The organism is Roseovarius sp. MBR-154 (assembly GCF_053628595.1).
In genome coordinates this window covers 55,683-97,757 of sequence record NZ_JBRJGR010000015.1, presented here as the reverse complement: position 1 = coordinate 97,757, position 42,075 = coordinate 55,683, and the positions used below count along the sequence as shown (strand labels likewise).

At 65.7% G+C, this 42,075-nt stretch carries 38 protein-coding genes (1 of these 38 cut by a window edge); 18 read left to right on the top strand and 20 right to left on the bottom strand.

What is annotated here, in order from left to right; translation table 11 throughout:
• Positions 1–205: 205 nt before the first annotated feature.
• The 5 genes from ACSSV4_RS16575 to ACSSV4_RS16555 form a co-directional block, all read right to left on the bottom strand.
• Positions 206–1,030, bottom strand: coding sequence for a substrate-binding domain-containing protein (locus tag ACSSV4_RS16575; RefSeq protein ID WP_454276207.1), 825 nt, complete (start codon positions 1,028–1,030; stop codon positions 206–208).
• A 24-nt stretch (positions 1,031–1,054) separates the two neighbouring features.
• On the bottom strand, positions 1,055–1,825 hold the full coding sequence (locus ACSSV4_RS16570; protein ID WP_454276206.1) for an ABC transporter ATP-binding protein: 771 nt from the start codon (positions 1,823–1,825) through the stop codon (positions 1,055–1,057).
• The gene (locus ACSSV4_RS16565) at positions 1,818–2,525 is read right to left on the bottom strand and encodes an ABC transporter permease (protein WP_454276205.1); all 708 of its coding nucleotides are present in this window, start codon (positions 2,523–2,525) and stop codon (positions 1,818–1,820) included. The genes ACSSV4_RS16570 and ACSSV4_RS16565 overlap by 8 nt, the downstream gene beginning before the upstream one ends.
• 73 nt (positions 2,526–2,598) lie before the next feature.
• On the bottom strand, positions 2,599–3,306 hold the full coding sequence (locus ACSSV4_RS16560; protein WP_454276204.1) for a class I SAM-dependent methyltransferase: 708 nt from the start codon (positions 3,304–3,306) through the stop codon (positions 2,599–2,601).
• On the bottom strand, positions 3,275–4,402 hold the full coding sequence (locus tag ACSSV4_RS16555; RefSeq protein ID WP_454276203.1) for a CaiB/BaiF CoA transferase family protein: 1,128 nt from the start codon (positions 4,400–4,402) through the stop codon (positions 3,275–3,277). Before ACSSV4_RS16555 ends, ACSSV4_RS16560 begins: the two co-directional genes overlap by 32 nt.
• 131 nt (positions 4,403–4,533) lie before the next feature.
• On the opposite strand from ACSSV4_RS16555, the gene ACSSV4_RS16550 reads away from it, so the two are divergent.
• Both ACSSV4_RS16550 and ACSSV4_RS16545 read left to right on the top strand, forming a co-directional pair.
• On the top strand, positions 4,534–5,718 hold the full coding sequence (locus ACSSV4_RS16550; RefSeq protein ID WP_454276202.1) for an acyl-CoA dehydrogenase family protein: 1,185 nt from the start codon (positions 4,534–4,536) through the stop codon (positions 5,716–5,718).
• Between the two features lies 1 nt (position 5,719).
• Positions 5,720–6,541: an FAS1-like dehydratase domain-containing protein gene (locus ACSSV4_RS16545; RefSeq protein WP_454276201.1), complete on the top strand. Its 822-nt coding sequence runs from the start codon at positions 5,720–5,722 to the stop codon at positions 6,539–6,541.
• On the opposite strand, the gene ACSSV4_RS16540 is transcribed toward ACSSV4_RS16545, so the two are convergent.
• Positions 6,532–10,152, bottom strand: a complete 3,621-nt coding sequence (locus ACSSV4_RS16540; protein WP_454276200.1) for a hydantoinase B/oxoprolinase family protein — start codon at positions 10,150–10,152, stop codon at positions 6,532–6,534. The genes ACSSV4_RS16545 and ACSSV4_RS16540 overlap by 10 nt on opposite strands.
• Positions 10,153–10,276: 124 nt before the next feature.
• Between ACSSV4_RS16540 and ACSSV4_RS16535 the strand changes: the two genes are divergently transcribed.
• The 9 genes from ACSSV4_RS16535 to ACSSV4_RS16495 all read left to right on the top strand — a co-directional run bounded on the left by ACSSV4_RS16535 (position 10,277) and on the right by ACSSV4_RS16495 (position 18,345).
• Positions 10,277–11,251, top strand: coding sequence for a TRAP transporter substrate-binding protein (locus ACSSV4_RS16535; RefSeq protein ID WP_454276199.1), 975 nt, complete (start codon positions 10,277–10,279; stop codon positions 11,249–11,251).
• Between the two features lie 69 nt (positions 11,252–11,320).
• Complete coding sequence (locus ACSSV4_RS16530; protein WP_454276198.1) at positions 11,321–11,884, top strand: TRAP transporter small permease; 564 nt, start codon at positions 11,321–11,323, stop codon at positions 11,882–11,884.
• Positions 11,874–13,178, top strand: coding sequence for a TRAP transporter large permease (locus ACSSV4_RS16525; protein WP_454276197.1), 1,305 nt, complete (start codon positions 11,874–11,876; stop codon positions 13,176–13,178). Before ACSSV4_RS16530 ends, ACSSV4_RS16525 begins: the two co-directional genes overlap by 11 nt.
• Entirely contained in the window at positions 13,148–13,675 is a 528-nt protein-coding gene (locus ACSSV4_RS16520) for a winged helix DNA-binding protein (RefSeq protein WP_454276196.1), read from the top strand. Before ACSSV4_RS16525 ends, ACSSV4_RS16520 begins: the two co-directional genes overlap by 31 nt.
• Positions 13,672–14,601: a hypothetical protein gene (locus tag ACSSV4_RS16515; RefSeq protein ID WP_454276195.1), complete on the top strand. Its 930-nt coding sequence runs from the start codon at positions 13,672–13,674 to the stop codon at positions 14,599–14,601. Before ACSSV4_RS16520 ends, ACSSV4_RS16515 begins: the two co-directional genes overlap by 4 nt.
• Positions 14,602–14,656: 55 nt before the next feature.
• Complete coding sequence (locus ACSSV4_RS16510) at positions 14,657–15,589, top strand: AEC family transporter (RefSeq protein ID WP_454276194.1); 933 nt, start codon at positions 14,657–14,659, stop codon at positions 15,587–15,589.
• 30 nt (positions 15,590–15,619) lie between these two features.
• Entirely contained in the window at positions 15,620–16,453 is an 834-nt protein-coding gene (gene fghA / locus ACSSV4_RS16505) for an S-formylglutathione hydrolase (RefSeq protein WP_454276193.1), read from the top strand.
• A gap of 3 nt (positions 16,454–16,456) precedes the next feature.
• Positions 16,457–17,893 (top strand): Si-specific NAD(P)(+) transhydrogenase, encoded by a 1,437-nt coding sequence (gene sthA, locus ACSSV4_RS16500; RefSeq protein ID WP_454276192.1) that lies wholly within the window; start codon positions 16,457–16,459, stop codon positions 17,891–17,893.
• The gene (locus ACSSV4_RS16495; protein ID WP_454276191.1) at positions 17,890–18,345 is read left to right on the top strand and encodes a YaiI/YqxD family protein; all 456 of its coding nucleotides are present in this window, start codon (positions 17,890–17,892) and stop codon (positions 18,343–18,345) included. Before sthA ends, ACSSV4_RS16495 begins: the two co-directional genes overlap by 4 nt.
• A gap of 271 nt (positions 18,346–18,616) precedes the next feature.
• Here the strand turns inward: ACSSV4_RS16495 and ACSSV4_RS16490 are convergent, their stop codons facing one another.
• Positions 18,617–19,405, bottom strand: coding sequence for an alpha/beta hydrolase (locus ACSSV4_RS16490; RefSeq protein WP_454276190.1), 789 nt, complete (start codon positions 19,403–19,405; stop codon positions 18,617–18,619).
• Between the two features lie 103 nt (positions 19,406–19,508).
• Here ACSSV4_RS16490 and ACSSV4_RS16485 point away from each other — a divergent pair, with 103 nt between their 5' ends.
• Both ACSSV4_RS16485 and ACSSV4_RS16480 read left to right on the top strand, forming a co-directional pair.
• A complete protein-coding gene (locus ACSSV4_RS16485) occupies positions 19,509–20,975 on the top strand; it encodes an NAD-dependent succinate-semialdehyde dehydrogenase (protein ID WP_454276189.1) in 1,467 nt (488 codons plus the stop codon).
• A 67-nt stretch (positions 20,976–21,042) separates the two neighbouring features.
• On the top strand, positions 21,043–22,284 hold the full coding sequence (locus ACSSV4_RS16480; RefSeq protein WP_454276188.1) for an META domain-containing protein: 1,242 nt from the start codon (positions 21,043–21,045) through the stop codon (positions 22,282–22,284).
• 65 nt (positions 22,285–22,349) lie between these two features.
• Here the strand turns inward: ACSSV4_RS16480 and ACSSV4_RS16475 are convergent, their stop codons facing one another.
• The 6 genes from ACSSV4_RS16475 to ACSSV4_RS16450 all read right to left on the bottom strand — a co-directional run bounded on the left by ACSSV4_RS16475 (position 22,350) and on the right by ACSSV4_RS16450 (position 28,633).
• A complete protein-coding gene (locus ACSSV4_RS16475) occupies positions 22,350–22,820 on the bottom strand; it encodes an Hsp20 family protein (RefSeq protein ID WP_454276187.1) in 471 nt (156 codons plus the stop codon).
• Between the two features lie 141 nt (positions 22,821–22,961).
• The gene (locus ACSSV4_RS16470; protein WP_454276186.1) at positions 22,962–23,783 is read right to left on the bottom strand and encodes a trypsin-like serine peptidase; all 822 of its coding nucleotides are present in this window, start codon (positions 23,781–23,783) and stop codon (positions 22,962–22,964) included.
• A complete protein-coding gene (locus tag ACSSV4_RS16465) occupies positions 23,780–24,583 on the bottom strand; it encodes a trypsin-like serine peptidase (RefSeq protein WP_454276185.1) in 804 nt (267 codons plus the stop codon). The genes ACSSV4_RS16470 and ACSSV4_RS16465 overlap by 4 nt, the downstream gene beginning before the upstream one ends.
• 64 nt (positions 24,584–24,647) lie before the next feature.
• On the bottom strand, positions 24,648–25,970 hold the full coding sequence (glcF, locus tag ACSSV4_RS16460; RefSeq protein WP_454276184.1) for a glycolate oxidase subunit GlcF: 1,323 nt from the start codon (positions 25,968–25,970) through the stop codon (positions 24,648–24,650).
• 22 nt (positions 25,971–25,992) lie between these two features.
• Positions 25,993–27,138, bottom strand: a complete 1,146-nt coding sequence (gene glcE / locus ACSSV4_RS16455) for a glycolate oxidase subunit GlcE (protein WP_454276183.1) — start codon at positions 27,136–27,138, stop codon at positions 25,993–25,995.
• Positions 27,139–27,199: 61 nt separating this feature from the next.
• Positions 27,200–28,633: an FAD-linked oxidase C-terminal domain-containing protein gene (locus ACSSV4_RS16450; RefSeq protein ID WP_454276182.1), complete on the bottom strand. Its 1,434-nt coding sequence runs from the start codon at positions 28,631–28,633 to the stop codon at positions 27,200–27,202.
• 120 nt (positions 28,634–28,753) lie between these two features.
• Here ACSSV4_RS16450 and ACSSV4_RS16445 point away from each other — a divergent pair, with 120 nt between their 5' ends.
• From ACSSV4_RS16445 to ACSSV4_RS16435, 3 genes are read left to right on the top strand one after another with little or no spacing between them, the layout of a single operon-like run.
• Positions 28,754–29,164, top strand: a complete 411-nt coding sequence (locus ACSSV4_RS16445; protein WP_454276181.1) for a CopD family protein — start codon at positions 28,754–28,756, stop codon at positions 29,162–29,164.
• A gap of 4 nt (positions 29,165–29,168) precedes the next feature.
• On the top strand, positions 29,169–29,888 hold the full coding sequence (locus tag ACSSV4_RS16440; RefSeq protein ID WP_454276180.1) for a DUF599 domain-containing protein: 720 nt from the start codon (positions 29,169–29,171) through the stop codon (positions 29,886–29,888).
• 36 nt (positions 29,889–29,924) lie between these two features.
• Entirely contained in the window at positions 29,925–30,284 is a 360-nt protein-coding gene (locus ACSSV4_RS16435) for a hypothetical protein (RefSeq protein ID WP_454276179.1), read from the top strand.
• 105 nt (positions 30,285–30,389) lie between these two features.
• On the opposite strand, the gene ACSSV4_RS16430 is transcribed toward ACSSV4_RS16435, so the two are convergent.
• The 4 genes from ACSSV4_RS16430 to ACSSV4_RS16415 are packed head-to-tail and all read right to left on the bottom strand — an operon-like array spanning position 30,390 to position 37,081.
• Positions 30,390–32,438 carry a hypothetical protein gene (locus ACSSV4_RS16430; protein WP_454276178.1) on the bottom strand — a complete coding sequence of 683 codons (2,049 nt, stop codon included), beginning with the start codon at positions 32,436–32,438 and terminating at the stop codon, positions 30,390–30,392.
• The gene (locus ACSSV4_RS16425) at positions 32,435–35,194 is read right to left on the bottom strand and encodes a DUF4159 domain-containing protein (RefSeq protein WP_454276177.1); all 2,760 of its coding nucleotides are present in this window, start codon (positions 35,192–35,194) and stop codon (positions 32,435–32,437) included. Before ACSSV4_RS16425 ends, ACSSV4_RS16430 begins: the two co-directional genes overlap by 4 nt.
• A complete protein-coding gene (locus ACSSV4_RS16420; protein WP_454276176.1) occupies positions 35,191–36,072 on the bottom strand; it encodes a DUF58 domain-containing protein in 882 nt (293 codons plus the stop codon). The genes ACSSV4_RS16425 and ACSSV4_RS16420 overlap by 4 nt, the downstream gene beginning before the upstream one ends.
• A gap of 1 nt (position 36,073) precedes the next feature.
• Positions 36,074–37,081: an AAA family ATPase gene (locus tag ACSSV4_RS16415; protein WP_454276175.1), complete on the bottom strand. Its 1,008-nt coding sequence runs from the start codon at positions 37,079–37,081 to the stop codon at positions 36,074–36,076.
• 69 nt (positions 37,082–37,150) lie between these two features.
• Here ACSSV4_RS16415 and ACSSV4_RS16410 point away from each other — a divergent pair, with 69 nt between their 5' ends.
• On the top strand, positions 37,151–37,732 hold the full coding sequence (locus tag ACSSV4_RS16410; RefSeq protein WP_454276174.1) for a DUF1285 domain-containing protein: 582 nt from the start codon (positions 37,151–37,153) through the stop codon (positions 37,730–37,732).
• A 12-nt stretch (positions 37,733–37,744) separates the two neighbouring features.
• Here ACSSV4_RS16410 and pyrF read toward each other — a convergent pair whose 3' ends face one another.
• Both pyrF and ACSSV4_RS16400 read right to left on the bottom strand, forming a co-directional pair.
• Positions 37,745–38,437 carry an orotidine-5'-phosphate decarboxylase gene (gene pyrF, locus ACSSV4_RS16405; protein ID WP_454276173.1) on the bottom strand — a complete coding sequence of 231 codons (693 nt, stop codon included), beginning with the start codon at positions 38,435–38,437 and terminating at the stop codon, positions 37,745–37,747.
• Between the two features lie 92 nt (positions 38,438–38,529).
• On the bottom strand, positions 38,530–38,790 hold the full coding sequence (locus tag ACSSV4_RS16400; RefSeq protein WP_454276172.1) for a hypothetical protein: 261 nt from the start codon (positions 38,788–38,790) through the stop codon (positions 38,530–38,532).
• A gap of 239 nt (positions 38,791–39,029) precedes the next feature.
• Between ACSSV4_RS16400 and clpB the strand changes: the two genes are divergently transcribed.
• On the top strand, positions 39,030–41,648 hold the full coding sequence (clpB, locus tag ACSSV4_RS16395; protein WP_454276171.1) for an ATP-dependent chaperone ClpB: 2,619 nt from the start codon (positions 39,030–39,032) through the stop codon (positions 41,646–41,648).
• A gap of 40 nt (positions 41,649–41,688) precedes the next feature.
• On the opposite strand, the gene ACSSV4_RS16390 is transcribed toward clpB, so the two are convergent.
• Positions 41,689–42,075 carry the 3' end of a GMC family oxidoreductase gene (locus ACSSV4_RS16390; RefSeq protein WP_454276170.1) on the bottom strand. It continues 1,221 nt past the right edge of the window, so only the last 387 of its 1,608 coding nucleotides appear in the window; its start codon lies beyond the right edge, outside the window; it ends in the stop codon at positions 41,689–41,691.

Below are 42,075 nucleotides of genomic sequence, written 5' to 3'. Positions count from 1 at the left end.
TGTTTGCGTTTCGACATCTCTGATCTCCTTCTCGTCGAAGATCAGCAGACTGCAAATCGTAGCTTATGTCAGTGTCCGAATTTCGGGGGGCAGCTACACATGCGGAATCTATGCATGTAGAATGTTGGTGCGTTTGATACATAAGACCGCTTGCAAGGGCCTTCCCACGCGCTTTGCAAAGCACGCGCAACCCGTTGGATCAGGGTCAGCCCCCGGCGTTGGGGAAGAACAGCTGCTGACCGTCGACCTTGTAGCTGGAAATGGCGGCCTGCCCCTCATCCGAGAGCACCCAGTCGATGAAGGTCTGACCGGCCTCGGCCTTGACGCTTTCGTGCTTCTCGGGGTTCACGAGGATGATGCCATACTGGTTGAACATCTTCGGGTCGCCCTCGACCGCGATCTGGTACTCGCCCTTGTTGCCGAACGCGATCCAGGTGGCGCGGTCGGTCATGATATAGGCCCCCATCGCCGTACCGGTGTTGAGCGTCGCGCCCATGCCCGACCCCGTTTCGCGATACCATTCGCCAGAGGCCGCCTGCGCGTCGATCCCGGCCTCTTTCCACAGCCGCAACTCGGCCTTGTTGGTGCCGCTGTCATCGCCGCGCGAGGCGAACGGCGCCTCGGACTCGGCGATCTTCGTCATCGCCGCAACCACGTCGCTTGTCCCCGCCACGCCCGCGGGGTCAGAGGGCGGGCCGACGATGACGAAATCGTTGTACATCACATCCGCGCGGCTGACGCCGTGCCCCCCGGCCACGAACTTTTCTTCAGCGGGTTTGGCGTGGACAAAAAGCACGTCGCCATCGCCATTCATGGCATTCTTGATCGCTTGGCCCGTGCCCACGGCCACGACCCGCACCTCGATGCCGGTCTTGTCCTCGAACATCGGCAGGATGTGATCGAACAGGCCGGAATTCTGCGTCGAGGTGGTGGATTGCACCACGATGAACTCGTCCTGCGCCTGTGCCGCGCCGGACCCGAGGGCCAGTGTCGCGCCGAGGGCAAGCGAAAGAAGGTGACGTCTGAACATTACACGCTCCGTTTTGGATTGGGGTTAGTGGTCGGTTGCAGTGTAGAGCCGCCCCTGCGTCCAGGCGCGGGCGGCCTCCGAGCGCGGCGCGCCCAGAATCTGATTGAGCGGGCCGCGCTCCGCGACGCGCCCGGCATGGAGAAAGATCACCTCGTCGCCCATGCGCCGGGCCTGGCCCATGTCATGGGTGACCATCACGATGGTCACGCCGCGCGCATGGGCGGCGTTGACCAGATCCTCGATCATCTGGGTCGAGGCAGGATCGAGGCTGCTGGTCGGCTCGTCGAGAAACAGCAGGTCCGGCTCGCAGACCAGCGCGCGGGCGACTGCGAGGCGCTGTTGCTCGCCGCCCGACAGCACCCGGGCAGGGTGGTTCGCCAGATCGGTGAGCCGCGCCATTTCCAGCGCCTCCTGTGCGCGGTCGGCGCGGGCGCGGCTTGCCAGCCCGTGGACCTTGAGCGCGAAATTCAGGTTGGCCAGCACCGAGCGGCGCAGCATCACGGGGCGCTGAAACACCATCGCCTGCGCGCGGCGCGCGGCGCGGTCGGGGGCATGGCCGCGCCACAGCACCTCTCCCGCAGAGGGCGTCAGCAATCCGTGCAGCAGCCGCAACAGCAGGCTCTTGCCGCTGCCATTGGCACCCATCACAAGCGTGCGCTTGCCCGGCTCAATCTCCAAGTCAATGCCGTGAATGAGGGTCTGCCCGCCCGCCGCAAAGCGCAAGCCGCGCGCCTCCAGCAGCGGTTTCGCCGCGACAGGGCGTTCTGCGAGGATATCCATCACCGTGTCACGCATAAGCCGCCCGTACCGCCGAGGCCCGGAGCGCCATCACCCCGGCATTGACGATCACCGCCAGCCCCAAGAGCAGCACGCCAAGCGCCAGCGCCAGTTCGAGATTGCCCTTGGAGGTCTCCAAAGCGATGGTCGTGGTCATCACCCGCGTCACGTGGTTGATATTGCCGCCGACGATCAGCACCGCCCCGACCTCGGCCACCGCGCGGCCAAAGCCGGCAAGCGCCACGGTCAACAGGCTATAGCGCGCGTCCCACAACAGCGCCGCGACCCGCTCACGTGCCGTCAGGCCGAACGACGCGAATTGCTCGGCATATTCGCCGTGCAGGTCCTCGACCACCTGTTTCGTCAGCGCCGCGACGATGGGGGTCACGAGGATGGTCTGCGCAATGATCATCGCCGTGGGTGTATAGAGCAGACCCAAAATGCCGAGCGGCCCCGAGGCCGACAGCATCAGGTAGACAAACAGCCCCACCACCACCGGCGGCAATCCCATCAGCGCATTGAGCAGCACCGTCACCGTGCCGCGCCCGCGAAAGCGGAAAGCGCCCACGATTGCGCCCAAGGGCAGGCCGATCAGGCAGGCGATGGCCACCGCCGTCAGCGTCACGCGCAGCGACAAAAGCACGATTTCGCTCAGGTCCCGGTCCCATGTCAGGATTAGGCCGAGCGCCTCTGCCATGATGTCACCAAAGCTGAACAAATGCGATTTCTCCCCTCACCGGGAAAAAAAGCACAAAAACACATATCAATCCAGAGCGAATTTGCCCGGATGCTCAGATCGGCCGCAATCGCCAGAGGCGCAGGGGCTGGTGCAGTTCGGGGCCGTGCGGGCCTTGGGTTGCGTGGCGTGCGAAAAGCCGCGCGATGGTCTCGCGCTGCGCCTCGGCCACCGCGCGTCGGGCGGGATCGACGCGGGCGAGGGTGTCGATGAACGCCTCGGTGTCGGCCACCGGCGTGGGCCGGGTCCATGTTTCCGGCGCGGGGCCGGTCGCATCCCCTGCCGCCAAGAGCGCATCAATCGCGGCCATGGCGGCGCGGCGGATCTCGGTTTCATCCTCCACCGGGCGCATCACCTCGAAGAACGGCCCCTCGGCCAAGGGTTCCACCACGATCACCTCGCCGCCGGGGCGCAAAACCCGCAACGCCTCTTGCAACGCCTGCCCCATCAGAGGCACCGGCACGTGATGCAGGGAATTGAGAAACACGCAGGCATCGAAGCTGCCCCGATCAAACGGCAGCGCCTCGGCCCCGGCAACCGTGAACAGTGCCTCGGGCACGCTCTCTTGCGCCGCTGCAATGGCGTCGGGTGCCGGGTCGATGCCGGTCACGGCAAGGCCCTCGCGGACCAGCCGCCGCGCAAGGGCACCGTGGCCGCAGCCGATATCGAGCACGTCGCGCGCGCCTCTCTCCTTCAGGGTCGCAACGATCCGCTCGCCCGTGTCCATCGCCTCACGCTTCTCCGAATTCGTCGCGCAGCGCATCCGTATGCGCCCCCAGACCGGGCACCGGGCCGGGTGTGGCCGGGGTGTCGTCGATCAGCGCGCCGGGGGCGAGCATCCGCACCGGGCCGCTTGGCGTCTGAGCGGTGACATAGCGGTTCTGTGGGTGGCTCAACACGTCTTCCATCTCGCTCACCCGGCCATAGGCGATGCGCGCGGCGCGCAGGCGGTCGGCCATCTCGTCGCGGGTCACACCGGCAAAGACCGGGCGCAGCACCGCATCGAGCGCGGCGCGATTGGCGACGCGATTGGAATTGCTGTCAAAGCGCGGATCGCTGGCGAGCGCGGCATCGCCGAGGATCGTCTCACAGAACATGGCCCATTCCCGCTCGTTCTGGATCGAGATCAGCACCGATTTGCCGTCGCTGCCCTCATAGACACCATAGGGCGCGATGGTGGGATGATTGAGCCCCGCACGCGGCGGCACCTTGCCACCATAAGCATATTGCAGGAAAGGAACGTTCATCCAGTCGCTGAGCGCGTGAAAGAGCGACACCGCGATATGCCGCCCCGTGCCGGTGCTGGCGCGCCCGATCAGCGCCTCGAGGATGGATTGATAGGCGGTCACGCCCGCCGCGATGTCGCAGACCGACACGCCGGTGCGCGCAGGCCCCGCCGCATTGCCGGTGATCGACGACAGCCCGGTTTCGGCCTGCACCAGCAGGTCATAGGCCTTGAGACCCGCCAGTGGCCCCTCCTCGCCATAGCCCGAGATCGACACGGTAATAAGGCGCGGATTGTCGGCGCGCAGCCGGCCCGGGGCAAAGCCCAGCCGGTCGATGGCCCCCGGCGCGAGGTTCTGGATGAAGATATCGGCGCGGGCCAGCATCCGCTCCATCAGGGCGCGGTCGGCCTCTTGCCGCAAATCAAGACAGACCGATTCCTTGCCCCGGTTGAGCCAGACGAAATAGGCGCTCTCGCCATGCACAAGGCTGTCATAGCCGCGCGCGAAATCGCCCTCGGGGCGTTCCACCTTGATCACCCGCGCCCCCGCCTCGGCCAGACGGTTCGAGGCATAGGGGGCGGCGACCGCCTGTTCGAGCGAGACGACGAGAAGACCGGAGAGGTCGGTGCGCATGGGGGCCTCCTGAGTGGATCGGGTTCGGCGCACCATGCCCCAGGGCGGGGGAATGGAAAACCCCGGGGCGAATATTCCATTACCCGTCAAAACCTGCCAATCAGGGGCGGCAAGAAAACGAAGGGGCTGGAATGACGTCTTTTGATCCAACGGCCGAGTTTGCCGATATTCGCGATGGCGTGGCGCAGGTCTGCGCGGGGTTTTCCGGAGCCTATTGGCGCGATCTGGATGTGCGGCGGGCCTATCCCAAGGAGTTTGTCGACGCGCTTATCCGCGAGGGCTATCTCGCGGCGATGATCCCCGAAGAGTACGGCGGATCGGGGCTGAACCTGACGGCGGCGGCGGTGATCCTGGAGGAAATCCACCGCTCAGGCTGCAACGCCGCCGCCTGTCATGCGCAGATGTACACGATGGGCACGCTGCTGCGGCACGGGTCAGAGGCACAGAAGGCCGCCTATCTGCCGGGCATCGCCGACGGCACGCTGCGCCTGCAGGCCTTTGGCGTGACCGAACCCACAAGCGGCACCGATACGCTCGCGCTCAAGACCACGGCGCGGCGTGACGGCGATGACTATGTCATCAACGGCCAGAAGATCTGGACCTCGCGGGTCGAACATTCCGACCTGATGATCCTGCTGGCGCGCACGACGTCGCGCGATCAGGCCAAGTCGAAAACCGACGGGCTGTCTGTCTTCCTCGTCGATCTGCGGGACAAGATCGGCAACGGGGTCGAGATCCGCCCGATCCGCACGATGATCAACCACGCCACCACCGAGGTGTTCTTCGACAACCTGCGCATCCCGGCGGACAGCCTGATCGGAGAGGAAGGCAAGGGCTTTCGCTATATCCTCTCGGGCATGAATTCCGAGCGTATCCTGATTGCCGCCGAATGTATCGGGGACGCCAAGTGGTTTCTGAAAACCGGGTCGGATTACGCACGCGAACGGGCCGTGTTTGGCGAGGCCATCGGCGCCAATCAGGGCGTGCAGTTTCCGCTGGCCCGGGCGCAGGCGCATCTTATGGCGGCCGAAGCCATCGTCTACCGCGCGGCGGCGATGTATGACGCAGGCGACAACCCCGGCGTCGAGGCCAATGCCGCCAAGCTCCTGGCGTCCGAGGCAAGCTGGGAGGCGGGCGAGGCCTGCATGCAGACCCATGGCGGCTTTGCCTTTGCCGAGGAATATGACGTGGAGCGTAAATGGCGCGAGGCGCGGCTTTACCAGATCGCGCCGATATCGACCAACCTGATCCTGTGCTATATCGCGGAGCAGGTGTTGGGGCTGCCGAAATCCTACGGGCCGGGACGGGGAAAGTGAGATGAGCGATTACAGCGACTGGATCGGTTGGGGCTATGCGCGCTCGGAGCCGATCTCTGAGCGGCTGATCACGCAGTATCGCGCGACGCTCGACGGGTATCTCGCCGAGGCCGAGGTGCCGGTGGGCCTCCATTGGTGCCTTGTGCCGGATGCGGTGGCCCCGGACAAGCTGGGCCGCGACTGTCACCCGAAGACCGGCCTCTTCCTGCCTGCCCTGCCGCTGCCGCGCCGGATGTGGGCGGGGGGTGAACTGACGTTTCACGCCCCCTTTGCGCCCGGTGATCTGGTGACCCGCGAGACGGTGATCGAGGATGTGGCGTTCAAGGAGGGGCGCAGCGGCAAGCTGGGCTTTGTCACGCAGCGCCATACCTACACGGTATCGGATGACATGCGGATCTCAGAGCGGCAGGACATCGTCTATCGCGAAGACCCCAAGCCCGGAGAGGCCCGCGCGCCCCAGCGGGCCGAGGATTGGCCGGACGCCACGGCATGGCAGATTACCCCTGACACGGCTCTGCTCTTTCGATTCTCGGCGCTCACCTTCAACGGCCACCGCATCCATTACGATCACCCCTATGCCACCGGGGTGGAGGGATATGAGGGCCTTGTCGTGCACGGCCCGATGCAGGCGGTCTGGATGATGAACCTTGCCACGCACCTGATGGGGCACCTGCCCGCACGGTTCAGCTATCGCGGCCTCTCGCCGCTGATCTGCGGCGCGTCGGTCGCGGTCGAGGCGCGCGTCAGCGACGAGGGGCTGAGCCTTCGGGTGCGCCGCGAAACTGACGGCGTCGCCACGATGGCCGCCACCGCCTATCGCTGAGGCCCTGACGCCCCGTCGCCGAAGCCGCCCGCCGTCGGGGTGATTACCGTCACCGCCTCGCCCGGCTCCAGCACCGTCTGGTCGCAGGCCCTGAGGGCTTCTACCGTCCCCGACAGGCGACGCACTTCGGTGCGCCCGACCGCGCCCGCACCGCCGCCTTGCACGCCTTGCGGCACGCGGCCGCGATGCGACGACAGGATCGCGCAATCCATCTTTTGAAGGAAACGAATGGTGCGGGTGGTGCCGTCGCCCGCCGCGACCGCGCCGTGCCCGCCCGAACCGGGGCGAAGCGCGAAGTTTTCCAGCAGGACGGGAAAGCGGAGTTCGAGGATTTCCGGATCGGTCAGCCGCGAATTGGTCATGTGGACATGCACGCCCGAGGTGCCGGAAAAGAGCCGCCCGTCATTGAAACGCCCCGCGGGCGAGCCTGCGCAGATCGTCTCGTAATACTGGAACCGGTCATTGCCGAAGGTGAGGTTGTTCATCGTGCCCTGGGAGTTGGCGATCGCCCCCATTGCCCCGAAAAGCGCGTTGGTGACGTGCTGCGAGGTCTCGACATTGCCCGCCACCACCGCCGCCGGGTAGCTTGGGCTGAGCATGCAGCCGTCGGGGACGACGATGCAGATGGGGCGCAGGCAGCCCGCGTTCATCGGGATGGGCGCCTCGACCATCACCCGGAACGCGTAGAGCACGGCGGCGCGCGTGACCGGCTCGGGCGCGTTGAAATTGTTGGCCTGCACCTCGGACGTGCCGGTGAAATCCACCGTTGCCTCTCGCGCGGCGCGGTCAACGGTGATCTTGACCCGGATCATCTGACCGGTATCGGTGGGGTAGTCGTATTGCCCGTCCGAGAGTTTTTCGAGCACCCGCGCCACCGCCTCGGCGGCGTTGTCCTGCACATGGCCCATATAGGCCTGCACCACGTCGAGGCCGAAATTGGCGACCATCTTGCGCAACTCGTTGATGCCGCGCGCGTTGGCGGCGATCTGAGCCTTGAGATCGGCCACGTTCATGTCGGGGTTGCGGCAGGGGTAAGGGTGATCGGTCAGCAGCGCGCGCAGCGCTGCGTCGCGGAATTCTCCCTGTGCGACCAGCCGGAAATTGTCGATCAGCACGCCTTCCTCGTCCACCGTGGTGGCGAGCGGGGTCATCGAGCCGGGGGCGGTGCCGCCGACATCGGCATGGTGCCCGCGAGAAGCGACCCAGAACAGGATCGTTTCCCCCTCGGTGTCGAAAACCGGTGTCACCACGGTGATGTCGGGCAGATGCGTGCCGCCATTATAGGGCGCGTTGAGCGCGAAGACATCGCCCGGGTGAATGTCGCCTGCATTGAGGCGGACCACCGTCTCGACGCTGCGATCCATCGAGCCCAGATGCACCGGCATATGCGGGGCATTGGCCACAAGCGCGCCGTCGGCTTCGAAGACCGCACAGGAGAAATCGAGCCGTTCCTTGATGTTGACCGATTGCGCGGTGTTCTGCAGCGTCACGCCCATCTGTTCGGCGATCGACATGAAAAGGTTGTTGAACACTTCCAGCAGGATCGGGTCGGCCTCGGTCGTGCCTATGGCCATGTCGCGGCTGGCGCGTTCATGGCGGGTGAGCAGGACGTGATCGAGGGCGGTGATCTGCGCCTGCCAGCCCGGTTCGATTACGATGGTCTGGTTGTCCTCGATGATCAGCGCGGGGCCGGTGACGGTATTGCCGGGAGCGAGGGCCGCGCGGCGAAAGACCTGCGCCTCGGCCCAGTCGTCATTGCAAAACATACGGATGCGTATGTCACTCGGCACCTCGGTTTCGTGGGTCTCTGACTCGCCTTCGGGGGCGGCGGGGGCGGCGCTGTCGACGGCCTCCACTTCGGCGCTGTCGATGATCACCGGCGTCTCGGGCGTGATGAACCCGAACTGCGCCAGATGCGCCGCCTCGAAATCGGCGCGGGCCTGTTCGGGGGACTCATACCCCACAGGCAGGGCGGTATCGGTGCCATCATAGCGCAGGTGCAGGCGCGGACGGGTCTCGGCCTCGGCCACGCCCTGCGCGCGCATTTCCTGCAGCACCTCGGCGGTGAGATCGTCGAGCACCGCCGTGATCTGCCCGGCACCCTCGTCGAGCGGCGCCACAACCATCTGCTGCCGCGTGGCGCTCACCCGCGCCAGCCCGATGCCATAGGCCGAGAGCAGCCCGGATAGCGGATGGATCAGCACCTTTTCCATGCCGAGCGCATCGGCCACGAGGCAGGCATGCTGCCCGCCCGCGCCGCCAAAGGAATTGAGCAGGTAGCGCGTCACGTCATAGCCGCGCTGCACCGAGATCTTCTTGATCGCGTTGGCCATGTTCTCGACCGCGATGCGCACGAACCCTTCGGCCACCGCTTCGGGGGATTTGCCGTCGCCTGCCTCTGCCGCCACATCGGCAAAGCGCGCGGCCACGGTGTCACGGTCGAGCGGCTGATCCTGTCCGGGGCCGAAGATCGCCGGGAAGAACTCGGGGTTGAGCTTGCCCAGCATGACATTGGCATCGGTCACCGTCAGCGGCCCGCCATTGCGGTAACAGGCCGGGCCGGGATGCGCGCCGGCGCTGTCGGGGCCGACGCGAAAGCGGCCCGGCTCGGCATGCAGGATCGAGCCGCCGCCGGCCGCCACCGTATGGACCCGCATCATCGGCGCACGGATGCGAACGCCCGCCACCTCGGTGTCGAAGGCGCGCTCATAGTCTTCGGCGTAATGCGCCACATCGGTCGAGGTGCCGCCCATGTCGAAACCGATCACCTTGTCGAAGCCCGCGAGCGATCCGGTCTGCGCCATGCCCACGACGCCGCCCGCCGGGCCCGAGAGGATCGCATCCTTGCCCTGAAACCGCTCGGCAGCCGTCAACCCGCCCGAGGACATCATGAATTGCAGGGTCGGGCCATCCTCGCCCGGTGGCGTCGCGCCAAGTGCGGCGGCCACCCGTGCCACGTAGCGCCGCAGGATCGGCGAGAGGTAGGCATCTACCACGGTGGTGTCACCGCGCCCCACCAGCTTGATCAGCGGCGAGACCTCGTGGCTGACCGAGACCTGCGCAAAGCCCGCCGCGCGCACGGCCTTGGCCACGGCCAGCTCGTGTTCGGGGTTCTTCCACGCGTGCATCAACACCACGGCGGCGGCATCTATGCCCGCCGCGCGGGTCTCGGCCAGGTCATTGGCGATGGCGGCCAGATGAAGCGGGGTTTCGACGGTGCCATCGGCGCTCAACCGTTCGGGCACCTCGATCACCCGGTCGTAAAGCTGTTCGGGCAGCAGGATTTCCTTGGCGAAGATATCGGGCCGCGCCTGATAGGCGATGCGCAGCGCGTCGCGGAAACCCTTGGTGATCAGCAGGACCGTGGCATCGCCCTTGCGCTCGAGCAGGGCATTGGTGGCCACAGTGGTGCCCATCCGAACGGTGCCGATGCGCGCGGCGTCGATGGTGCCGCCCAAAAGGCGGCGAATCCCCTCGATGGCGGCATCCTCATAGGCTTCGGGATTGTCCGACAGCAGTTTGAGCGGCTCCATCGCGCCCTCGGGGCTGCGCCCGATCACATCGGTGAATGTACCGCCACGGTCGATCCAGAACTCCCAAAGTTTCGTCATTATGCGTCCTCCCCGCCGTGCAACAATGACAATTTGTTGACAAAATGCAAGTGACAGGTCAGGCTTTCCTCAGAACCGGGGCAACACCCGGCACCAGATCAAAACAGAACCCAGGGAGACGACCATGAAATATTTCACCACTCTGGCCCTGTCGGGGGCCTTCGCCATGAGCCTCGGGGCCGTGCAGGCACAGACCGCATGGGACATGCCGACACCGTATGGCGATTCGGTGTTTCACACCCAGAACATCATGCAATTCGCCGATGAAGTCGCGAGCGCGACCGAGGGCGGGTTGACCATCACCGTGCATTCGGCGGGCTCGCTCTATGCCCACCCGGAAATCCGCGATTCGGTGCGCCGGGGCCTGGCACCGATTGGCGAGATCCTGATGTCGCAGCTGGCCAACGAGGACGCGGTCTTCGGTGTTGATTCGGTGCCGTTTCTGGCGGCAAGCTATGAGGATGCCTCGAAACTCTGGGCCGCCTCGCGCAATCAGATCTCGGCCAAGCTGGCCGATCAGGGGCTGACCTTGCTCTTTGCCGTGCCGTGGCCGGGGCAGAGCCTCTACCTGACCGAGGAAATCGACTCGATCTCGGACATGCAGGGCGTCAGCTTTCGCGCCTACAACACCGCGACCGAGCGGCTGGCACAACTGATGGGCGCAGTGCCGACCACGGTCGAGGCGGGTGACATTCCCACCGCCTTTTCCACCTCGCGGGTCGAGGCGATGATCACCTCGCCCTCGACCGGGGTGTCGTCGCAGGCCTGGGATTTCGTCAGCCATTATATCGACACGCAGGCCTGGCTGCCCAAGAACATGGTTTTCGTCAACACCCGCGCCTTCGAGGCGCTGAGCGCCGATCAGCAGCAGGCGCTGATCGAGGCTTCGGCCGAGGCGGAACTGCGCGGCTGGGAAATGTCGATGGCCGAGACCGAGGAAAAGATCGCCGCCCTCAAGGAGAATGGCATGCAGGTGTCGCAGCCCTCCGACACGCTGGCCCGCGAATTGCGCGAGATCGGCGAGACCATGACAAAGGAATGGCAGTCGCAGGCCGGGGATGCAGGGGCCGCGATCCTGTCGGCCTATAACGCGCGCTGATCCTGACTGATCCTGACTGGCGCGGGGTGAAACGCCCCGCGTCCCTGCTCTGACAGAAAGGGGGCGCGCATGATCCGCAGGCTGCTCGACCGTCTTTACAATGTGGGTTTCGTTCTTGCCGCATTGGCGCTGGTGGCGATTGCCGTGCTGGTGCTGGTGCAGGTCATGGGCCGCGTCATCGACAAGGCGATGCTGGCCACAGGGCAGGACCCCGTCGGCATCGCCATCACCTCGCTGTCGGAATTCGGCGGATTTCTCTTCGTCGGCGCGGTTTTCATGGCACTTGCAGGCACGCTGCGCGCCGCGGGCCATGTGCGGGTGACGATGCTGACGCAGTCTGTCCCACCCGGCCTGCGCCGCGCCCTCGCGGGGGTGGTGGTGCTGCTCGCGCTCGGGCTTGGGGCCTTCGCGCTCTACAGCACCTGGGTGCAGGCGTGGGACTCCTGGACGTTCAACGCGGTTTCCTTCGGCATGGCGAAATTCCCGCTCTGGATACCGCAGGGGGTGATGGTGCTGGGCCTCGTGATCTTCTGGATCGCGCTTCTGGACGAGGCGCTCGCCGTGCTGCGCGGGCAAGACCCGGCCTTTCTGCGTGCCGAGGCCGAGAAACAGGGCAAGACCGATGGGCATTGAACTTCTGTCGCTGATCCTCGTGGTGATCCTGTTTGGCTGTCTGGCGCTTGGCCTCTGGGTGGGGTTTTCCCTCATTGCCGTCGCACTCGCCGCGATGATGCTGGCCTCGACCGCGCCTGCGGAACTGGTGTTCGGCACCAAGGTATGGGGCGCACTCAACATCTGGGATCTGACGGCGCTGCCGATGTTCATCTGGATGGGCGAGATCCTGTTCCGCTCGCGCCTGTCGTCGGACATGTTCTCGGGGCTGGCGCCGCTCACGGGTCGGCTGCCGGGGCGGCTCTTGCATGCCAATATTTTCGGCTGCGCGCTTTTCGCCGCCGTCTCGGGCTCTTCGGCGGCCACCACCGCCACGGTGGGGCGCATGTCGGTGCCCGAACTCACCCGGCGCGGCTATGACGACCGGATGATCATCGGCACGCTGGCCGGGTCCGGCACCTTCGGCTTTCTGATCCCGCCCTCGATCATCCTGATCGTCTACGGGGCGGCCACCGAGCAGAGCATCGCGCGGCTGTTCCTTGCGGGCATCGGCCCGGGGCTGCTGCTGGCGTCGCTTTTCTCGGGTTACACCATGCTCTGGGCGCTGACCCATCGCGACAAGATGCCTGCGGCAGAGCCCGCCACCTCGCTCGCGGACAAGCTGCGCGCGGTGGTTCTCCTGGGGCCGACGATCCTCTTGATCATCGCCGTCATCGGCTCGATCTACGCCGGGCTCGCCTCGCCGACCGAGGCGGCGGTGGTCGGCGTGCTGGGCGCGCTGATTCTGTCAGCCATAGGCGGTTCGCTCAACTGGGAGAGCACATGGGGCGCGCTGCGGGGTGCCACGATCACCACCTGCATGATCTCCTTCATCCTTGCGGGCGCGGCCTTTCTGACCGTCGCCATGGGCTATACCGGCATTCCTCGCGCGCTGGCGGCGTGGATCGGCGAACAGGGCTATTCGGCCAACATGCTCCTGGCCGCATTGGTGGTGTTCTTCATCGTGCTGGGCATGTTCCTCGACGGGATCTCCATCGTGGTGCTGACCACATCCGTCATCCTGCCGATGGTGCTGGCGGCGGGGATCGACCCGATCTGGTTCGGGATCTTCCTCGTGCTGGTCGTCGAGATGAGCCAGATCACACCCCCGGTGGGCTTCAACCTCTTCGTGCTGCAATCCATCACCGGACGCAGCATATTCGAAATCGCGCGCCACGCCTTTCCCTTCTTCCTTCTGCTGGTGCTCGCCACTGCTATCCTGACCCTATTCCCGGAGATTGCGCTATGGATCCCTCAGACGATGCTGGCGCGCTAGGGCCGGTCGTGTCCTCGGCGCATCTGGCGAATTCCGGCCTGCCGGAACTGTCGGAGATGGAGTTTGCCCTGACCATGGCGAACAACGCCTTTCAACGCTGGATCGTGCGTTGCATGACGGCCTCGGGCATGCCGGGGCTGACCCCGCTGGAGGTGCTGATCGTGCATCTGGTGCATCACCGCGAACGGCCCAAGAGCCTCGCCGATATCTGCCTCGTGCTGAATATCGAGGACACCCATCTGGTGAGCTACGCCGTCAAGAAACTGGCCGGGCACGGGCTGATCACCGCCGGGCGCTCGGGCAAGGAAAAGACCGTGCAGATCACCGCAGCCGGGCAGGATTATTGCACCCAATACGGGCACGTACGTGAACGGCTTCTGGTGCGCTCGGTGCGGCAGTTGGGGCTCGACAAGGCGGAGCTGTCGCGGCTGGCGGGCCTCTTGCGCACGCTCTCGGGCAGCTATGATCAGGCGGCGCGGGGCGCAGCGGCGCTGTGATACCGGCTCTTCAGGCGCTGGCGCGGCATGGGCGGCTTGTTCTGGTGCTTGGGCTGCTGGCGGGCATTCTCGCCCCCGGCCTTGCCCGCGCGATGGAGCCGCTGATCTTTCCGCTGATCGCGCTGATGCTGTTTCTCGCCACCCTGCGGGTGGATGTGGTCGTGGCCTTTCCCGGTGCACGCGCCCTGCCACGGTTCCTGCTCGCCACGCTGATCCTGCAGGTGGTCCTGCCGCTTTGCGCGATTGCCGGGCTTTGGGCCTTGGGCGCGATGGAGACGATCATCGGGATCGGGGCGGTGCTGGTGCTGGCCGCCGCCCCGCTGACCGGCAGTCCGGGCCTGACCATCATGGCAGGTGGCGATCCGGCCCCGGCCCTGCGGCAACTGGTGCTGGGCACGGCGCTTTTGCCGCTGACGGTGCTGCCGGTCTTTTGGGTGCTGCCGGTCTTTGGCGCGCCCGAGGTGGTGGCGATGGCCGCGCTGCGCCTGCTGGCGGTGATCGCACTGGCGGGGGGCGCGGGGATGCTCTTGCGCCGCGCGGCACCGTGGCTGCGCGGGGCCGAGGGGCAGGGTGCGGTCGATGGCCTGATCACGCTGGTGATGGCGGTGGTCGTGGTGGGGCTGATGTCGGCAGTGGGGCCTGCGATCCTTGCCCCCTCACGCGACCTCTGGCTGACCCTCGCCGCTGTCTTCACGCTCAATTTCGGCGCGCAGATTGGCGCGCTACTCCTTCTGCGCAAGGGTCCCGAGGCCGACGCCACCCCCGCCCTCGCCATCGTCGCGGGCAACCGCAACCTCGCGCTCTTTCTCGGCGCATTGCCGCCCGAGACCGGCGCGGCGCTGCTCCTCTTCATCGGTTGCTATCAACTGCCGATGTATCTCACGCCGCTGATCATGGCCCCGCTCATCCGCCGCCTCGCGGGGTAAACCGCGCGGGGCCATGCGGATTGACGCTGCCTGCGAACCTGCTACGACACGCTCCATGCTGAGCATCTTTCTCCAGACCCTGCCCTTCTTTCTGATCATCGGTCTGGGATACGGGGCCGGGCGCAGCGGGTTCTTTCCCGAAGAGGCCACGGCCTGGCTCACGAAATTCGTCTTTTACTTCGCGCTCTCGGCGATGCTGTTCCGGTTCTCTGCCAATCTGACGCTGTCGGACGTGCTCGACTGGAATTTCGTGCTGGCCTACCTGGCGGCGACCGCGCTGATCTATGGGGTGGCGACCGTCGTCGCGATGCTGCGCGGCGTTAGCCTGTCGGAAACTGCGATCGAGGCGCAATGCGCGGTGATCGGCAATGTCGGGTTCCTCGGGGTGCCGATGCTGGCGATGCTGATGGGCGAGGCGGCGATCGGCTGGGTGATGGTGGTGCTGGCGGTCGATCTCATCGTCTTCGGCTCGCTGGTGGTGATCCTGATCACCGGCTCGCGCGACGGGCGGGTGAGTCTGCGGATCTTCCGCACCGTGGGGCTGGGCCTGCTGAAGAACCCGATGATCGTGTCGATCGTGCTGGGGCTCGCATGGTCGGCGCTGCGCCTGCCGATCCCCGATCCGATCAACGCTTTCGTGCGCATTCTGGGCGATGCCGCCACCCCCGGCGCGCTCTTTGCCATCGGCGCATCGCTTGCCTCGAAATCGGCGGAACGCGCCAGCGTGGCGGGGTGGCTCTCGTTCTGCAAGCTGGTGCTGCACCCCGGCGCGGTGGCCATATCGGCGCTGATCCTCTTCGAGGTGCAGCCCTATGCGGCGGCAGTGATGATCGCGGCGGCAAGCCTGCCGGTCGCGGGCAATGTCTTCATGATCGCGCAACATTACGGCGTGGCCCCCAAACGGGTGTCATCTGCCATCCTTATATCGACGGTCGCGGCCATCGTCACAGTGTCGCTTGTGATCGGCTGGGTCGCTCCGCTTTACTGAACAGTTACCAGGATGAAAGAGGAGAAAGACATGGAAACGGTTTCGCAGAACGCATGTTTCGGCGGCACGCAGGGGGTCTATACGCATAAATCCGACGCCTGCGGCTGTGACATGACCTTTGGCCTCTTCCTGCCTGCCGAGGCGCAGGACGGCCCGGTTCCGGTGCTGTGGTATCTCTCGGGCCTGACCTGCACCCATGAGAACGCCATGGTCAAGGCAGGCGCGCAGGGCTGGGCGGCGGAACAGGGCATCGCATTGGTCTTCCCCGACACCTCGCCGCGCGGCGAAGATGTGGCCAATGACGAGCCCTATGACCTCGGCCAAGGCGCCGGGTTCTATGTCAACGCCACCCAAGAGCCCTGGGCGCCGCATTTCCGTATGTGGGATTACCTGGCTGATGAACTGCCCGCGCTTTTGGGCCGCGAATTCGCTCTCGACATGGACCGGCAGGCGATCACCGGCCATTCCATGGGCGGGCACGGCGCGCTGACGCTGGCGATGTCGCTGCCGGGCCGGTTCCGCTCGGTCTCGGCCTTTTCCCCGATCTGCAACCCCACGGGCGGCGATTGGGGCCGCAAGCAGTTCGCGGCCTATCTCGGGGCGGACGAGGCCGCATGGGCCGCCCATGATGCCAGCCTTCTGATGGCCGAGCGCGGCTTTGACGGGCCGGTTCTGGTCGATACCGGCACCTCCGATCAGTTCCTTGAGCTCTTGCGCCCCGAAACGCTCGCCGCAGCCATGGCCGCACGGCGGCAGGAGGGCACGTTCCGCATGCAAAAGGGCTATGATCACAGCTATTTCTTCATCTCCACCTTCATGGAAGATCACGTCACCTTCCATGCCGAGGCGCTCTATGCGGAGTAGGACATGAGCCATTACGACCTGATCATCATCGGCTCCGGTCCCGCCGGGCGCGCGGCGGCCATTCAGGCCGGCAAGCTCAAGCGGCGGGTGCTGGTGATCGACAAGAAGGACAAGCTGGGCGGCGTGTCGGTGCATACCGGCACGATCCCCTCCAAGACCCTGCGCGAGACGGTGCTCAACCTCTCGGGCTGGCGCGAGCGCAGCTTCTATGGCCGATCCTACCGGGTGAAGGAGGACATCGAGGCGCAGGACCTCAAGATGCGCCTGCACAAGACGCTCGATTACGAGGTCGACGTGCTGGAGCATCAGTTCAACCGCAACCATGTCGATACGCTCAACGGCGTGGCGCGCTTCACCGATGCCCATTCGATCGAGGTCGCGACCGAGGCGGGCGAGGTCACGCGCCTCACCGCCGACCGGTTCCTGATCTCGACCGGCACCAAGACCTACCGGCCCGACACCGTGCCCTTCAACGGCAGCACCGTGGTCGACAGCGACGAGTTTCTCGAACTCGGGCAGATCCCGCGCAGCCTGATCGTGGTCGGTGCGGGCGTGATCGGTGTGGAATATGCCACCATGTTCTCGGCGCTCGACGTGCGGGTCACCCTGATCGAGCCGCGCGAGACCTTTCTCGATTTCATCGACCGCGCGATCATCCGGGATTTCACCCATCAGATCCTCGAAAACGGCGTCGATCTGCGGCTTGGCTCGGCCATCGACAAGATCGAGGATGCGGGCAAACATGTAGAGGTGAGCCTTGCCAATGGCCGCCACGTGCGCGCCGAGATGCTGCTTTTCGCCGCCGGACGGATGGGGGCGACGGACAAGCTCAACCTTGGTGCCGCCGGGCTGGAAACCGACCATCGCGGGCGGCTCGAGGTGGATCGCAAGACCTATCAGACCGCCGTGCCGCATATCTACGCGGCCGGTGACGTGATCGGGCATCCCTCGCTTGCCTCGACCTCGATGCAGCAGGGCCGCGTCGCCGCCTGTGACGCGCTCGACACGCCGACATTGCCCGAAAGCCCGTGGTTCCCCTATGGCATCTACTCGGTCCCCGAGATTTCCACCTGCGGCATGTCCGAAGAGGAAATGCAGGAGCGCGGCATCCCCTATGAGGTCGGCGTCGCCCGCTTTCGCGAGACCTCGCGCGGCCATATCATGGGGCTGGAGCACGGGCTCCTGAAGATGCTCTTCTCGCTCAAGACCCGCCGGGTGCTCGGCGTGCAGATCGTGGGCGAAGGGGCAACGGAACTGATCCACATCGCGCAGGCGGTTCTGAACCTCAAGGGCACGGTGGATTACTTCGTGCAGAACACCTTCAACTACCCGACGCTCGCCGAGGCCTACAAGATCGCCGGTCTGGACGCGTTCAACCGCATGCCCATCCCCGAGGAATACAAGGTCAAACAGGGCGGCAAGAAGGCCAAGAGCGCGTGAGCCTCTACGTCGACGCCGATGCCTGCCCCGTCAAGGACGAGGTCGAGCGGGTGGGCACCCGGCACGGGCTGCGGATGTTCATCGTCTCCAACGGCGGCTTGCGTCCCTCGCGCAATCCGCTGGTCGAGACGGTGATCGTGCCCGACGGTCCCGACGTGGCCGACATGTGGATCGCCGAACGCGCGGGGCCGGGCGACGTGGTGATCACCGGGGATATTCCGCTGGCTGCAAGATGCGTCGAGGCCGGGGCGCAGGTGCTCAAGCACAACGGCGAGGCGCTGACGGCGGCCAATATAGGCAATGTGCTGGCCACCCGCGATCTCATGGCCGACCTGCGCGCCGCCGATCCGTTCCGCCAGGGCGGCGGCAAGGGGTTCACCAAGGCCGACCGCTCGCGTTTTCTCGAGGCATTGGAGCGTGCGGTGCGCCGCGCGAAGGATGTCTGCGGCTGAGACGGCTGTGATGCTGGGTGCTTGTGCCGATTTTGGCCTGGAGCGGACCTTCGCCTCTAGCACCAATGCGCGGAATCAAGGTGCCGGAGGCACCGCCGCGCAGCGCCCGACCGCCCCCCGGGCGGGCGCCTTTGCAACGTGTTAAGTACTTGAAAACGCATAAATATTTGACTAATATAAAGTGCGTTCCGGCAAGGTTGTAGCGCCCACCCGCGGTCGGGCACCGCGCGGCTCTTCCCTGAATCCGCCAAGGTCCGCTTCAGACCCACCCTCACCCAAGCAATTGCGCCACCATCCGGCTCTCGGTCTTCTCGAGCGCCTCGATCACGTCGAAATGGTGCCGCCGTCTGGCAATCTCGTGCCCGGTGCTCCAAGCCTCGGCCAGCCATCGCGCCTGATCCAGAAACACAGGCCGTTCCTCGGCCCCGACCCAGACCGTGACCGGCACGGGCAGAGGGCGCATCAGCGCCGGGCTTTCGGCCTCCGCCGCCTTCATATCCAAGCGGAATTGATCGTTCATCGAGGTTTGCAGGAGTGGCCGCAAGTCCGAAACCGGCGAGATTGGCATGACATGGCTGAGCCGAGCGGCCACCTCGGTCGGCAAAACCCCCTGCACCGCCATGCGCGCCACCAGATGCCCACCCGCCGAATGCCCGGCAAGCGCGATCCGTCCTTCCACCCGGGCTGCCGCCACCGTCACGGCGAGGCTGATCTGTCGGGTGATGTCGGCGATCCGCACCTCCGGGCAGAGATCGTAGGACGGCATCGCCACTGCCCAGCCCCGCGCCAATGGCCCCGCGGCCAGATGCGACCACAAGGACCGGTCGAACCGCAGCCAATAGCCGCCATGCACGAAGACCACGAGGCCCTGCGCCGTTCCTCTGGGGTGAAAGAGATCGAAGGCCTGCCGCGCGCCCTTGCCGTATGGTAGCCCGAGTTCCGCACGCCGCTCCGCACCTAGACGCGCGCGAAACGCCTCTGCGGCGACGGTCCAGCGCGCCGGATATTGCGCCCCGTCCGGAATATGGGGGACATTGGCATAGGCGTCGTCCAGTTCCACGGCGTGATCTCCCTTATCTGGCCCTAGACATTCCTAGCCCAAGCTGGTCTGTCATGACGAGACCAAAAGACACGCCCGAAAGACACGCCCGGAGGAGACCGCGATGACCACGACCGACCTGAAATCCCTGCTCAACGACCCCAGCCTGCTGGCGGAAAAGGCCTATATCGGCGGGCAATGGGTGGATGGCGACAATGGCACCTTTGAAGTGACCAATCCCGCGCGTGGTGACGTGATCGCCCATGTCGCCGATCTCAGCCGCGCGCAGGTGGCCCGCGCCATCGCCGAGGCCGAGGCGGCACAAAAGGATTGGGCCAAGTGGACCGGCAAGGAACGCGCCGCCGTGCTGCGCAAGTTCTTCGACCTGATGATGGAGAACCAGCACGATCTGGGTGTGATCCTGACCGCCGAACAGGGCAAGCCGCTGGCCGAGGCCAAGGGCGAGGTGGCCTATGGGGCCTCATTCATCGAGTTCTTCGGCGAAGAGGCCAAGCGCATCTATGGCGAGATGATCCCTGGCCATCAGCGCGACAAGCGGATCATGGTGCTCAAACAGCCGATCGGCGTTGCCGCCTCAATTACGCCGTGGAACTTTCCCAATGCGATGATCGCCCGCAAGGCGGCACCTGCCCTGGCGGCGGGCTGTGCCTTTGTCGGGCGTCCGGCGGCAGAAACGCCGCTCTCGGCCACGGTGATGGGCGTGCTTGCGGAACGCGCGGGCATCCCGGCGGGCGTGTTCAATATCGTCACCTCGTCGCGTTCCTCCGAGGTGGGCAAGGAATTCTGCGAAAACCCGAGCGTGCGCAAGCTGACCTTCACCGGCTCCACCGAAGTGGGGCGCATCCTGTTGCGGCAGGCCGCCGACAGCGTGATGAAATGCTCGATGGAACTGGGCGGCAACGCGCCCTTCATCGTCTTTGATGACGCCGATCTCGATGCCGCCGTCGAGGGGGCGATCCTGTGCAAGTTCCGCAACAACGGTCAAACCTGCGTCTGCGCCAACCGCATCTACGTGCAATCGGGCGTCTATGACGCCTTCGCCGCCAAGCTCAAGGCGGCGGTTGAAAAGCTGAAAGTCGGCGACGGTCTGGAAGAGGGCACATCGCTCGGGCCGCTGATCAATGCCGATGCGCTGGTCAAGGTGCGCGAGCATGTGGCCGATGCAACCGCCAAGGGCGGTACGGTGATCCTCGGCGGGGCCGAAGAGACCGAGGGGCTGTTCCTGTCGCCCACGATCATCACCGGCGCGACCCGCGACATGGATTTTGCCACCGAGGAGACCTTCGGCCCCCTCGCGCCGCTTTTCAAGTTCGAGGACGAGGACGAGGTGATCGACCTCGCCAATGACACGATCTTCGGCCTTGCCTCTTATTTCTATGCACGCGATCTCAGCCGCGTCTACAAGGTGGCCGAGGCGCTGGAATACGGGATCGTCGGGGTCAATACCGGCATCATCTCGACCGAGGTCGCGCCCTTTGGCGGGGTCAAGCAATCCGGGCTTGGGCGTGAGGGCAGCCATCACGGCATCGAGGATTATCTCGAAATGAAATATGTCTGCCTGAGTGTCTGATTGTCTCGACCGGCGGGCAGGCATTGGCTAGGGTAGGGAAAATCCGACCGCGAGAGGGAGGCGGCCCATGTTCCGCGTCATGTCTCTGATCTGCATTCCGGCATGCCTGTCGGTCCTGCCTGCAATCGCGCAAGAGGACGACGTGCGCCGGGTCTTCGGCACGCTCGGCTATGTGCAGCGCATCGCCCTGCCGCCCGAGGCGCGCGCGACCGTGGTCGCAGAAGGCCGCTTTGGCGCGATGCTGGGGGAGGCGACGGTCGATCCCGACGGCAAGCAGGTGCCGCTGCCCTTCGAGATGACGGTGCCGCCCGGCCTGTCGGGTGAGGTGAGCGCGGTGATCCGCGTTCATGGCGCGCCCAGATGGGTGTTGCGAGGTCTGGCGTTCGAGGCCGGACGCGAGCCGGTCGATCTTGGTGCGTTGACGCTGGAGCCGGTCACCCCGATTGCCTTTGTCACCGAGCTTGTTTGCGGGGACGTGCCGGTCATGGTCGGCATTCTGGGGGAAGAGATGGTGCTGCGCGCCGAGGGGCGCGATATTCCGCTGGCACAGGTCGTATCGGCCTCGGGCGCGCGCTATGAAGGCATCAAGGACCCCGAGACAAACGTCTGGAACAAGGGCGATGCGACGACAATCCGGCTTGAGGGTCGTGATCTGCCCGAATGCCACGAGGTGCCCCCGGCGGAAAAGATGCCTTACCGTGCGCGTGGCAACGAACCCGGCTGGTATGTGGATTTCGGCCCGGAGACCGCAGAAATCGTCGGCGATTACGGCGAGATCACGCGCGCGGCCCCGCGACCGGTGGTGCAGGTCGTGCCAGGGGCCTATGAGTTCGACATGCCCGAAGCAGGCGCGCATCTTCGAATCGAAGAGCGGCTCTGCCATGACGACATGAGCGGCATGCCCTATCCCGACACGGCAGGGTTCAGCCTCGATGGACGAGAGTTGCGCGGCTGTGGCGGCGATCCAGCAGACCTGCTCACCGATGGTGTCTGGCAGGTCACGGCCCTGGGAGACGCGGAGCTGATCGAGCCGGAACGCCTGTCGCTCAACTTCCTCCATCCCGGACGTGTCGCCGGAAGCAGCGGCTGCAACCGCCTGGTGGGCGATTTCACATTGACCGGCGAGGGGATGCAGTTCGGGGCCATGGGCAGTACGATGATGGCCTGTCCCGAGCCACTGATGAAGCAGGAACGCCGCATGCTCGATGCGCTTGAACAGGTGACGCGGTTCGACATTGCCGAGGATGGCGCGCTACAGCTGATCGGGGGTGAGGCCGACGGCGTTCTGGTCGAAGCACGCCAGCCCTGAAACGGAAACGCGCCCGACCGAAGGACATGCGGTCGGGCGCAAGGTGCCTGTTCGGGATGTTCCGCTCAGTTCACCTTTTCGGCATCCACCACATCCTTGGTGACCGTCTGATCGCCATTGGCAATCGTGATGCGACGCGGCTTCAGCGCCTCGGGCATTTCGCGTTCCAGGTCAATATGCAGCATGCCATCGGCATGCGACGCGCCGGTCACGCGGACATGATCGGCCAGTTGGAACCGGCGCTCGAAAGCGCGGGTGGCGATGCCGCGATGCAGATAGGTGCGGTCGCTATCATCCTCGGCCTTGGCCGCCGAGACGACGAGCGCGCCATCTTTCACCTCGACGCTGAGATCATCGGCCCCAAAGCCCGCGACGGCAATCGAGATGCGATAGGCATCGTCGGCGGTCTTCTCGATATTGTAGGGCGGGTAGGTGGGCTGCGTCACGTCGCTGGCCATCACCCGGTCCAGCAGGTCGGCGATCTGGTCGAACCCGACCGTCGCCCGGTAGAGCGGTGCAAGATCAAAGTTGCGCATGGGTCATCCTCCTTTGAGCGATACCTGTTTTCGCGGCCTTCCCATTGGGACAGGCCTGTATGTTTCCCGGCCCTTTCGCGGCACCGGATGACGTTGATTTGGGAAGCGGTGTCGCCCCTGTCAAGTGGCGCGCGGATCGGCTCAGGGCTTGGCAAAACGCGCGCCTGAGGCGCGCTTGCCCGCGCCCACCTGGACCCGCTTGAAGCCGGGATTAACGCTCGCCTGTCCGGCGGTGGCTGCGTGCAGATTGCGTTTGAGTGTGGGGATGAGCGCGCTCAGGTCCATGCCATAGGCGCGCCGGTCCTCGCCCTGCCAGTTGCCACCGCTGACCAGCGACAGGATGCGCGCGCGATTTCCATGCCGGGCAAAAACCGGAGCGCCGGACGAGCCAAAGATCACGTTGCAGTCAAAGCCCATGATCCCCTCGGCGCGCCACAGCATGTTGCATTCACGCTGCCATGAGGGCGCCTTGTCGCGGTCGCGCCCGTAAGAGACGACGCTGACGCGTTCGCCATCGCGCGGCCGCTCATGCACGACAAAGGGTGCCGCAAGAGCGCTGCTGATCGGGCTGGCGAGGCGCAGAAGGGCCGCATCATTGCGGATGTTCTGCGCCCGCATCCCGCCGCGCGGATCGTAGCCGGGTGCGGTCACATAGCCGGTGACGCCGGATTCGGCGATCACGTCGCCATCGCGCAATCCGGCGCGAAACCGGATCGTTCCGGCCTCAACAGGCTTCTTTGCCCGGTCATAGACGCAGTGCGCCGCCGTCAGCACCTGATCGGGCGCGATCAGCACCCCGGTGCAGAACCCGTCGCGACCGATATCCACCCGGCCCACGGCCTCCCATCCGAACAGGTCGTCGCGGTCGGTCAGCCGGATAAGCCCGCTTGACTGCGCCACCACCCCGCCCGAGGCAAGGCACAAAGCAGCGACAAGCCCGAGGATGCGGAGCGCCCGGGTCATGGCTTGGCGAATTTTGCGCCGGTGTCGCGGCGCTCGCCAAAGGTAAAGGTCTTGGGGGCCGCGTCCTGGAACACCCCTTGCCCGGCATCGAGCGCGGCGCGCAACACGCGCAGCGGATCGGTCAACTGTGTTCCGAGCGAGACCTTGCGCCCCTCGACCTCGGCCATGGCCGACACCACCGAGACGATGCGCGGCTGCCCGCCCTCGAAGGAAAAGACCGGCGCACCACTCGATCCGAAATCGACATCGCAGGACATCACGAGCACGCCCTGCTGGCGCGCCATCACCTTGCAGACATTCTGCAGCGACGGAGCCTCGGCGCGGTCCTTGGCATAGCTCACGACGCCGATCTCCTGCCCCTTGCGCGGGCGATCATCGGTCTCGAACGGGGTAACACGGGTGTTGTTGATCGGGTGATGCAGTTCCAGCAGGGCCACGTCATTGCGCACCCGGTCCGCTGTCACGTCGGAATGGAAATTATAATCGGGATGGGTCACGGCGCGGCGAATCGTACGGTATGCCGCCGCGCGCCCGTTGCGCCATCCGGCCATGAATTCGATGCGGGCGGGATCGACACGGTCGCCAGTGGCGCGATCAAAAAGGCAATGCGCCGCCGTCAGCACCAGATCGGGCGCCACCAGCGCCCCGGTGCAGAACCCGCGCCCGCCCAGTTCAAGCCGCCCCACCGCCTCCCACTGACGGGCGTCGTCGCCCATGTCGAGCCGTTCCAGTCGGCTGTCCTGAGCGCTTCCGCTCCCGGCCAGCATAACAAGAAGGGTGACAAGAACAGGGCGCAGCATCGGACCTCCGGCACATCATTACGCCCGTCGGGTAGCAGGCGTTTGGGGCCAGAATATGACCGGCTCAGCGTAGGATCGGAACCTCCGACAAGCCCGCAGCGGCGCGCTCCATCGCAGGCGGCTTGGGTCCGCCGGTGGCCCAGTCGAGCAATTCGACCGTATGCACCACGGGAATTCCGGTGCCCGAGGCGATCTGCATCATGCAACCGATATTTCCGGCGGCGATCACGTCCGGCTGCTTGGCCTCCAGCGTGCGGATTTTGCGATCCTTCAGCTTTTTGGAAATCGCCGGCTGCATGAGGTTGTAGGTGCCCGCTGAGCCGCAGCACAGGTGGGCATCCGCCGGTTCCACCACGGTGAACCCGGCGCGCTTGAGAAGATCCTTGGGATAGGTCTTGATCTGCTGGCCATGCTGCAGCGAGCAGGCGGCGTGATAGGCGATCACCATCTCCTTGTCCGCACCGTCGGGCAGGTCGAGTTGCATCAGCAACTCGCTCACATCCATGGCGACATCGCTCACCCGTGCTGCATCCTCCGCGAGCGATTCCAGCCGGAACATATGCCCGTAATCCTTGACCGTCGTGCCGCATCCGCTGGTATTGATCACGATGGCATCCAAGCCCTCGCCATCCATCTCGCGTGCCCAGGCCCGGATGTTCTTCGCCGCCGTGGCGTGGCTTTCTTCGGTCTTGCCCATGTGATGCGTCAGCGCCCCGCAGCAACCGGCCCCCTCGGCCACCACTACCTCGCAGCCCAGCCGGGTAAGCAGCCGAATGGTGGCGTCGTTGATATCGGTGTTGAGGGCGCGCTGCGCACAGCCGGTCATCAGCGCCACCCGCTTCCTGCGCGTGCCTTGCGCGGGGAAGGTTTGCGGGTCGTCATTGCGGCTGACGGGTGGCACCTGTTTCGGTGCCATTTCCAGCATCGCGCGCAGCCGGGCATCGGGCATCAGCCGCGCAAAGGGCCGCCCGATCTTGGCCCCGAGCAAAGCGACGCGAAAGCGCATCGGATAGGGCAGGATGCGCGCCAGGATCCAGCGCAGGGCGCGGTCGCCCAAAGGGCGCTTGTAACGCTTCTCGATATATTCGCGCGCCTGATCTACCAGATGCATATAATGGACGCCCGACGGGCAGGTGGTCATGCAGGCCAAACAGGACAGGCAGCGGTCGATATGCTTGACGGTCTTCTCGTCGGGAACGCGGTCGTTCTCGAGCATGTCCTTGATGAGGTAGATACGCCCGCGCGGGCTGTCCAACTCATCCCCCAGCACCTGATAAGTCGGGCAGGTCGCGGTGCAAAACCCGCAATGCACGCAAGAGCGCAGGATCTCGTTGGCGCGCGCGATCTTTGGATCTTCGAGCTGTTCGGCGGTGAATTCGGTCTTCATGTGCTGTCTCTCCGGGCGCGGCTCAGGCGGTTTCGCCCTGCGTCATCAGGCCGGGGTTGAGGATTTGGCGGGGGTCGAATTTCTGTCGCAGCCCCTCTTGCAGGGCGGCCACCGGCGCGGGCAGCGGCGGGAATGTGGCCCGGCTCCGGTCCCCCCGGATCAACATCGCGTGCCCGCCTTTCGCTGCCACGGCGGCGCGCAGTTTACCGGCACTGATGCCCGAGCCCTCGGGGGCCAGCAGCCAGATCAGCCCGCCACCCCAATCATAGAGCGCCTCTGCTCCGCCCAGATCGGCCACGATCCCGGCCGCGTCCGTGGGCTTGACCGAGATGCGCCAGACATCACCGTCGCGTCCGTGAAACGGGGCAACGTCGCGTACGTATCGCCAATCCGCCTCGGTCTTTTCCGGGTCTGTCTCCAGCGTGAAATTGCCGAATTCCGCGAGCAGCGATTGCAATTCTCCGGCGCGGTAGGCCACGGAGTTTTCGAACCCCTCCAGCCGGATCATCGTGACTGGCGCTTCGTTCGGACCGGTTTGCAGATGCGCGGCCCCGGTCACCTCGTAGGGCGAGCCGAGCGCACGGTTGAGCGCGGTGATCGCCTGCGCGTCGCTCAGGCCCTCAACCCGCATCACCCCGGTACTGCGCGGGCGCGGCAGCACCTTGAGCGCGACTTCGGTCAGCACGCCCAACGTGCCGTAACTCCCGGCCATCAGCTTCACCAGATCATAGCCGGTCACGTTCTTCATCACCCGCCCGCCATTCTTGACGATGCGCCCCTGCCCATCGACAAAGCGCACGCCCAAAAGGAAATCGCGGCAGGCCCCGGCTTGGATCCGGCGCGGCCCGCTGACATTGGCGGCCACCACGCCGCCGATGGTCGGAGTGCCGTTCGTGCCCAACAGCCCGCGATGATCCATCGGCTCGAAGGCCAGCCGCTGGCCCTCGGCCTCCAGCGCGGCCTCAATCTCCGCCAGCGGCGTGCCCGCCTTGGCGACCAGCGTCAGCGCGCCGGGCTCATAGAGCTCGATCCCGGTCAGCCCAGACGTGCCCAGCCGCGCCCCGTTCGAGGCGCGCCCAAGGGGCCGCGTGCCGCCGCCCTCGATGCGCAGCGGTCCCTCCGCGCCGGTGATGATCTCGGCAAGTTCCGCCTCGGTTTTCGGTGTCATGCTGCTTCTTCTCGGCAAAAATACCCTGGGGTCCGGGGGTGAACCCCTCGGGTCTACTATGTCAGGCCGCGCGCCGTGGGTCGGACGAATCGAGCGGAAACACCTTGGCCGGGTTGAGCAGCCATTTGGGATCGAACACGTCCTTGACGTCCATCTGCGCGGCCAGATCATCGGGCGCGTATTGATGTGCCATCAGGTCGCGCTTCTCGATTCCCACGCCATGCTCGCCGGTGAGGCACCCGCCTACCTCGACGCAAAGCTTGAGAATCTCTGCCCCGAATTCCTCGCACAGTTCCAGATCTCCGGGCTTGTTGGCATCGAACAGGATGAGCGGATGCATGTTGCCGTCGCCTGCGTGAAACACATTCGCCACGTCCAGTCCGAACTGCTCCGACATCTCGCCGATGCGACGCAGGACGAAAGGAAGCTGGCTGACCGGGATGGTGCCGTCGAGGCACATGTAATCGTTGATATTGCCCATCGCACCAAAGGCCGATTTCCGGCCCAGCCAGATCTTGGCACTTTCTTCGGCGGACCGGCTCTGGCGCAACTCCACCGGATCGTGCCGCCGCGCGATCTCTTCGATGAGGCTCAGTTGCTCGTCGATCTCGGCATCCGATCCCTCGACCTCGACGATCAGCAGCGCCTCGCAATCGGGATAGCCCGCCTTGGCGAAATCCTCGGTCGCACGGATGCAGGGGCGGTCCATGAATTCGATCGCCACCGGCAGCACGCCCGCCTTGATGATGTCGCTGACGCAGGCCCCGGCCACCTCGTTCGAATCAAAGCCAATCAGCACGGGTCGCGCGCCCTCGGGCTTTCGCAGGATGCGCAAGGTCGCCTCGGTCACCACGCCCAACTGCCCCTCGGATCCGCAGATCAGGCCCAGCAGGTCGTAGCCCTCGGCCTCCAGATACGCGCCGCCCAGTTCGATCACGGTGCCGTCCATCAGCACCATGGTCACGCCCATCAGGTTGTTGGTGGTCACTCCGTATTTGAGGCAATGCGCCCCGCCCGAATTCATCGCGATATTGCCCGCGATGGCACAGGCCAGCTGGCTCGATGGGTCGGGCGCGTAGAAAAACCCGTGTTCTTCCACGGCGCCGGTGACACTCAGGTTGGTGCGCCCGGTCTGTACCCGGATGAAACGGTTGTCGTAATCGGTCTCCAGCACCTCCGCGAGCCGCGCCACCCCGAGAATCACGCTATCCGCCGTGGGCAGCGCACCGCCCGCCAGTGACGTACCCGAGCCGCGCGGCACCACCGGCACACCCATCTCGTGACAGATCGCCAAGGCGTCCGAGACCTCTTGCGTCGAGGCGGGCAGGACCACCGCCAGAGGCGGGCATTTGTAGGCAGTCAGCGCGTCGCATTCATAGGCGCGCGTTTCGGCCAGATCGGTGATCACGGCGTCCTGCGGCAAAACCTCTTGCAGACGCTCTACAAGAGCGGCCTTCTTGGCGAGAATGGCGGGATTTGGCTCTGGCATCTGCATGGCATACCTCCTGAAATTGGTAAAACTATATAACCAATTTGACGATGTTGCGAGTCCTTTTTCATCGGCGCGACCCTCTGACACTTGCGCAGACTGCCACGCTCGGGCAAGGGAAAGCGGATGGATTGGGTCAAGATCATACACATTCTTTGCGTCATGGGCTGGATGACGTCAATTTTCGCCGTGCCGCGCGCGCTGATCTACTGGCACCGTGAATGGGACAGGCTGGGCGAATTCGGCCCGCTTGGCGATCTGACGATCCGGCTTTACCGGTTTTCGCTCGGGCTTGGCGTGATCGCCATCGGCACCGGTCTTTACCTCGCACATTGGCTGGGCTGGCCGGGCTGGGCCCATCTCAAGCTGGCACTGGTTGTGGCGCTTGCGCTGCATTACGCGTGGACCGGTCAGCTTGTGCTGCGGGCGCGCAAGGGCCTCTTTACCGAGAGCGACCGTTTCCTGCGCATCTTCAACGAAATCAGCGTGTTCGGCGTGATCGCGGTGCTTTGGGCCGTGATCGTGCGCCCGTTCTGAGCCGATGGGCGCGCTGCTGCCGGAACTGGCGCATTTCACACGGCTCGACGCGGTCGGCGTGGCGCTGCTGCTTGGGGTATGGATCGGCATGACCCTGCTGATCGAGAACGCCCCGCGCCGCTGGCCCTCCACCTCGAACCTGATGGCCGATTATCGCCGCGAATGGATGGTGCAATTCGTGACCCGTGATCCGCGCATCTTCGATTCGCAGGTGATCGGGCAATTGCGGCAGGGCACCTCGTTTTTCGCCTCGGCCACGCTTATTGCCATCGGCGGGGCGCTGGCCCTTCTGGGCGATCTGGAGCGGGTGATCGGCCTTGCCGGAGATCTTAGCGCCGGGCAACGCCCGATGATCGTCTGGGAGGTCAAGATCCTGCTGATCGTGCTCTTTCTGGTCAATGCCTTCTTGAAATTTGTCTGGTCCAACCGTCTGTTCGGCTATTGCGCCGTTCTGATGGGGGCGGTGCCCAATGATCCGGGCCATCCTGCCGCGCTGTCGCGGGCGCGCAAGGCGGGCGAGATCAACATCACCGCCGCGCGCGGCTTCAATCGCGGCCTGCGTGCGCTTTACTGTGCACTCGCGGCGACGGCCTGGCTGCTCGGGGCATATGCGCTGATCGCGGCGGCAGCGATCACTGCGCTGGTTCTGCTGCGGCGTGAATTCGCCTCGGCCTCGCGCGCGGTGCTCATGCTGCCCGACGGTGTGGAACACACAGGGAAGTGAGTGCAAGGCTGACGGTTTCGCGCTACGATGGTGGGCATGAAACAGATCGTCTCCTGCCTCGGCGCCTGTTGCCTCGCCACCGCCGTCATGGCGCATGAGCCCGCGATTCTCGACGTTCAGGTCGAGAAATCCGGCATGTCCTGGCGCGTCGATGTGACCATCGAGCATCCCGATACCGGCTGGGATCATTATGCCGATGGCTGGGAGGTGCTGGATGCTAACGGCAATCGTCTGGGACATCGCATTCTGCACCATCCGCATGTCGATGAGCAACCTTTCACCCGGTCGCTGACCAATCTCAACCTGCCCGACGGCACGCGCGAGATTTTCGTCAAGGCGCATTGCTCGATCGAGGGCTGGAGCAGTGAGACGGTGCGGGTCGAACTGGAGCCATAGGGCAGGGGGAGAGCAGGGAGCGATTGGCCTGAAGTTGCCGTCGCCGCACCCCGCGCGGCACCTTCTGTCGTTCGCCAAAGTCCGCAACAGACCTGAACCGTCCCTCTACCGACGCCCCTCGCGCAGCCAACCCGTAAGGATCAGCCCCGAGACCAGTAACAGGACAAGCCACGGCGGCAGGAGCGCCATCTGGCTCACGCTCATCGTCTCATAGGCGCCGCGCGGCGTGATCCCGATCCAGCCGCGCCCGGCGGCGGGGCGGCCTTCGCGCACCTCGCGGATGCGCGGCACCCCGTCGGCCATCGCCTGCACGCCGCCATTGGTGGCGTCGATCACCGGGCGCAAGGCGGCATCGCTGGCAATCGTGCGCTCGAACTCGACCGGGGCGGCCGGGCCGAGCCCGATCACCGCGCTTTCCTCGCCATTCTCCAGCCGGTAAAGCCCGATCTCGGGCCCGTCATAAAGCGTCTCGAACCGTCCGGGCGAGACCTCTTCGAGATCTCGCTCGATCACCTCGCCGGAGGGTGTGGTGATCGTGACCGGCCCCACCTCGTCTGAGAGCGACCGGCGGATCACCCGCATCTGTTGCCCCGTCGCCTCGGCCCAGAGCGCCTCTTCCTCAAGTTCGGGTTCCTTCATCATCCAATGCGCGAGACGGCGCAGGAGTTCGAGTTGTGGTCCGCCGCCTTCGAAGCCGCGCCCCCAGAGCCAGGCGTGATCCGACGCCAGCAGCGCCACGCGCCCCTCGCCGACGCGGTCAAGCATCAGGAGCGGGCGGTCGCCCACGCCCGACATGACCACGTCGCCGCCCGTAGGCGTCACCTCGATCTGGCGCATCCAGCGGCCCCATTCGGCGCCGAAATCACGCTCCAGCCCGGCGGTCACCGGGTGTCGCTCGCCCAGGTCGGTGACATCGGGGCGATAGCCCTCTTCCACAACCCGCGCGGTGGGGCGGGCGGGCACCATTTCCTCGAATGGGCCGCGATAGATGCTCTCGGCCCCGGCGAAATCCGGGCCTGCGGCGAGCAGCACCGCGCCGCCCTTTTCGACGTATTGGCGGATGTTTTCGAGGTAGATCGAGGGCAAAATACCGCGACGGCGGTAGCGGTCAAAGATGATCAGGTCGAAATCATCGACCTTTTCGAGGAACAGCTCGCGCGTCGGAAAGGCGATGAGCGAGAGTTCCCGCACCGGCACGCCGTCCTGTTTCTCGGGCGGGCGCAGGATCGTGAAATGCACCAGATCGACCGAACTGTCGGATTTCAGCAGGTTGCGCCATGTGCGCGTGCCTGGATGCGGCTGACCCGAGACCAGAAGGACGCTGAGCCGGTCGCGCACGCCGTTGATCTGCACAAGCGCGGTGTTGTTGCGGTCCGTGAGTTCGCCTTCGGCCATCGGTGTGGTGAATTGCAGCACGTTGCGCCCGCCATGCGGCAGGGTCAGGGGCAGGGTCATTTCCTCGCCCAGGGGCACGGAAAAGCGGCGCGGCTCGTCGCCGTCGATGGAGATGTCGAGCGGCACTTCCTCGACGCCTTCGGGGGCCGCGCCATCATCCTCGATGGTCAGCGTGAGGCGCACTTCTTCGTCGAGAATGGCAAAGGCGGGGGCATTGTCGACGCGCAGGCGCCGGTCCCAGTCGCCCTCGCGCCCGCTATGCAGCAGGTGCAGCGGCGCGGGGATCTGAGGCGCGCTTTCGGCATCGTGGATGCGCCCGTCAGAGAGCATGATCACCCCGGCGATGCGGCCACGCGGCTCTTCGGCCATGGCCTGTGCGAGGGCTGTCATCGCCAGCGTGCCGCCATTCTCGGGCGCGTCGGGCACCGGCACGCGCCGCACCTCGGTATTCTCGCGCGCCTCCAGTTGCGCCGCCAGCGTATCTGCAGTCTCCCGTGTCATGGCACCCCGGTCCGCGAGTCCTTGACTGGCGCTTTCATCCTCGACCAGCAGCACGATATCGCTCAGCGGGGCGCGATCCTCCTGCTGATAGGCGGGGCCAAGCAGTGCGCCCAGCACGACCAGCCCGGCCAGTGCACGGAACGCCCAGCCCGACAGGCCGCGCAAGAGTGCGAGGGACAATCCTGCCGCCACCAGCACCGCCAATGCGGCAATCAGCCAGACCGGCAGGAGTGGATCAAAAATCACGCTGCCCGTCATTGGCCCAACCTGTCCAGAAGGGCGGGCACATGGACCTGATCGGATTTGTAATTGCCGGTCAGCACATGCATCACCAGATTGACGCCGAAGCGGTAGGCCAGTTCGCGCTGCCGCTCTCCGGCATAGCCGCGTCCGACCGGAAACAGCGGATCGCCGCGCTCGTTCACCGCCCAGGCCGAGGCCCAGTCATTTCCGCCAATCACCACCGGCGTCACCCCGTCATTGAGATTGCGGAACGGCATGCCGTCGATGCGTTCGGCATCGGGGGGCGCGGCCTCGACCCAGACCGCGCGGCCAGTGTGACGGCCCGGGAAATCGCTGAGCAGATAGAACGTGCGGGTCAGGACGTGATCCTCCGGCACCGGCTCCAGCGGGGGAATATCCAGCGGGGCCGCCAGCCGTTGCAGTCGCGCGCCATTGGGCGAGGAGGCGCCGAAGCCCGCCACATCGGCGTCGCGGGTGTCGAACACGATCATGCCGCCACTGCGCAGGTAGTCGTTGAGTTTCACATAGGCCTCGGCCGAGGGGGTGGGCTGATCGGGCGTGATCGGCCAGTAGAGGATCGGGTAGAACGCCAGCTCATCGGTTTCGAGGTTGACGCTGATCGGCGGGTCCGGCTCGACCGAGGTGCGGAAGGTGAGCATCCGCCCCAGCCCCCGCAGCCCGGCGCGCGCGGCGTCGTCCACGTCAGTATTGCCAGTGATCACATGGGCGAGCACCACTTCGGACGTGGCTTCGATCGCGCGGGCATCACTCTCCTGCGCCTGCGCCTGTTGCGGTGTGCCGAGGCTGAGCGCGACCAGAAGCATCGCCGCCGCCCGCGCGGGCCAGAGCCGCCCTGAAAGCGCCAGTGAGGCAAGGATATCCGCCGTCAGCAGTACCAGCGCCGCAGCCAGCAGCCACCCGCCAAGCGGCGTCTCAGGCGCGCGGGTCAGCCCCTCGACGGGGATGCGCGAGGGCCATGTCATGGGGGTGAGGGTCGCCTCCTGCGTCATCACATTGCGCGCCATCCGCCGCTCCGGGCCATCGTAGAGCCCCGGCAGAAGGTCGGGACCAAGCGACGCCTCAAGCAGGTCCTCACCGGCCACGCCGGGACGGGTGCCCGCATCGTCCAGCCGCCCGAACCCGTCGAGCACCTCGACCGGCTGCCATGTGGTGCCCTCAAGTTCCGCCATGTCCGGCGGGGCGATGGCCGAGGACACCGCCAGCCGCTCCAGCATCTGTACGAAAAGGCCCGAGAGCGGCAGGGAAGACCATTCGGCATTGGCGGTGACGTGAAAGAGCACGACCTGCCCCGCGCCGATCCGCTTGCGCGTGACCAGCGGTGTGCCGTCGGTCAGTTGGGCGATCACCCGCTCGGCCAGCGTCGGGTCGGGCTGTGCCATGACCTGCGCGCTGACCGTCACGTCACCAGGGATATCGAGCCCCTGAAACGGGCTGCCATCGGGGAAGGGGGCGAGCGATTTGGGCTCTCCCCAGCTCATCGCGCCGCCCACCGTGCGCCCGCCCGCGCGCAGGCGGACCGGCATCAGTGGGGCCTCTTCGCTGCGCGAGATGTCACTTGCGGCGACGCGCGGCCCGGCAAAGCGCAGGAGCAGTCCACCCTTTTCGGCCCATTCGAGCAAGGCCGCCTGCTCGGCACCCGAAAGGGTCGCCACATCGGCCAGCACGATCACATCGGGGTTGGCGGGCAGCACATCCATCAGCGCGCCGTCCAGCAGGTCGGCGGTCGGCACCAGCGCCTTTTCGAGGTAATGCAGCGGCGACAAAAGCTCCAACCCCTCGCGATCCTCGCGACCGGCAATCAGCGCCACCTCGCGCCGTTTCAGCCCGTCATCTGTGAGCGTGACCGCTCCTGCCTGCGTCTCTCCGGCGATCTCGAACCGGGTGACACGGGCGCGCAGTTCAGGCGGCAGCGAGAGCGCGCCGGTGGCCTCGGTGGCATCTTCTTCGAATGTCATCGGCAGGCTCGCCAGCACGCGCGGGATGTCTGCGGGGTCGAGGCCATGGGCATTGACGGTGATCTCGCGCGTGCCACCCGGCGCGGCGCGCAGTGCGGTCAGATCGACCAGCCCGTCGGATAGTTGCGCGGGGCGAAGGGCCAGCACCGGGCGCGCGCTTTCGTGCACCGTGACCGGGCCGCGCGCCTCCAGTGCCTCAAGCAGTGCATCGCGCCCGTCATGCGCCAGACCGTCCGAGAACCAGCGCGTCTCGAACCCGTCATCGCCGAGCATCTCTGCCGCTGCCTCCAGCGTCTCGGGGGTGGGGCCCCAGGGCGCGGGTGTCAGCCCCGGCAGGCCGCTGCGCCATGTCTCGGCGGCGCGAAAGACCGGCGCTTCGGGGTCGCTCAACTCCATGATCGCGGCGGCGCGCCCGTCGCGCCCCGCCTCGGCCAAGAGGCCGTCCATCACCGCCACCTGCGCGTTCCAGTCCCGCGCATTGGCCCAGCTTGCATCGGTCACGATCAGCAGCGGCAGGCGGCTTGCCGCCTCGCCGTCCGCGCGAGGATTGAGCACCGGCCCCGCCAGCCCCACGATCACCGCCGCCACCGCCAGAATCCGCAGAAGCAATAGCCACCACGGCGTGCGATCCGTCACCGTGTCGTCATCGGTCAGCCCCAGAAGCAGCGCCACGCCGGGGAAGCGCCGCCGAATGGGCGCAGGCGGCACGGCGCGCAGGATAATCCACAGGATGGGCAGCGCGGCGAGCGCCAGCAACAGCCAGGGTGCTGCGAAACCGATAGGTCCAAGCATCATGCGCCCGCCCCCTTGTCGATCGCGCGATAGAGCCACAGGAGCGCCGATTGCGCAGAGTCGCCGGTGTGGTGCAAACCGTGCCGCCAGCCGGTCGCGGCACAAAGCGAGGCGAGTTCGGCCTTGCGTTCCGCCAGCCTCGCCAGATAGCGGTCGCGCAGGTCGTTGGCCTTCAGCGTCTCATGCGCCAGCGTGCCGCCCATGCTCTCGAAAATCGTGCGGCCGCGATAGGGAAACGCCTCTTCCGCCGGGTCGAGCACCTGATAGACCACGCCGCGCACCCCGCGATCCGCCGCCTTGGTCAATGCGGCGCGCAGCCCCGCCAGATCACCCATGTAATCTGAGATCAAGAGCGCCCGGCCATGCGGCACGAGGCCCGCCATGTCGGGGCTTGCGTAATCGTCGTCGCTGTCGAGCGTGAGCGCCTGTGTCAGCCGCGCCAGTTGCGCCTGCCCGCGCCGGGGGGGCAGGGCGGTGCCGGTCATTCCCACCCGTTCGCCGCCGCGCAGCAGCAGCACCGAGATTGCCAGCGCCAGAAGCCGCGCGCGATCTGCCTTGTCGGGCAGGCCCTTGTCTGAGGAAAACCGCATCGAGGCGGCGGGATCGACCCAGAGCATGACGCTCTGCGCTATCTGCCATTCGCGTTGCCGCACGAACTGAGCGTCCGACCGGGCCGAGCGGCGCCAGTCGATCATCCGGCGGCTGTCGCCCTGTTGCACCGGGCGGTATTGCCAGAAATCGTCGCCTTGCCCGGCGCGTCTGCGGCCGTGCTCGCCCAACAGGACGGTGCCCGCCAGATGCTCGGCCCGCGCCAGAAGCGGCGGCAGGCGCGCGGCCTCGGCCTCGGCGCGGGGGCGCAGGGTATGGACGGTCTCTTCCATGTCAGGCGGCGGCCTGAACCTGTGTCACGTCCTCGATCATCCGCGCGATCAATGCGTTGAGGCTGTCGCCCCGGGCCCGCGCGGCAAAATTGAGCGCCATGCGGTGGCCCAGCACCGGCTGCGCCATCGCGGCCACGTCGCTGGCATCGGGGGCAAGGCGGCCCTGCAACATCGCCCGCGCCCGCACCGTCAGCATCAGCGCCTGTGCGGCACGCGGGCCGGGGCCCCAGGCGACGCTCTCGCGCACGCGCTCGTCGGCGCTCGCATCCTCGGGGCGGCAGGCGCGCACGAGATCGAGAATGACCTCCATCACCTTTTCGCCCACTGGCATGCGGCGCAGCATCTGTTGCGCGTCGATCAATTCTTCGGGGGTAAAGACGCCATGGGCCTCTTCTTCCTCGGCCCCGGTGGTGGCCAGCAGGATCGCGCGTTCGGTGTCACGGTCCGGGTAGGGCACGTCGATCTGCACGAGAAAACGGTCAAGCTGTGCCTCGGGCAGGGGGTATGTGCCCTCCTGCTCGATCGGGTTCTGTGTGGCCAGCACGTGAAAGGGCGGGGTGAGCGTGCGGTTCTGGCCCGCGACCGTCACCTGCCGCTCCTGCATCGCCTGCAACAGCGCCGATTGCGTGCGCGGGCTGGCGCGGTTGATCTCGTCGGCCATCAGAAGCTGGCAAAAGATCGGCCCCTCAATGAACTTGAAGGCGCGCTTGCCGTCCTCGGAGGTCTCCAGTACTTCGCTGCCCAGAATGTCGGCGGGCATGAGATCTGGCGTGAACTGCACTCGGTTGGTGTTGAGGCCCATCACCGTGCCCAATGTCTCGACCAGCCGGGTCTTGCCCAGACCGGGCAGGCCGATGAGCAACCCGTGCCCGCCGCACAAAAGCGCCGAGAGCGACAGGTCAACCACCCGCTCCTGACCGATGAACCGCCGCGTGATCGAGGCGCGGGCCTGCGCCAATTTGCCTTCCAGCGCGTCGAGACCGGCGAGAAGATCGGGGTCATCGGTCATGGCAAAACTCCTGTCAGAACTATATCCTCAGCCTAGAGTGTATCGCGCAAGACAGAAATGGCAAAAGCAATGAGCACAGAATCTCTCACAACCCCGTCAGCCGACAGCCTCGCCGCTTCTGCACGTGCGGTCGCCAAGCACGGGCGCGGTCTGCCGCCGGTACAGGACTGGAATCCACCGTTTTGCGGAGATCTCGACATGCGCATCGCCCGCGACGGGACGTGGTTCTACCAGGGTACGCCGATCACGCGGACAGCACTTGTGCGGCTCTTTTCGACCATTCTGCGCCGAGACGGGGATGATTATTTTCTGGTCACGCCGGTCGAAAAGGTCGGGATTACGGTCGATGACGCGCCTTTCGTGGCCGTTGATGTCCAGGCCGAGGGGGCAGGGCAGGATCAGACCCTGCGGTTCGAGACCAATGTCGGCGATCACGTCACCGCCGGGCCGGATCATCCGATTCGCGTGGAGCGCGACCCCGAAACCGGTGAGCCTTCTCCTTACGTGCTGGTGCGCGCCAATCTCGAGGCGCTCATCGACCGCAAGAGTTTTTACCGGCTGGTCGAGATCGGTGATTGTTCGGCAGGCTGGTTCGGCCTGTGGTCGGGCGGCGCGTTCTTCCGCATCATTCCGGAAGACGAATTGCCCTGAGCGGTTTTCCGGTCAGCCGGGCAACTCCTTGAGGATCGCCTCGGCGGCGGCACGCGGGTTCTCCGCCGTCCAGACGGGACGGCCCACCACGATATGATCGGCCCCGGCGGCCACCGCCTGCGCCGGGGTCGCCACCCGTTTCTGATCGCCGAGGGCACTGCCAACGGGCCGCACGCCGGGTGTCACGATCAATCGCCCCGCCGCTTGCGGCAGGGCGCGGATCATTGCGGCCTCCTGCGGGCTGGCGATCACGCCATCGGCCCCCGCCTCGAAGGCCCGCCCCGCGCGCTCGGCCACCAGATCGGACAGATCGCCGGGCTTGATCAGCCCGGCATCGAGATCGGCCCGGTCGAGCGAGGTCAGGATCGTCACGGCAAGGATTTTCAAGGGCTTGCCCGCCGCCCCCTCCTTGGCGGCGCGCACCACATGCGGATCGCCGTGCACGGTGAGGAAATCCAGATCGAACTGCGCCAGCCCGCGCACCGCGGCCTCGATCGTGGCCCCGATATCGAACAGCTTCATATCGAGGAAAATCCGCTTGCCATGCTCCTGTTTGAGCTCATTGGCCAGCGCCAGCCCACCACCCGTCAGCATCCCCAACCCGATCTTGTAGAAATTCACCGACGCTCCCAGCGTCTCGGCAAGCTGCAAGCCCTCCAGCGCATTGGGCACATCGAGGGCAACGATCAGGCGGTCATCGGACATCGGGCACACTCCGCAGGCAATGGGGCAAGGGTCTGCGCCCTTGTCGCGGCGGGCTCGCAGGGCGTCAAGCCCTCTGTGTTACGCGGCCGTGATCATGCGGCATGCGGGTGCACGGCAATTGCGTGTTCCGGCAGGCGCAGCATCCGAAGCCCGGCACGGCCCGATTGGTGCAACCGTTCCGCCCGTTCGCGCAGGCCCCGCATGACCCGGTCATACTCCGACGTGAGCGGCGCCGGGAAGTGAACAGCATAGCCGATTGCCACCGCGCCCTGCATGATGTCGACGACTGCCTCGAAAGCGCCCTGTTTGGGATTGTAGCGCACCGGTCCAATCCGGCATGGCTGGTGTTGCATTGGTCCGATCCTTTGTCTCATGGCCCGCGCCGGGCCTGTGGATAACTACCCAAGATATTGGAATCGCAATGGGTTGATCCAAGTCGGGGTCACGAAAATGTGGCAGGCCGCGATTTCGGGGAGTGTCTATCTTGAAGCTCACGCAGCCGTTACCCATGTATCACTCAAGGTCCCCGACCGCTGCATGCCTAGATTAGGGTGCGCCACCGGGGGAACGCTTGAGAAAAGGAGAACGACCCATGGACTTCAACAAGTTCACGGAACGGTCGCGCGGTTTCATCCAGGCCGCACAGACCATCGCGATGCGCGAAAGCCATCAGAAACTCGCCCCCGAACATCTGCTCAAGGCGCTCTTGGACGATCCCGAGGGGCTGGCCAGCAACCTGATCAAACGCGGCGGTGGCGATCCCGCGCGGGTGACGCAGGCCAATGATCTGGCACTGGGCAAGATTCCGCAGGTCTCGGGCGATGCAGGCCAGACCTATATGGACCAGCAGACCGGCAAGGTGCTGGCCGAGGCCGAGAAGCTGGCCCAGAAGGCCGGTGACAGCTTTGTGCCCATGGAACGCATCCTGACCGCGCTTGCCGTCGTGAAGAGCCCCGCCAAGGACGCGCTCGACGCTGGTGGCATCAGCGCGCAACAGATAAACGAGGCGATCAATGATATCCGCAAGGGCCGCACCGCCGACACGGCGAGCGCCGAGGACACCTATGAGGCGCTGGAAAAATATGCCCACGACCTAACCAAGGCGGCCCGCGAAGGCAAGATCGACCCCATTATCGGCCGCGATGACGAGATCCGCCGCGCGATGCAGATCCTGAGCCGCCGGACCAAGAACAACCCTGTTCTGATCGGCGAGCCGGGCGTCGGCAAGACCGCCATCGCCGAGGGTCTCGCCCTGCGCATCGTCAATGGTGACGTGCCTGAAAGCCTACGCAACAAGCGCCTGCTCTCGCTCGACATGGGCGCGCTCATCGCCGGTGCAAAATATCGCGGCGATTTCGAGGAACGGCTCAAGGGCGTGCTGAACGAGGTGACGCAGGCCGCCGGTGAAATCATCCTTTTCATCGACGAGATGCACACCCTTGTCGGTGCGGGCAAGACCGATGGCGCGATGGACGCCGCCAACTTGATCAAGCCTGCGCTGGCACGCGGTGAGCTGCACTGCATCGGCGCCACCACGCTTGATGAATACCGCAAGCATGTGGAAAAGGACGCGGCCCTTGCCCGCCGGTTCCAGCCGCTCACCGTCGAGGAGCCGACGGTCGAGGACACGATCTCGATCCTGCGCGGCATCAAGGAGAAATACGAGCTGCACCACGGTGTGCGCATCTCCGACAGCGCGCTTGTCGCGGCGGCAACCCTCTCGCACCGCTACATCACCGACCGCTTTCTTCCCGACAAGGCCATCGACCTGATGGACGAGGCCGCCAGCCGTCTGCGCATGGAAGTGGACAGCAAGCCCGAGGAATTGGACGCGCTCGACCGCGACATCCTGCAAAAGCAGATCGAATGCGAAGCCCTGCGCAAGGAAGACGATGCCGCCTCCAAGGACCGGCTGTCCAAACTGGAACGCGAACTGGCCGAGTTGCAGGAGCAATCCTCCGAGATGACCGCGCAATGGCAGGCCGAGCGTGACAAGCTGGCCTCCGCCCGCGATCTCAAGGAGCAACTCGACCGCGCCCGCGCCGAGCTGGACATCGCCAAGCGCGAGGGCAATCTCGCCAAGGCGGGCGAGCTTAGCTACGGCGTGATCCCGCAGCTTGAGAAAAAGTTGGCCGAGGCCGAGAGCCAAGGCGATGACGATGTCATGGTCGAAGAGGCCGTGCGCCCCGAGCAGATCGCGCAGGTCGTCGAACGCTGGACCGGCATCCCGACCGCCAAGATGCTCGAGGGCGAGCGCGAGAAACTGCTCGGGATGGAGGACAACCTGCATCGCCGCGTGATCGGTCAGAACAAGGCGGTCAAGGCCGTCGCCAATGCCGTGCGTCGGGCGCGCGCGGGCCTGAATGACGAGAACCGGCCACTTGGCAGCTTCCTCTTCCTCGGGCCGACCGGCGTCGGCAAGACCGAACTGACCAAGGCGGTGGCGGAATTCCTCTTTGACGACGATTCAGCGATGGTCCGCATCGACATGTCGGAATTCATGGAGAAACACTCCGTCGCCCGCCTGATCGGCGCACCTCCGGGCTATGTCGGCTATGACGAGGGTGGCGTGCTGACCGAGGCCGTGCGCCGCCGCCCCTATCAGGTGGTACTGTTCGACGAGGTCGAGAAGGCACATCCCGACGTGTTCAACGTGCTCCTTCAGGTGCTCGATGACGGCGTGCTGACCGATGGTCATGGCCGCACCGTGGACTTCAAGCAGACGCTGATCGTGCTCACCTCGAACCTGGGTTCACAGGCGCTCAGCCAACTGCCCGAGGCGTCGGATTCGTCCGAGGCCAAGCGCGACGTGATGGATGCGGTGCGGGCGCATTTCCGCCCCGAATTCCTCAATCGTCTGGACGAGACGATCATCTTCGACCGTCTGAACCGCGAGGATATGGACGGGATCGTCGAAATCCAGCTGCGCCGCCTGCTCCGGCGTCTGGCCAGCCGCAACATCGCGCTGCAGCTCGACGATGCCGCAAAGAAATGGCTCGCCGATACGGGCTATGATCCGGTCTTCGGCGCGCGACCGCTCAAGCGGGTGATCCAGCGCGCCTTGCAGGATCCGCTCGCCGAGGCGCTGCTTGCGGGTGATATCCTCGACGGCGCGACCGTGCCGGTCACCGCCGGGGCCGAGGGGCTGATCATCGGCGACCGGGTGGGCATCACGACCCAGGATCCGCCCGCCGACGCGGTGGTCCACTGATCTCAAATCGCCCCTCGGCATGGCCGGGGGGCGTTTTCCATCAGGCGTGATCCTCGAGGATCATGTCTGACGCCTTTTCCCCGATCATGATAGCAGGTGCGTTGGTGTTGCCCGAGACGATCTCGGGCATGATCGAGCAATCGGCGACGCGCAGCCCGGTCACCCCGTGCACGCGCAGCCGCGCATCGACCACCGCACCCTCGCCTTGCCCCATCTTGCAGGTGCCGGTGGGGTGATAGATCGTAGTCGAATAATTACGTGCCCAGTCGAGCGTGCCCTCGTAATCGTCGAGATCGAGCGAGGCGTCGGGGCGGAATTCCTCGGATATCTTGGTGGTCAGCGGCGCGTGCCGGGCGATGCGGCGGGCGATGCGGATGCCTTCGACGATGGTCCGGCAATCGGTCTTGGTCGCGAGATAATTTGGGTG

What these genes read in the sequence shown, in the direction of transcription:
- ACSSV4_RS16575 (WP_454276207.1), bottom strand. Translation starts at nt 1,030, where the DNA reads ATGTTCAGACGTCACCTTCTTTCGCTTGCCCTCGGCGCGACACTGGCC.
- ACSSV4_RS16570 (WP_454276206.1), bottom strand. Translation starts at nt 1,825, where the DNA reads ATGCGTGACACGGTGATGGATATCCTCGCAGAACGCCCTGTCGCGGCG.
- ACSSV4_RS16560 (WP_454276204.1), bottom strand. Translation starts at nt 3,306, where the DNA reads ATGCGCTGCGCGACGAATTCGGAGAAGCGTGAGGCGATGGACACGGGC.
- ACSSV4_RS16555 (WP_454276203.1), bottom strand. Translation starts at nt 4,402, where the DNA reads ATGCGCACCGACCTCTCCGGTCTTCTCGTCGTCTCGCTCGAACAGGCG.
- ACSSV4_RS16550 (WP_454276202.1), top strand. Translation starts at nt 4,534, where the DNA reads ATGACGTCTTTTGATCCAACGGCCGAGTTTGCCGATATTCGCGATGGC.
- ACSSV4_RS16545 (WP_454276201.1), top strand. Translation starts at nt 5,720, where the DNA reads ATGAGCGATTACAGCGACTGGATCGGTTGGGGCTATGCGCGCTCGGAG.
- ACSSV4_RS16540 (WP_454276200.1), bottom strand. Translation starts at nt 10,152, where the DNA reads ATGACGAAACTTTGGGAGTTCTGGATCGACCGTGGCGGTACATTCACC.
- ACSSV4_RS16535 (WP_454276199.1), top strand. Translation starts at nt 10,277, where the DNA reads ATGAAATATTTCACCACTCTGGCCCTGTCGGGGGCCTTCGCCATGAGC.
- ACSSV4_RS16530 (WP_454276198.1), top strand. Translation starts at nt 11,321, where the DNA reads ATGATCCGCAGGCTGCTCGACCGTCTTTACAATGTGGGTTTCGTTCTT.
- ACSSV4_RS16525 (WP_454276197.1), top strand. Translation starts at nt 11,874, where the DNA reads ATGGGCATTGAACTTCTGTCGCTGATCCTCGTGGTGATCCTGTTTGGC.
- ACSSV4_RS16520 (WP_454276196.1), top strand. Translation starts at nt 13,148, where the DNA reads ATGGATCCCTCAGACGATGCTGGCGCGCTAGGGCCGGTCGTGTCCTCG.
- ACSSV4_RS16510 (WP_454276194.1), top strand. Translation starts at nt 14,657, where the DNA reads ATGCTGAGCATCTTTCTCCAGACCCTGCCCTTCTTTCTGATCATCGGT.
- fghA (WP_454276193.1), top strand. Translation starts at nt 15,620, where the DNA reads ATGGAAACGGTTTCGCAGAACGCATGTTTCGGCGGCACGCAGGGGGTC.
- sthA (WP_454276192.1), top strand. Translation starts at nt 16,457, where the DNA reads ATGAGCCATTACGACCTGATCATCATCGGCTCCGGTCCCGCCGGGCGC.
- ACSSV4_RS16485 (WP_454276189.1), top strand. Translation starts at nt 19,509, where the DNA reads ATGACCACGACCGACCTGAAATCCCTGCTCAACGACCCCAGCCTGCTG.
- ACSSV4_RS16480 (WP_454276188.1), top strand. Translation starts at nt 21,043, where the DNA reads ATGTTCCGCGTCATGTCTCTGATCTGCATTCCGGCATGCCTGTCGGTC.
- ACSSV4_RS16475 (WP_454276187.1), bottom strand. Translation starts at nt 22,820, where the DNA reads ATGCGCAACTTTGATCTTGCACCGCTCTACCGGGCGACGGTCGGGTTC.
- ACSSV4_RS16470 (WP_454276186.1), bottom strand. Translation starts at nt 23,783, where the DNA reads ATGACCCGGGCGCTCCGCATCCTCGGGCTTGTCGCTGCTTTGTGCCTT.
- ACSSV4_RS16465 (WP_454276185.1), bottom strand. Translation starts at nt 24,583, where the DNA reads ATGCTGCGCCCTGTTCTTGTCACCCTTCTTGTTATGCTGGCCGGGAGC.
- glcF (WP_454276184.1), bottom strand. Translation starts at nt 25,970, where the DNA reads ATGAAGACCGAATTCACCGCCGAACAGCTCGAAGATCCAAAGATCGCG.
- glcE (WP_454276183.1), bottom strand. Translation starts at nt 27,138, where the DNA reads ATGACACCGAAAACCGAGGCGGAACTTGCCGAGATCATCACCGGCGCG.
- ACSSV4_RS16450 (WP_454276182.1), bottom strand. Translation starts at nt 28,633, where the DNA reads ATGCAGATGCCAGAGCCAAATCCCGCCATTCTCGCCAAGAAGGCCGCT.
- ACSSV4_RS16445 (WP_454276181.1), top strand. Translation starts at nt 28,754, where the DNA reads ATGGATTGGGTCAAGATCATACACATTCTTTGCGTCATGGGCTGGATG.
- ACSSV4_RS16440 (WP_454276180.1), top strand. Translation starts at nt 29,169, where the DNA reads ATGGGCGCGCTGCTGCCGGAACTGGCGCATTTCACACGGCTCGACGCG.
- ACSSV4_RS16435 (WP_454276179.1), top strand. Translation starts at nt 29,925, where the DNA reads ATGAAACAGATCGTCTCCTGCCTCGGCGCCTGTTGCCTCGCCACCGCC.
- ACSSV4_RS16430 (WP_454276178.1), bottom strand. Translation starts at nt 32,438, where the DNA reads ATGACGGGCAGCGTGATTTTTGATCCACTCCTGCCGGTCTGGCTGATT.
- ACSSV4_RS16425 (WP_454276177.1), bottom strand. Translation starts at nt 35,194, where the DNA reads ATGATGCTTGGACCTATCGGTTTCGCAGCACCCTGGCTGTTGCTGGCG.
- ACSSV4_RS16420 (WP_454276176.1), bottom strand. Translation starts at nt 36,072, where the DNA reads ATGGAAGAGACCGTCCATACCCTGCGCCCCCGCGCCGAGGCCGAGGCC.
- ACSSV4_RS16415 (WP_454276175.1), bottom strand. Translation starts at nt 37,081, where the DNA reads ATGACCGATGACCCCGATCTTCTCGCCGGTCTCGACGCGCTGGAAGGC.
- ACSSV4_RS16410 (WP_454276174.1), top strand. Translation starts at nt 37,151, where the DNA reads ATGAGCACAGAATCTCTCACAACCCCGTCAGCCGACAGCCTCGCCGCT.
- pyrF (WP_454276173.1), bottom strand. Translation starts at nt 38,437, where the DNA reads ATGTCCGATGACCGCCTGATCGTTGCCCTCGATGTGCCCAATGCGCTG.
- ACSSV4_RS16400 (WP_454276172.1), bottom strand. Translation starts at nt 38,790, where the DNA reads ATGCAACACCAGCCATGCCGGATTGGACCGGTGCGCTACAATCCCAAA.
- clpB (WP_454276171.1), top strand. Translation starts at nt 39,030, where the DNA reads ATGGACTTCAACAAGTTCACGGAACGGTCGCGCGGTTTCATCCAGGCC.